The sequence below is a fragment of the Catellatospora sp. NPDC049133 genome (genome assembly GCF_040648455.1).
GTDB lineage: Bacteria > Actinomycetota > Actinomycetes > Mycobacteriales > Micromonosporaceae > Catellatospora > Catellatospora aurea.
Window position 1 is genome coordinate 225080 of sequence record NZ_JBEZDT010000004.1, and the last position, 42515, is coordinate 267594.

At 72.3% G+C, this 42515-nt stretch carries 41 protein-coding genes (1 of these 41 cut by a window edge); 18 read left to right on the forward strand and 23 right to left on the reverse strand.

The genetic code is table 11. The annotated features are described in order from the left end of the window. Positions 1 to 4, forward strand: partial view of a hypothetical protein gene (locus AB0B35_RS06210; protein WP_361041347.1) — the final stretch only. The gene continues 209 nt to the left of window position 1, outside the view; 4 of the gene's 213 nt are visible here — the last part of the coding sequence; its start codon lies beyond the left edge, outside the window; its stop codon occupies positions 2 to 4. A 69-nt stretch (positions 5 to 73) separates the two neighbouring features. Beyond that, positions 74 to 1048: a sigma-70 family RNA polymerase sigma factor gene (locus AB0B35_RS06215; protein ID WP_361041581.1), complete on the forward strand. Its 975-nt coding sequence runs from the start codon at positions 74 to 76 to the stop codon at positions 1046 to 1048. Here AB0B35_RS06215 and AB0B35_RS06220 read toward each other — a convergent pair. Beyond that, complete coding sequence (locus tag AB0B35_RS06220; RefSeq protein ID WP_361041349.1) at positions 935 to 1360, reverse strand: STAS domain-containing protein; 426 nt, start codon at positions 1358 to 1360, stop codon at positions 935 to 937. The two genes, AB0B35_RS06215 and AB0B35_RS06220, sit on opposite strands and share 114 nt — an antisense overlap. Positions 1361 to 1600: 240 nt before the next feature. Between AB0B35_RS06220 and AB0B35_RS06225 the strand changes: the two genes are divergently transcribed. The 3 genes from AB0B35_RS06225 to AB0B35_RS06235 all read left to right on the forward strand — a co-directional run bounded on the left by AB0B35_RS06225 (position 1601) and on the right by AB0B35_RS06235 (position 4125). Continuing rightward, positions 1601 to 2143 carry a dihydrofolate reductase family protein gene (locus AB0B35_RS06225; RefSeq protein ID WP_361041351.1) on the forward strand — a complete coding sequence of 181 codons (543 nt, stop codon included), beginning with the start codon at positions 1601 to 1603 and terminating at the stop codon, positions 2141 to 2143. A 126-nt stretch (positions 2144 to 2269) separates the two neighbouring features. After that, a complete protein-coding gene (locus tag AB0B35_RS06230; RefSeq protein ID WP_361041354.1) occupies positions 2270 to 3175 on the forward strand; it encodes an ATP-binding cassette domain-containing protein in 906 nt (301 codons plus the stop codon). Then, complete coding sequence (locus AB0B35_RS06235) at positions 3172 to 4125, forward strand: ABC transporter permease subunit (protein WP_361041357.1); 954 nt, start codon at positions 3172 to 3174, stop codon at positions 4123 to 4125. Before AB0B35_RS06230 ends, AB0B35_RS06235 begins: the two co-directional genes overlap by 4 nt. 44 nt (positions 4126 to 4169) lie before the next feature. Here the strand turns inward: AB0B35_RS06235 and AB0B35_RS06240 are convergent, their stop codons facing one another. Further along, positions 4170 to 6323 carry a SulP family inorganic anion transporter gene (locus tag AB0B35_RS06240; protein WP_361041359.1) on the reverse strand — a complete coding sequence of 718 codons (2154 nt, stop codon included), beginning with the start codon at positions 6321 to 6323 and terminating at the stop codon, positions 4170 to 4172. 80 nt (positions 6324 to 6403) lie between these two features. Continuing rightward, on the reverse strand, positions 6404 to 6898 hold the full coding sequence (locus AB0B35_RS06245) for a helix-turn-helix domain-containing protein (RefSeq protein ID WP_361041362.1): 495 nt from the start codon (positions 6896 to 6898) through the stop codon (positions 6404 to 6406). Between the two features lie 174 nt (positions 6899 to 7072). On the opposite strand from AB0B35_RS06245, the gene AB0B35_RS06250 reads away from it, so the two are divergent. Further along, positions 7073 to 8029, forward strand: a complete 957-nt coding sequence (locus AB0B35_RS06250; protein ID WP_361041364.1) for a S41 family peptidase — start codon at positions 7073 to 7075, stop codon at positions 8027 to 8029. A 48-nt stretch (positions 8030 to 8077) separates the two neighbouring features. On the opposite strand, the gene AB0B35_RS06255 is transcribed toward AB0B35_RS06250, so the two are convergent. Continuing rightward, complete coding sequence (locus AB0B35_RS06255; RefSeq protein ID WP_361041367.1) at positions 8078 to 8932, reverse strand: phosphotransferase; 855 nt, start codon at positions 8930 to 8932, stop codon at positions 8078 to 8080. A gap of 279 nt (positions 8933 to 9211) precedes the next feature. On the opposite strand from AB0B35_RS06255, the gene AB0B35_RS06260 reads away from it, so the two are divergent. Next, positions 9212 to 9799 (forward strand): hypothetical protein, encoded by a 588-nt coding sequence (locus tag AB0B35_RS06260; protein WP_361041371.1) that lies wholly within the window; start codon positions 9212 to 9214, stop codon positions 9797 to 9799. Between the two features lies 1 nt (position 9800). Here AB0B35_RS06260 and AB0B35_RS06265 read toward each other — a convergent pair whose 3' ends face one another. Beyond that, on the reverse strand, positions 9801 to 11333 hold the full coding sequence (locus AB0B35_RS06265; protein WP_361041373.1) for an aldehyde dehydrogenase family protein: 1533 nt from the start codon (positions 11331 to 11333) through the stop codon (positions 9801 to 9803). Positions 11334 to 11408: 75 nt separating this feature from the next. Between AB0B35_RS06265 and AB0B35_RS06270 the strand changes: the two genes are divergently transcribed. The 3 genes from AB0B35_RS06270 (at position 11409) to AB0B35_RS06280 (ending at position 12942) form a co-directional block, all read left to right on the forward strand. Further along, entirely contained in the window at positions 11409 to 11777 is a 369-nt protein-coding gene (locus tag AB0B35_RS06270; RefSeq protein ID WP_360538239.1) for a VOC family protein, read from the forward strand. After that, positions 11753 to 12406: a 2'-5' RNA ligase family protein gene (locus AB0B35_RS06275; protein WP_361041376.1), complete on the forward strand. Its 654-nt coding sequence runs from the start codon at positions 11753 to 11755 to the stop codon at positions 12404 to 12406. The genes AB0B35_RS06270 and AB0B35_RS06275 overlap by 25 nt, the downstream gene beginning before the upstream one ends. Positions 12407 to 12510: 104 nt before the next feature. Further along, entirely contained in the window at positions 12511 to 12942 is a 432-nt protein-coding gene (locus AB0B35_RS06280) for a hypothetical protein (protein WP_361041379.1), read from the forward strand. Positions 12943 to 13047: 105 nt separating this feature from the next. Here the strand turns inward: AB0B35_RS06280 and AB0B35_RS06285 are convergent, their stop codons facing one another. Continuing rightward, positions 13048 to 13509 carry an SRPBCC family protein gene (locus tag AB0B35_RS06285; RefSeq protein ID WP_361041380.1) on the reverse strand — a complete coding sequence of 154 codons (462 nt, stop codon included), beginning with the start codon at positions 13507 to 13509 and terminating at the stop codon, positions 13048 to 13050. Between the two features lie 99 nt (positions 13510 to 13608). On the opposite strand from AB0B35_RS06285, the gene AB0B35_RS06290 reads away from it, so the two are divergent. Beyond that, positions 13609 to 14178, forward strand: a complete 570-nt coding sequence (locus tag AB0B35_RS06290; RefSeq protein WP_361041383.1) for an LPXTG cell wall anchor domain-containing protein — start codon at positions 13609 to 13611, stop codon at positions 14176 to 14178. Positions 14179 to 14412: 234 nt separating this feature from the next. Here AB0B35_RS06290 and AB0B35_RS06295 read toward each other — a convergent pair whose 3' ends face one another. The 5 genes from AB0B35_RS06295 to AB0B35_RS06315 all read right to left on the reverse strand — a co-directional run bounded on the left by AB0B35_RS06295 (position 14413) and on the right by AB0B35_RS06315 (position 17795). Next, positions 14413 to 15336, reverse strand: coding sequence for a hexose kinase (locus tag AB0B35_RS06295; protein WP_361041386.1), 924 nt, complete (start codon positions 15334 to 15336; stop codon positions 14413 to 14415). Further along, on the reverse strand, positions 15333 to 15989 hold the full coding sequence (locus AB0B35_RS06300; protein ID WP_361041388.1) for an HAD family phosphatase: 657 nt from the start codon (positions 15987 to 15989) through the stop codon (positions 15333 to 15335). Before AB0B35_RS06300 ends, AB0B35_RS06295 begins: the two co-directional genes overlap by 4 nt. Before the next feature lie 2 nt (positions 15990 to 15991). Next, entirely contained in the window at positions 15992 to 16816 is an 825-nt protein-coding gene (locus AB0B35_RS06305) for an endonuclease/exonuclease/phosphatase family protein (protein ID WP_361041391.1), read from the reverse strand. A gap of 124 nt (positions 16817 to 16940) precedes the next feature. Beyond that, the gene (locus AB0B35_RS06310) at positions 16941 to 17480 is read right to left on the reverse strand and encodes an SRPBCC family protein (protein WP_361041394.1); all 540 of its coding nucleotides are present in this window, start codon (positions 17478 to 17480) and stop codon (positions 16941 to 16943) included. Between the two features lie 3 nt (positions 17481 to 17483). After that, on the reverse strand, positions 17484 to 17795 hold the full coding sequence (locus AB0B35_RS06315; protein ID WP_361041397.1) for a metalloregulator ArsR/SmtB family transcription factor: 312 nt from the start codon (positions 17793 to 17795) through the stop codon (positions 17484 to 17486). Between the two features lie 140 nt (positions 17796 to 17935). On the opposite strand from AB0B35_RS06315, the gene AB0B35_RS06320 reads away from it, so the two are divergent. Continuing rightward, positions 17936 to 19123 carry an MFS transporter gene (locus tag AB0B35_RS06320; protein WP_361041400.1) on the forward strand — a complete coding sequence of 396 codons (1188 nt, stop codon included), beginning with the start codon at positions 17936 to 17938 and terminating at the stop codon, positions 19121 to 19123. A gap of 55 nt (positions 19124 to 19178) precedes the next feature. Here the strand turns inward: AB0B35_RS06320 and AB0B35_RS06325 are convergent, their stop codons facing one another. Further along, positions 19179 to 20384 (reverse strand): hypothetical protein, encoded by a 1206-nt coding sequence (locus AB0B35_RS06325; RefSeq protein WP_361041402.1) that lies wholly within the window; start codon positions 20382 to 20384, stop codon positions 19179 to 19181. Between the two features lie 285 nt (positions 20385 to 20669). Here AB0B35_RS06325 and AB0B35_RS06330 point away from each other — a divergent pair, with 285 nt between their 5' ends. Next, on the forward strand, positions 20670 to 21362 hold the full coding sequence (locus tag AB0B35_RS06330) for a response regulator transcription factor (protein WP_361041405.1): 693 nt from the start codon (positions 20670 to 20672) through the stop codon (positions 21360 to 21362). After that, the gene (locus AB0B35_RS06335) at positions 21359 to 23071 is read left to right on the forward strand and encodes a HAMP domain-containing sensor histidine kinase (protein WP_361041408.1); all 1713 of its coding nucleotides are present in this window, start codon (positions 21359 to 21361) and stop codon (positions 23069 to 23071) included. The genes AB0B35_RS06330 and AB0B35_RS06335 overlap by 4 nt, the downstream gene beginning before the upstream one ends. Before the next feature lie 79 nt (positions 23072 to 23150). On the opposite strand, the gene AB0B35_RS06340 is transcribed toward AB0B35_RS06335, so the two are convergent. Then, positions 23151 to 24836 carry a sulfatase gene (locus tag AB0B35_RS06340; protein WP_361041411.1) on the reverse strand — a complete coding sequence of 562 codons (1686 nt, stop codon included), beginning with the start codon at positions 24834 to 24836 and terminating at the stop codon, positions 23151 to 23153. Between the two features lie 361 nt (positions 24837 to 25197). Between AB0B35_RS06340 and AB0B35_RS06345 the strand changes: the two genes are divergently transcribed. Then, complete coding sequence (locus AB0B35_RS06345) at positions 25198 to 26679, forward strand: hypothetical protein (protein WP_361041413.1); 1482 nt, start codon at positions 25198 to 25200, stop codon at positions 26677 to 26679. 93 nt (positions 26680 to 26772) lie between these two features. Here AB0B35_RS06345 and AB0B35_RS06350 read toward each other — a convergent pair whose 3' ends face one another. Both AB0B35_RS06350 and AB0B35_RS06355 read right to left on the reverse strand, forming a co-directional pair. Then, positions 26773 to 27750: a YihY/virulence factor BrkB family protein gene (locus AB0B35_RS06350; RefSeq protein ID WP_361041415.1), complete on the reverse strand. Its 978-nt coding sequence runs from the start codon at positions 27748 to 27750 to the stop codon at positions 26773 to 26775. Positions 27751 to 27809: 59 nt separating this feature from the next. Further along, positions 27810 to 28889: an AI-2E family transporter gene (locus AB0B35_RS06355; RefSeq protein ID WP_361041417.1), complete on the reverse strand. Its 1080-nt coding sequence runs from the start codon at positions 28887 to 28889 to the stop codon at positions 27810 to 27812. Between the two features lie 129 nt (positions 28890 to 29018). Between AB0B35_RS06355 and AB0B35_RS06360 the strand changes: the two genes are divergently transcribed. Beyond that, positions 29019 to 29816: a methyltransferase domain-containing protein gene (locus AB0B35_RS06360; protein WP_361041419.1), complete on the forward strand. Its 798-nt coding sequence runs from the start codon at positions 29019 to 29021 to the stop codon at positions 29814 to 29816. 57 nt (positions 29817 to 29873) lie between these two features. Here the strand turns inward: AB0B35_RS06360 and AB0B35_RS06365 are convergent, their stop codons facing one another. From AB0B35_RS06365 to AB0B35_RS06375, 3 genes are all read right to left on the reverse strand, one after another. Next, the gene (locus AB0B35_RS06365) at positions 29874 to 30485 is read right to left on the reverse strand and encodes a DUF305 domain-containing protein (protein ID WP_361041423.1); all 612 of its coding nucleotides are present in this window, start codon (positions 30483 to 30485) and stop codon (positions 29874 to 29876) included. A 76-nt stretch (positions 30486 to 30561) separates the two neighbouring features. Next, complete coding sequence (locus tag AB0B35_RS06370; protein WP_361041426.1) at positions 30562 to 31128, reverse strand: hypothetical protein; 567 nt, start codon at positions 31126 to 31128, stop codon at positions 30562 to 30564. 61 nt (positions 31129 to 31189) lie between these two features. Further along, the gene (locus AB0B35_RS06375) at positions 31190 to 31936 is read right to left on the reverse strand and encodes a class I SAM-dependent methyltransferase (RefSeq protein WP_361041429.1); all 747 of its coding nucleotides are present in this window, start codon (positions 31934 to 31936) and stop codon (positions 31190 to 31192) included. A 290-nt stretch (positions 31937 to 32226) separates the two neighbouring features. Between AB0B35_RS06375 and argS the strand changes: the two genes are divergently transcribed. After that, positions 32227 to 33948 (forward strand): arginine--tRNA ligase, encoded by a 1722-nt coding sequence (argS, locus tag AB0B35_RS06380; protein ID WP_361041431.1) that lies wholly within the window; start codon positions 32227 to 32229, stop codon positions 33946 to 33948. Positions 33949 to 34026: 78 nt separating this feature from the next. Here the strand turns inward: argS and AB0B35_RS06385 are convergent, their stop codons facing one another. The 3 genes from AB0B35_RS06385 to AB0B35_RS06395 form a co-directional block, all read right to left on the reverse strand. Then, complete coding sequence (locus AB0B35_RS06385) at positions 34027 to 34800, reverse strand: SigB/SigF/SigG family RNA polymerase sigma factor (protein WP_361041434.1); 774 nt, start codon at positions 34798 to 34800, stop codon at positions 34027 to 34029. Between the two features lie 204 nt (positions 34801 to 35004). Then, positions 35005 to 35724 (reverse strand): ATP-binding protein, encoded by a 720-nt coding sequence (locus AB0B35_RS06390; protein WP_361041437.1) that lies wholly within the window; start codon positions 35722 to 35724, stop codon positions 35005 to 35007. 98 nt (positions 35725 to 35822) lie between these two features. Beyond that, positions 35823 to 36137, reverse strand: coding sequence for an STAS domain-containing protein (locus tag AB0B35_RS06395; RefSeq protein ID WP_360541290.1), 315 nt, complete (start codon positions 36135 to 36137; stop codon positions 35823 to 35825). A gap of 194 nt (positions 36138 to 36331) precedes the next feature. Here AB0B35_RS06395 and AB0B35_RS06400 point away from each other — a divergent pair, with 194 nt between their 5' ends. After that, entirely contained in the window at positions 36332 to 38629 is a 2298-nt protein-coding gene (locus AB0B35_RS06400; protein WP_361041439.1) for a SpoIIE family protein phosphatase, read from the forward strand. Positions 38630 to 38735: 106 nt separating this feature from the next. Here the strand turns inward: AB0B35_RS06400 and AB0B35_RS06405 are convergent, their stop codons facing one another. Both AB0B35_RS06405 and AB0B35_RS06410 read right to left on the reverse strand, forming a co-directional pair. Beyond that, complete coding sequence (locus AB0B35_RS06405) at positions 38736 to 39284, reverse strand: response regulator (protein WP_361041584.1); 549 nt, start codon at positions 39282 to 39284, stop codon at positions 38736 to 38738. Positions 39285 to 39372: 88 nt separating this feature from the next. Further along, positions 39373 to 42515: HAMP domain-containing protein (locus AB0B35_RS06410; RefSeq protein WP_361041442.1), on the reverse strand; the 3143-nt coding region annotated here is incomplete at its 5' end.

The following is a 42515-nucleotide window of genomic DNA, read 5'->3' on the forward strand; positions in this document are numbered from 1 at the left end:
CTGAACAGGCGGTGGACCGTCGCGGTGAGGGCTGTTGTCGGGCGGCGGGTGTAGGTTCGCGGACGTGGAGGAGATGTTCGAGGCGCACCGGCGGGAGCTGACCGCCTACTGCTACCGGATGCTCGGCTCGGCGTTCGAGGCCGAGGACGCGGTGCAGGAGACCATGATCCGCGCCTGGAAGGGCTACGAGCAGTTCGAGAACCGCTCCTCCGTGCGCTCGTGGCTGTACCGCATCGCCACCAACGTGTGCCTGGACATGCTCGGCAGCGCGCAGCGCCGGGCCCGCCCGATGGACCTGGCCTCGGCCGGCGCGCCCGAGCGGGTCACCAGCGCGCCCGTGCCGCTGGCCGAGTCGGTGTGGGTCGGCCCCGCACCCGACGACCGGCTGCTGCCGGACACCGCCGACCCGGCCGACCTGACCGTGGCCCGCGAGTCGATCCGGCTCGCGTTCGTCGCCGCGCTGCAGCACCTGGCCCCCAAGCAGCGCGCGGTGCTGATCCTGCGCGAGGTGCTGGCGTGGAGCGCCGCGGAGACCGCCGAGCTGCTCGGCCTGACGGTCGCCTCGGTCAACAGCGCGCTGCAGCGGGCCCGCGCGAGCCTGAGCGCCGCCCACGCGAGCGACGCCGACGTGCTGGCCCCGACCGACGCCGAGCAGGCCGCCCTGCTCACCCGGTATGTGGAGGCGTTCGAGCGCTACGACCTCGACGCGCTCGCCACGCTGCTGCACGAGGACGCGACGCTGTCCATGCCGCCGCTGGACCTGTGGTTCCGCGGGGTCGACGACATCCGCACCTGGATGCTCGGCCTCGGCTGCGGCTGCCGGAGCTCCCGGCTGGTGCCCGTCGCCGCCAACGGCCTGCCCGCCTTCGGGCAGTACCGGCCGACCGAGGATCCGGACCGGCACGAGCCGTGGGCGCTCATCGTCCTGGAGATCTCAGCCGGACGGATCGCCGGGGTCAACAACTTCCTCGACACCGAGCGGCTGTTCCCGCTGTTCGGCCTGCCGCCCGTGCTCGTGCGCGGCAAGGAGGCCGAACTCGTCGGCTGAGCCGGGAAACGACGGCAGCACGCTGCGCAGGCCGGTCAGCTCCAGCAGCAGCCGCAGGTGCGGCCCGGCCCGCCACAGCCGCAGCGAGCCTCCGGCCCGCGCCGTGTGCAGGCGCAGCCGCGCGAGCACGTCCAGCCCGGCCAGGTCCGGCCGGGTCAGGGTGCCGACGTCGCAGAGCACCACGAGGTCGCTGCCCGGCGGCAGGTCGCGGCGGGCCTCGTCGACCCGGGCACAGAGCGCGGCCAGGTCCCCCGCGCCCAGCGAAGGGCCGATGACCAGCACCGTGTACGCCTGCCGCACGTGCTCGCGCACCGCTGCCTCCTCCGCGGCGCGCCCGCCCGCCGCCCGGTCGGATGTACGCCTCGTCAGATAGGACGGTCGAGGGCGGCCGAATTCATCGACGCCCCGAGGCGGATCGTGTTGTCGCAGCTCACGGTGCCGACAGAATTTTCTTCCCGGGGGCCGATGAGTTTCGCGGGGCTCGTTCGTCGGAGTGGGTGAGACGGCAGCCGAGCCAACGGGGCGCGGCGCCGGCACCGACCGGAGGTCATCATGAGGAAGATCGTCGCTGGGCTGTTCGTGTCGCTGGACGGCGTCGTCCAGGATCCCCACACCTGGCACTTCCCGTACTTCGACGACGCCATGGGCGCGGCCGTCGGCAAGTTGATGGAAGACTCGGACGTGATGCTGCTGGGCCGCACCACCTACGACGGCTTCGCCGAGTACTGGCCAAAGAGCGAGGACGAGTTCGCGGCCGTCATGAACGGCCGGCGCAAGGTCGTCGTGTCCAGCACCCTGCAGGACCCGACCTGGGAGAACACCTCCGTCGTCCGCGACCTGGACGAGCTGCGGGCGCTCAAGGCCGAGCCGGGCAAGGACCTCGGCATCACCGGCAGCGTGGTGCTGGTGCGCTCGCTGCTGCGGGCCGGCCTGCTCGACGAGCTGCACCTGCTGATCCACCCGATCGTGGTGGGCCACGGCCAGCGCCTGTTCGACGACGGCGAGACGATCCCGCTGACCCTGGTGTCGTCGGAGACGTTCAAGACCGGCGTGCTGAACCTGGTGTACGCCCCCGCCCCGGCCCCCGAGGCCTGATCCGGCTCCGCGCGGCCTGGGCGTGCTCGGTGCGCCCGGCCGCGCCGGCCCCCTTCTTGCGTGCCACGATACCTAGAACTACTATGCATCACGCTTCTAGGTGTCGGACGTGAGGGGAGCTGGCCGATGGCCGACGACGGTATCGCCGTCAGTGGGTTGACCAAGGTCTACAAGAACGTGCGCGCGGTCGACGACCTGTCGTTCACCGTCAGCCCGGGCCGGGTCACCGGGTTCCTGGGGCCGAACGGCGCGGGCAAGACGACCACGCTGCGCATGGTGCTGAACCTGGTTCGGCCCACGGCGGGCACCGCGACCATCGGGGGACGGCGCTACGCCGATCTCACCGACCCGATCCGCAAGGTCGGCGCGCTCCTGGAGGCCTCGGGTGCGCACCGCGGCCGCACCGGCCGCAACCACCTGCGCATGCTCTGCGACGCGGCCGGCATCCCGGTCGGCCGGGCCGACGACGTGCTGTCCACTGTCGGGCTGACACCGGCCGCCAACCGCAAGTTCAAGGGTTACTCGCTGGGCATGCGCCAGCGGCTGGGCATCGCCGCCGCGCTGCTGGGCGACCCGGACGTGCTCGTCCTGGACGAGCCCGCCAACGGCCTGGACCCCGAGGGCATCCGGTGGATGCGGGACCTGCTCAAGTCGCTCGCCGACGAGGGCCGCACCGTCCTGGTGTCCAGCCATCTGCTGTCGGAGATGGAGCTGCTCGCCGACGACGTCGTGATCATCGCAGCGGGCAGGCTGGTCCGGCAGGGCACGGTGGCCGAGATCCTCGCGTCGGCCGGGGCCGACCAGATGCTCGTCCGCACACCTCGCCCGGAGGCCCTGGTCGCCGAGCTGGGCGACGCGGTCACGGCCACGCCGGTCGAGGGCGGAGCGCTGCGCATCGTGGGCGCCGACGGGCCGACGATCGGTGCGGCGGCGCTGCGGGTCGGCGCGGAGATCCATGAGCTGACCGCCGAGCGGCGCGACCTGGAGAACGTGTTCCTGCAGCTGACGGCCGGAAAGGCGGATATCCGATGACCGCGACCCTCCAGACGCCCCCGGCCACGGCCCGCCCGGTGATCCCGCACGTCGGCATCCCGGGGCTCCGGCTCGTCCGCAGCGAGCTCCGCAAGATCACGACCACCAACGCGTGGTGGCTGTTCGGCCTCGCGTCGGTGTTCTTCACCGGGTTCGCGCTTTTCATCAACATGTCCGAGGCGGCCCAGCACCTCGAGCGGGCCCGGGACACCACCGCGGTGTTCAAGCCCGGCCGCGGCATGAGCGCGGCCGAGGCCGCCGCGGCCAGGGCGGAGTTCACGCAGCTGCACGACCTGCACCTGCAGGCGGTCAACGCGGCCGGCAACATCTTCACCAGCGGCCAGTTCTTCGGCCTGCTGCTGGTGATGCTGCTGGGCGCGCTCGTGATCACGAACGAGTTCCAGTACCAGACGGCGACGGCCACGTTCCTGACCACTCCGCGCCGCACGCAGGTGGTGTTCGGCAAACTGCTGGCGGCGCTCGGACTCGGGTTCGTCTTCTGGCTCGTGGCGCGGGTTCTGTCGCTCACCGCCGGGCTGATCTTCTTCGACGATCTCGGGCTGACCAACTCCCTGGGCGAGTGGCCCGTCCAGCGGGCGCTCCTCTTCAACCTGGTCGCCTACCTGCTGTGGGCGCTGCTCGGCTTCGGTCTCGGCACGCTCATCAACAGCCAGATCGGCGCGGTCGTCACCGCGATGATCATTTATCTCGGTGGATTCGTCGGCGGACTCGGCGTGTTCAATCTCATCCGGGCCTACCTCATCCAGAGCGACTGGGTGCTGACCTCGGCAGTCATGATGCCGTCGATCGCGTCACAGGTCATGGTCTCGCCGGAGAAGCTGTACCCGGAAGCCGCGTCGTGGTGGGTCGGCGTGCTGGTGCTGACCGGCTGGTCGCTGGTCGCCGGTGCGATCGGCATCATGATCAACCGCCGCCGCGACATCGCGTGACGCCGGGCGCGGCGGGCGCTGCCGCCCGCCGCGCCCGGCCCGCGTCAGTGCGCCGAGACGGGCGTGAACCTGGTGTGGCTCGGGTCCAGCAGGTGGATGCGGCTGGTGGCGATGTCGAAGTACATGCCGACCAGCTCCAGGCGGCCGTCGTGGACGCGCTCGGCGACCCCCGGGTAGGACATCAGGTTCTCCAGCTGCTGGACCACGTTCTGCTGGCAGAGCCGGGTCAGGTGGTCGCCGTCGCCGACCTGGCCCACCCGGTGCAGGCTGGGCTGGGCGTGCCGCAGCCAGCGCAGCAGGTGCGGCATCGGCGCGGGCAGGGTGCCCGGACGCAGCAGCGCGGCCAAGGCGCCGCAGCCCGAGTGCCCGCACACCGTGATGGTGCGCACCTGCAGCACGTTCAGCGCGAAATCCATCGCGGCCGGCACGCTGCCGTCGTGGTCGCCGTCGCCGTCCCGGGGCACCAGGTTGCCCACGTTGCGCACGGTGAACAGGTCTCCGGGACCGGTCGACGTGATCATGCTGGGCACGATGCGCGAGTCGGCGCAGGTGATGAACAGCTGGGTCGGCTGCTGGCCGGTGCGGGCCAGCTCGGCCAGCAGCGGGCCGACCTGGCGGGCCCCGTGCCGGTGGAACAGCCGCGCACCCCGGGTCAGGCGCTCCCGGGCGCCGTGCGGCACGGCGCGGTGCACGCGCGGCAGCAGCCAGGCGGTCGGGTGGATCTTCCGGGCCGGCGCGCGCTGGCCGGTGATCGCGTCGGCGTACCAGTTGTGGTGCAGTTCGTGCACCTCGACGGTGCCCCCGCCGCGCTCGTGGCCGGTGCGCCAGTCGTGCAGCGCGGTCACCGCGGCGTGGTCCATGAAGTCGGCGTTCAGCTCGACGCCGACGGCGACCCCCGCGGGCACCTGGGCCAGCGCCCGGCTCAGCCGCGGCACCGCCAGGAAGGTCAGCGAACCCTCGATCGCGACGTGCCAGCCGTGCTCGTCCCGATAGGCCCGCACGGTGGCGTGAGTGAGCCGCCAGACCGACAGCAGCAGCGCGCACGCCATGCCGACCAGCACCCCCTCGAACAGGCCCAGCACCACCACGGCCAGCAGGGTGAGCACGTACACCGGCATCTCCCGGTGCTGGTGCACCTGCTGGGCGTGGGTCAGGTTGACCATCTGCACACCCGTGTAGACCAGCAGCGCGGCCAGGGCGGGCAGCGGGATCAGCTCGATCACCGGCGCGGCCACCAGGACCAGCACCAGGATCCACACGCCGTGCAGCACCGTGGACAGCCGCGTGCGGCCGCCGGCCTTCACGTTCGTCGTCGAGCGCACGATCACCCCGGCCACCGGCAGGCCGCCGAGCGCCCCGGCCACGATGTTGGCCGCACCCTGCCCCGCCAGCTCGCGGTCCAGGTTGACCCGGGGTCCGTCGTGCATCCGGTCGACGGCGACCGCGCACAGCAAGGATTCGACGCTGGCCACCAGCGCCACCGCGCCGACCGCCGCGAGCAGCGTCGAGGGCGCGGCGTCGGGCCAGATCGGCCCGGCGTCGAAGGCGAGGATGTCGTCGGGGATGTCCACCCGCTGCAGGTCCCAGCCGGTCGCCGCCGCCACGGCGGTGCCGACGACCACCGCCGCCAGTGGCGCGGGCACGATCCCGGCCAGCGTCGGCACGGCCCGCCAGCCCCACAGCACGGCCAGGGTGAGCACGCCGACGAACACCGCCGGGGTGTGGTTGTGCAGCAGCTCCGAGGGCAGCGCGCGCAGGTTTGCCAGCGCCGAGGCCTGCGGGGCGTCGCCCAGCAGCACGTGCACCTGGGACAGGACGATCACGACGCCGACCCCGGCGAGCATGCCGTGCACGATGGCCGGCGAGACGGCCAGCGCAGCCCGCGCCACCCGGGACGCGCCGAGCAGCAGTTGCAGCACCCCCGCGGCAACCGTGATCGCGCACGCCCCGCGCCAGCCGAACGTGGCCACGGTCTGCGCCACGATCAGTGTCAGGCCGGCCGCCGGGCCGCTCACCTGCACCACGGAGCCGCCCAGGGCTCCCACCACGATCCCGCCGATCACGGCACTGATCAACCCGGCCAGTACGGGCGCCCCGGACGCCACCGCGATGCCCAGCGACAGGGGCAGTGCCACCAGCACCACCACCAGGGACGCCGGCACGTCCGTCCGCAACCGCTCACGCCATTGTGCGCTCATGTAGACGACCACCTCTCCTTACGCGTTATGCCCACCTCAACTGCGGCAAGCTGAGAAAACGCTGATGGAGAGATCGTCGATCAATCTGATGGAGCCTCCGGATCGTGCGGCCGGTAGAGACCGAGCAGCAGGCCGTGCCGTATGCCATCGTCTCCGGCGTCAGGAGTGTTCTCGGCGAGCGCTGTCAGGGTGGCGGTGAGGTCCCGCACCTGGTCGGCGGTGAGCCGCAGGTGGCGCAGCACGAGGAACGGGTCGGGGGCGGCCCCGGCGATCTCCGCGCCCAGCGCCTGGAACGCGACCTCCGTATTCTCGGCCGCCGCCGGGCCGGTGTAGTGCAGGGCGCGAGCCAGGCGGGCGTAGTACTGCTCGGTGCCGCCGCGCACGGTGCGGGTGCCGGCGGGCCGCACGAACCCGGCGTCCACCAGCACCTTCAGGTGGTGCGCCACGTTGCCCTTGTTGGTACGCAGCACCGCCGCGAGCCGGCTGACGGTGGCCGGACGCTCCAGGGCGAACAGCAGCCGGTGCCGCATCGGGTGGGCCAGTGCCTTGAAGTGCTCCGGCGAGGTCACCCGCATGACCGTCTCGCCCTCAGGCCCGGCCGGGCCGTCCTGGTCGGCGGACGCGGGTCCGCTCTGTCCGGTTCGGACCGGCGGCTTCCCAGAGCCCGCAGATCCGGTGTCGCGCGGTGTCATGAGGTAAGCGTCAAGAACTCTTGACGCTTTGTCAAGCGGCGTGTTTCCCTGGACGCCATGACGACCCCTCAGGTGACCGAACTCGTCGACCGGCTGCGGGCCCTGGTCGAGGAGCGCTACGTGTTCCCCGACGCCGCCGCCGAGATCTCCGCCCGGCTGGCCGCCCGGCGCGACGGCTACCCCACCGACCCGGCCGCGCTCGCCGAGGCGGTCACCGCCGACCTGCAGTCCGTCAACGGCGACAAGCACCTGCGGCTGCTGCACCACGCCGAGCCACTGCCGGAGCAGGTCCCGGGCGACGACGCGGCGGAGTACGCGGCGATGGCCCAGTGGGCCGAGCGCACCTGCGGCGGGATCGCGGGCGCGCGCCGCCTGCCGGGCGACGTCGGCCTGCTGGAGGTCACGCCCGTGCTGTTCCCGGCGGTGCTCGTCGGCGACGTGTACGCGGCGGCGTTCACGCTGCTCGCCCCGGTCCGGGCGCTGATCGTGGACCTGCGCGGCTGCCTGGGCGGCGAGCCGTCCGCGGTGAGCCTGTTCCTGAGCTACCTGTGGGACCACGAGCCGGTGCAGCTGACCGGCATGTACGAGCGAGCCACCGACCAGGTGCGGCAGTCGTGGACCCACGCGCACGTGCCCGGCCGCCGCTTCGGCCGCGACCGGCCCCTGTACGTGCTGACCTCGGGGTCCACCTTCTCCGGCGGGGAGGCGCTCGCCTACGACGTGCAGCAGACCGGCCGCGGCACCGTCGTCGGCGAGCGCACGCGCGGCGGCGCGCACCCGCGCGAGGCCTTCCGCCTGCACCCGCACCTGGAGGCGACGATCTCGGTGGCCCGCGCGGTCAACCCGGTCTCCGGGACCAACTGGGAGAGCGTCGGCGTGGCCCCGGACCTCGCGACAAGCGCCGAGCAGGCCCTGCCGACGGCATACCGGGCCGCCCTGGAGCAGGTCTGCGCCGGGAACGGCCCGTCCGCCGCCGAAGCCCGCACCGCACTCGACGCCGGCGCCCCGCTGTAAGGAAGGGCACCTTCACATCGCTATGTGTTGTGGAAGGTGCCCTTCCTTTCACAGCAGGCGTTCCAGGTAGGACTCCATCACCGGGAGCGGGGCGGCGTGCGGGCCCTCCCATTCCATGTCCAGGAAGGCCAGCAGGTCAGCGGCCGGGTCGTGCTCGTCGAGCAGCGGAAGCAGGGCGTCGGCGGTTTCCTGGCCGTACGTGATGAGCAGGTTGACGCGCAGGTAGCCGAAGTCGTAGCCGGGCGCGCCCCGGGACGCGTTCGTCCAGTCCACGATGCCGGTGAGCCGCCCGTCCTGCCACAGCGTGTTACCCGGGTGGTAGTCGCGGTGGATCAGGGTGGACCGCTCGGGAGGCGCGACGGCCGCCCCGGCGGCGATCGCCCGCTCCCACAGCTGCGGCCGGGCGCTGGACCGCGGCGGCCGGGCGTCGGCGAGCACGACGTACGGCTCGAACGGGGCGACGCCCGTGCCGTCGGCGGCATGCACGCTGTGTGCGGCAACGACGAGCTGGCGCAGCATGCCCGTCGTCGGTGGCGGTCCGGCGTCGGCGCGGTGGGTGGCGCTGGGCAGCATCGTGCCCGGCAGCCAGGTCATCAGCAGCGCCGGGAAGTCGGTGTGCGCACCCGTGTGGTCCACCGCGACGACCTCGGGCACGGGCAGGCCGGTGCCCGCGAGAGTGGCCAGCGCGGCGACCTCGTTCGCGGGCGTGAACCACGGGTCCTCGACCTGCCAGCCGGGCCGGCACCAGCGGCGTAACGCGTAGCGCCGCCCGTCGGCCGTGTCGACGGCACTGACGGCATGGGCGATGCCGCCTTGCAGCGGGGTCACTGCGGTGATCGGCGCGCCGAGAACCTGCCTGAGCCACTGCCGGGTTTCGGGCGTCGGCGTGGGATACGCGTTCACGCTCCTACGATCGCAGCACGGGCAAGCCGGGCCGCGATCGATACGGGCCGCGGTCGCTTTCGTCCTGTTCGTCATGCGTGGGGGCACGCCTCACCGCCGTACCCGATTCTCAAGATCTGTTTTTGTGGACGCCAGGTGCCCCTATAGGGGCCTCCAGCGTCCACAAAAACAGATCTTGGAAAGCCCCACCGGGCAGACTCCGCGGAATGATCATCCGCGGGCCTGTAGGTCGTGTGCAGATCGCCTACTGTGAGCCTCTATCGATCCCAGGGAGCGCCCGTGACCGACCTCCGCCCGGCCTCTGACACGCGCATGTCCGGGCCCGCCCGGTTCGTGCTGGCACTGTGCGTGCTCATGCTCGCCGGGGCGGTGTGGCTGATCACGATGCCCGGCGAGGACACCGACGAAAAGCCGGTCCCGCAGGACCAGGCCGCCGCCGAATGCCTGGCCATCGCGGAGGACTCCTATCCCCGCGGCGCGCTGATTCAGCGCCTCGCGGTCCAGGCCGGCGACGACTGGCTGCGGATGTACGTCGCCGAGGACCCACGCTCAGTCCGGATCTGCGAAGGCAACCGGTACGGCTACTACCAGGCCTTCGGCTCCGTCTTCGAGGAGCCGACCAAACAAGGGGTGGACTTCTTCGGCGGCTGGGACGCGGTGGCCAAGCCGAAGGTACTGATGGGGGCGCTGCCCGCCGGGGCGACCGCGATCGAGGCCCGGCTGGTCTCCGGTGAGGTGCTGCGCGGCACGCACGACGGTGTCTACTTCGCCATCTGGTCACCGAACGCCACCGTCGAAGGCGCGACGGTGATCGCGACCGGCGCGGACGGCAAGGTGATCGCCACCGCGCCCGCGCCGGTCGGCTGAGCTACAACCGGAACTCCAGGTCGGCGGGCACGACCGCGACCTCCAGCTGCGCCTTCTGCAGCCGTCCGGAGTAGTCCCAGTTCAGGGCCTGCCAGCGGGTGAACTGGTCGAGCACCCACATGCCGGACTGCCTGCTGCCGTTACCGGAGCGGCCGTTGCCGCCGAACGGCAGGTGCGCCTCCGCTCCCGAGGTCGAGTTGTTCACGCTGACCATGCCCGCCCCGATGCCGCGCCGGAACGCGAACGCCTTCTTCGGATCGGTGGTGTAGATCGCGCTGGACAGCCCGTACCCTGGGGCGTTGGCCAGCTCGATCGCCTCGTCGAGGGAGCCGTAGGCGGTGACGCCGACCAGCGGGCCGAACGTCTCGTTGTCGAAGATCGCGTCCCCGGGACGGACCCCGTCGACGATCACCGGGTGGTAGAACAGGCCGGTCGCGGGGTCGCCGACGAACCCCGCCCGGGGGTTGTCCGCCGTGATCCGGCCGGTCGCGCCGAGCACCCGCTGCCCGCCGGAGATCCAACCCAGATATTTCTCGTACGCCGTCGCGAAGCGCTCGTCCAGCATCGGCCCGTAGAGGACGTCCCCGGTCGGGTCGCCGATCGCGGCGGCCGCCGTCGCCGCGGCGAAGCGGCGCAGGAACTCCCCGTGCACCGACTCGTGCACGATCGCGGTGCCCAGCGACGTGCAGCGCTGCCCGGCGGTGCCGAACCCGGCGAACAGCGCTCCCTCCACCGCCAGGTCGAGGTCGGCGTCCTCGGTGACCACCATCGGGTTCTTGCCGCCCAGTTCCAGGCACGGGCTCTGCAGGTGGCGGCCGCACAGCTCGCCGATCGCGCGGCCGACCTCGGTGGAGCCGGTGAAGCCGACCTTCTGCACCAGGCCCTCGTCCAGGGCCTGGGACAGGCCGGTGTAGGTCTCCGGGCCGTCGGCGTGCACCAGGTTGAGCACCCCGGCCGGCAGCCCGGCCCGCACGAACAGCTGGTAGAGGGCGTCGGCGGCGGCCGCGGCGTACACGGCGGGCTTCCACACCACGGTGTTGCCGCACAGCAGCGCGGGCACGAGATACCAGGACGGCACGGCGACCGGGAAGTTGCCCGCCGTGATGATCATCGCGGTGCCCACCGGCTCGCGGAAGGTGAACAGCTGCTTGTCCGGCATCTCCGACGGCACCGTCTGGCCGTACAGGCGGCGGCCTTCGCCGAGGAAGAAGCGGCAGGTGTCGACGATCTCCTGCACCTCGCCGCGCGCCTCGGCCAGCGGCTTGCCGATCTCGCGGGTGACCAGCCGGGCCAGCGCCTCGGCGTTGGCCTCGACCAGCGCGCCGATGTTCGCGACGACCTGCCCGCGGACCGGCGCGGGCACGTCGGCCCAGGCCCGCTGCGCGGCGTGTGCCGACCGGGCCGCCGCGGTGACGGTAGCCGGGTCGGCGAGCACGACCTGGGCCACGACGTCGTCCAGGTCGGCGGGGTTGCGGCTGTCGAGCATCCGGGCGGCGGCGGTGACCGGCGCGCCGTCGATCGTCGAACGAAGCATGCCAGCATCATGCCCCCGCGTGCGGGCTCCGCCAAGGTCCGGCTCGGCGCGGTGGTTTCGTGTGAGAATGTGCCGATGCAGCGAGTAACAGGTATCGGCGGTGTCTTCCTCCGCGCCCGCGATGCCGAAGTGCTGCGTGCCTGGTACGCCACCCACCTCGGCATCGATGTGAGCGAATGGGGAGGGCACACCTTCCGCTGGCACGCGGGCGGCACGACGGCCTGGACGGTCCTGGAGAAGGACACCGACTACATGGGCGACCCCGACCAGCCGTACATGATGAACTTCCGGGTGGACGATCTGGACGCCATGCTCGCCCAACTGCGGGCCGCCGGCGCCCGGGTCGCCGAGGAGGTCGAGGACGGGGAGTTCGGGCGGTTCGGCTGGGCGTACGACGCCGAGGACAACCGCTTCGAGCTGTGGCAGCCGCCGCGCGGCCGGTGAAGGCGTTCCTCACCGGCGACCGGGTCTGGCCGACGGGCTGGACCCGGCTGCACGTGTACCTGCTCCCGGACCTGCGGCAGGATCAGGGCCTGGCCGGACTCGTCCGCGGTTGCCGGGCGGCCATGGCCCCGTTCGGCTTCCTCTCCCCCGTGCCCGACCCGTGGCTGCACGTCACCGTCCAGCCCGTGATGGGCATCCCCGCCGCCGAGATCGGACCCGGCGAGCGCGACAAGCTCACCGCCCGGCTCACCGAGGCGCTGTCCGACGTGCCCGCGTTCACCCTCACCGCCGGGTCCGCGCTGGCCAGCGTCACCGTCGTGCTCGCCGATCTGGACGGTGACCTGCCCGGCGAGCCGCTGCACACCGTTCACGCCCGCACCCGTACGGCGATCTCCGACGTGCTCGGCAGCGAAGCCGTCGCCTACCAGGCCATGCCGGGCCATCTCACGCTCGCCTACGCCACCGGGTCCGGCGACTCCGGCCGGGTGCAGGCCGCCCTGCGCCAGGTGCGGCCCGGCCACGCCGCGATGACCGTACGCGAGGTGCACCTGCTCGACGTCGCGCAGGACACCCGGGCGGCCGGATACCGGTGGACGCCGGTGGCCCGCATCCCGCTCGCCCGCCCCTGACCGGACGCGATACCGGACCCGGAACGCAGGTCACCTGTCGTGCGGCCGCCACTGAGGTGGGATCCGCCGCGACAGCATGCCCCGGCGCGTGCCATCATCGCGACATGCTCGAGCAGTGGCGCACCATCGCGGACCTGGACGCGGCACGGCAACGCTTCGAGGCGGCCATCCCCGGCTGGCGGCCTCCGGCCGCGTTCGGCGTGGCCCGGCTCGTGGCCGGACGGCCCGTGTTCGCCCGCGTCGCGGTCGGCGACGGCTTCCTGCCCGCGGCGGTGCTGGCGACGGTCTGCGGCCACACGGGCGGCTCGGCGTCGTACCCGCTCACCCCGGCCGACCTCGACCGCGTGATCGCCCTGCTGACACCGGCCGTCGCCTGCACCGACCTGCCGCACCCCAACCTGCACGCCTGGCGGGCCCTCCGCCAGCAGCTCACCCTCGGCGAGCACGCCCTCGCCGCGTTCGCCGGCGACCTGTCCACCCCGTCCCCCGACCCCCACGTCACCGCGCTGCTCGAACAGGCCGCCGTCCCCCGCTGACCGGCGCGACACAAGATCGCCCGACTTGCCTGGCACCGGGGCGTATCTTGAACTCGCTTTCGCACACGTGCCTGGCAAGTCCGACGATCAAGGACGCTGGCCGCGTCAGGCGGGGCCGGCCATGCGGCGGGTGAGTTCGGCGGCGCGGTGCAGCTGGACCTTGCGGGCCTGGCCGGTCACGAAACCGCGCATCGGCGCGGCCATGGAGATCTCCATGCGGTCGTCGACGATGGAGCCGTCCCCGTCCGGGGTGAGCCGGACCCTCCACAGCAGCGTCACTCCGCCTGGGCTGGCGACGATCTGACGCAGCACCCTGCCTGGTTCGAGCACTCGCATCCGTACCCGGATCAGGTTGTCCCAGTGCATCACCCGCAGAAAGCGGAAGCGTTCGACGGCGACGTAGTCGGTCACCGGCTCGCCTTCCTCGTCGGTGCCGTGGCGCACGTCGCGGACCTCGACGACCAGCGGCGACAGTCCGATGTAGTGCTGCGGCTCGGTCAGGTGGGCGAACACCGTCTCCGGCGGAGAGTCGACACGCCACGAGTGCTTGATGAGGGCGAGAGCCATCGCGACAGCGTAGTGGGCGGTCCCCTGGCCGTGTGGCACCGGCGTCAGCTCGCCGACGGCGGGCGGAACCCCCGGCGGGACGGCCCCGTCGGAGTCGCCATGAAGCTGCGTGCTCTCCTCTTCCTCGTCCTGGCCACGGCCGGCCTCGTCGTGGTGATCTCCCCGGCTCAGCCGGCCTGGGCCTGCTCCTGCGCCTACGCCCCCGGCCCCGAGCAGGACGCGCACGCCCAGCGCATCGTGCTCGGCACCGTCGCGCAGGTGACGAACGAGTCGATCCGGCTCGTGGTCGACTCCGTCGAGAAGGGCGATGTCGCGATCGGGGAGACGCTCGGGCTGCGGGTGAGCCGCAGCGAGGCCAGCTGCGGGTACCAGTTCGAGGCCGGCCTCCGGTACCGGGTGAACGTGTACAACGGAGCCACCGGGTTGTGCAACGGCGTCGTGCCCGCTCCGCCTGCGGTGTCCGCGCCCTCGGCGGCCGAGCCCGTCGCGGTCTCGTCGCCGGTGGTGGTGGCCGAGCCCGCTCCTGACCGGACATCGCGTTCGTGGTGGCCGGTCGCCGGGGCGCTGCTCGTCCTGGCGGCCGCCCTCGGGATCGTGCTGCGCCGGCGGCGTAGACACTCAGGGCCAGCATCATGGCGACCGGCACCAGGTACAGCACCTCGCCGGTGAACCGGGCCAGGCCGGGTCTGTCCTGGCCGAGGTAGGTCAGGCCGGCGTACAGGGCCAGCCGGCCGAGGCAGCCGAACGCGAAGGCGACCAGCACCCGATCGCCGCTCAGCGGCACCCGGTTTCGGTTCACCATCCCGCGCCCCCGTGATGACCCGTCGGCATGGGTGGCAGCCTTGCTCAACCATCTTGTCAAGAATGGTCAGTAGGCGTCCGGTTCAACCGGAATCCGGCGCGTCAGCAGGCGTCGACGATGACCTCGTCGCGCAGGCGCCGGTAGACGGCGGGATCGACGGTTCCGGCGACCGGGGAGAGCACCGCGGCGGCCGACAGGGCCACGGCGTCGCGCAGGCGCTCGGGCCAGGGCTGCCCGGCGAGCAGGCCGCGGGCGAGGGCGGCCACGCAGGCGTCGCCCGCGCCGGTCGGGTTGCCGGTGAGCGGCTCGGCCAGGCGGGCGCGCCATACGCCCGCGGCGCTGACCGCGACCAGGCCACCGCCGCCCAGCGACGCGACGACGTCTCCCGCACCCAGCTCACGCAGTGCGGCGACGGCCGCACGCGCCGCGTCCGGACCGTCGACGCGGATGCCGGTGAGCGCGTGCAGTTCGGACACGTTCGGTTTGACGAGGTCGGGCTGGACCCGCAGCCCTTGGCGCAGCGGGTCGCCGTCGGCGTCGAGGATCGTGGCGGCTCCGGCCGCGTGGGCCAGGGCCAGCAGTTCCGCGTACGCCGTCGCGGGCACGCCCGGTGGCAGCGAGCCGGACAGCACGACGACCTTGACCCCGCCGAGCAGCGAGGCGAAGTGCGCGGTGAACGCCGACCACTCGGCGGCGGACACGATCGGGCCGGGCTCCCAGAAGCCGGTGGCGTCGGCGCGGTCGGCGACGACGACGGTGCGCCGGGCGTCGCCGGTCACCGGCAGGAAGGCTTCGGCGACGTCGTCGGCGACGAGCAGCTCACGCAGCCGCTGCCCGGTGGGTCCCCCGGCCAGGCCGGTGGCCAGCACCGGCGTGCCGAGTCCGTGCAGCACCCGGGCCACGTTGACGCCCTTGCCGCCGGCGCGCTCGGCCACCGTCGCGACCCGGTGCGTCGCGTACGGGGTCAGCGCGTCGACCTGATAGGTCACGTCGAGCGCGGCGTTGGGCGTCACGGTCAGGATCACTGAGTCACCTTAACCGGCGTTACGGAGACCATTTCGAGGCTGGTCAATACGTTGCGGCCCGGAGCGTCCGGAATGTCCTGAAGGTGTGGCACGGCGACCGTGGTGCAACCGGCTCCTTCGGCGGCAGCCAGCCCTGCCAGGCTGTCCTCGATCGCGACACAGCGCGCCGGGTCCACCCCGAGCAGCGCCGCCGCGCTCGCGTACGGCAGCGGGTCCGGTTTGTGCCGCGGCACGTCGTCGGCGGTTACCGTGTGCGCGAACGCCGCCCGGCCCAGCACGTCGAGGATGATCTCGGTGTCCGCTCGGCCCGACGACGTGACCAGCGCACAGGGCATACCGGCCGCGATCAGGTCGTCGAGCAGGCGGCGCGCACCCGGGCGCAGCCGCACGCCGACCTCGGCGATCTTGCGCTTGACCGCCTGGTCGATCCGCCGGTCCAGGTCGGCGGCCGTGTACCGCCCGCCGGTGGCCGCGCCGACCACCGCCACGATGCCCGCCACCGTGCCGCCGATGACCTGCGCCTGGTCGAGCGGGTCCGCGCCCAGCTCGGCGGCGACGCCGAGCACCGCCTCGATCCACAGCGACTCGGTGTCGACCAGGGTGCCGTCCATGTCCAGCAGGACCGCGTCGAACCCGCCGAGGTCGAATCGCATCATCACTCCATCACGAAGGTGCTCAGCACCGCCCAGTGGTCCGAGGTCCATTCATTGTCGGCATGGTGCGGCATCGTGCGCGGTTCGCCCACGCCCACGGTGTCGGACGCCACGGGCCGCAGGGGTCCCGCGTAGTGCACGAAGTCGATGCGGTCCTGCGGTTCGAGCACTCCCTCCTGCTGCTCGTGCCAGTGGTTCAGCGGCGACCAGGTGTGGCCGGGCTTGGCCGCGGCGTCCGGGTGCACGACCCGGTAGGAGTCGCGCAGGCCGGCCCGCTCCACCGCCACGCTGACCTGCCACGGCAGGTTCGGCCAGTCCAGGTGCGACGGCACGTTGAAGTCGCCGGTGAGCAGCACCGGCAGGCCGCGCTCGGCCAGGGCGGGGCGCATCGCGTCGATGAGGTCGGCGATCTGGCGCGGGCGGCCCGCCTCCTCCTCCCGGGCCAGCACCTGCGGCACGGTCATGCCGGACAGGTGGAAGTCGTAGGGCCCGTACGGCTCGTAGTTCAGGTGCGCGCTCCAGACCACCAGTTCACGGCCGGTGGGCAACTGGATCCGCGCCCCGACGCCGCGCAGCGACTCGTCGCCGTAGCGCGTGGTGATCGGGTGCGGCGAGATGATGCCGCAACTGCCGCCCTGATGGTGGTGCCAGCCGAGCTCCTCGGCCAGCTCCTGGGCCGCGACGCCGAGCGTCTCCTGCAGGCCGACCACGTCGGGCGCCTGCTCGCGCAGGAAGGCGAGCTGCTTGGGCCGGGAGTCGTCGACGAAGCGGCCGGCCAGCCACAGGTTCCACGACATGACCTTCAGGTAACCGTTGCCTACGCTCATCACTGGTCGACACTCCTGCTCGCATACGGCTTTGCCCACGGGCCCGGGTCGGCCTCGCAGCGCAGCAGCGTATCCGTTTCCACTCCCGCAGGGAACACCGTGCCCGGCCCTCCCGGCCGGCGGGTCACACCGTTTCGTCGCCCGAGATGCCCAGTTCGCGGCCGTACGCCTCGTCGAGTTCAGCCCAGCCGTGGTTCTTGGCCTCGCCGCCGCGGATCGGCGGCACCGGGTCCCCGTCGAGCAGCCGCCCGGCGACCACCAGGCACAGGTGCCAGCCGGCCGCGACCTTGGGCAGCCAGGCGCGGTCGGCCATGGTGTGGCGCAGCACCAGCCGGGTGCCGCTGGCGGTCGGGGTCAGCTCCCAGCGCAGCAGATCCTCACCCCAGGTGTAGACGAGCAGGTGCGGCGGCTCGGCGCGCTGCACGGTGGCGGGCAGGTCCTCGGCGTGCTCGCCGTCGATCATCGTCAGCATGGCCGCGCCGGTGCTGCCGAGATCGCGGTCGGCCAGGTACGGCGCCCACTGGGCGAGCTGCCCGGGTTCGGTGAGCGCGGCCCACACCTTCGCGGGCGGGTGCGGCAAGTCGCGCTGCAGCACCAAGGTCCAGCGCCCGCCCGACGGGTGGGCCTCGACCGGCCAGATCGGGCCGGGATCGATGGCGTTCATGTGTCACTCCTGGTCGTCGAGGTGCCGTTCCAGCGCGTCGAGGTGGCGGTCCCACAGCCGGCGGTACTGCGCCAGCCAGTGCTCCAGCTGCGCGAACGGCTCCGGTTCGATGCGGTATATGCGCTGCTGGGCGGCGATGCGGCTGGACACGAAGCCCGCCTCGCGCAGCACCCGCAGGTGCTTGGAGACGGCGGGCTGGCTCAAACCGAGCCGGTCCACCAGTTCGCCGACGCTGTGTTCGGAGCCGCGCAGGTGCTCCAGGATGCGCAGCCGGTTCGCCTCACCCAGCACCGCGAACGCGCCCACCACCGTCACGCACTCAACATGCCCGTTGGGTTATATGCCTGTCAAGTCGTACACAAATTCGTCCCAGGTTTTTGGCGAAATCGGGAAGGAGTCTTAACAGTTCGGGGTTCTTGATCGACATGACAGTCGTGCCACCGGGTACGGGTCGCATGTGGACCCGTGAATTCAGCCTCTACTTCATCGCCCGCGCCGTCGCCCTGTTCGGCGACGGCATGCTGCCCGTCGCCGTCGCGCTGGCGGTGCGCTCGGCCGGGCACGGCGCCTCCGGCGTCGGGCTGGTGCTCGCCTCGTGGATGGTCCCGGCGATCGCCCTCATCCTGTTCGGTGGGGTGTTCGCCGACCGCTTCGGCGCCCGCCGCCTGATGATCGGCGCGGACGTGGTGCGCATGGTCACCCAGTCCGTCGTCGCCGTCGCCCTGATCGGCGGGGACGCCCCGCTCTGGCTGCTGATCACGATGTCGGCGCTGGCCGGTGCGGCCACCGCCATGTTCCAGCCCGGCGTCGCGGGCATGGTGCCGCGCGTGGCCGCCGACGTGCAACGGGCCAACGGAGCGCTGCGGGTGGCCGACGCCGGGGCGCAGCTGCTCGGCCCCGCGCTGTCGGCGACGCTCGTCGTGCTCACCGGGCCCGGCACCGTGTACGCCATCAACGCCGCCACCTTCGCCGTCAGCGCCCTGTGCCTGCTCGCGCTGCGGCTGCCCCCGGTCGTACGCACCCCGCGGGCCGACGTCACGATGCGCCGCGAGCTGCGCGAAGGCTGGCACGAGTTCCGCACCCGCAGCTGGATGTGGAGCGTGATCCTGATCTGGGTGGTGTTCGGCGTGACGCTGTTCGGGCCGAACATCCCGCTCAGCTCCGGAGTGATCACCGAGTACCTGGGCGAGAACGCGTACGGCTGGGCCATGTCGGCGATGGGCGGCGGCACCGTGCTCGGCGGCCTGCTCGCGATGCGGGTGCGCCCGGCCCGGCCGCTGGCCGCGGGCGGCCTGGCCATGTTCGGCTTCGCGCTGATACCGCTGTCGGTGTCCGTGCACGCGCCGCTCGGGCTGCTGCTCGCGGCGCACGCGGTGGGCGGCGCGGCCTGGGCGTTCTGGTCGGTCATGTGGGCCACCAGCGTGCAGACCCAGGTGCCCGGCAACGTGCTCAGCCGGGTGTCGGCCTACGAGATCGCCGGCTCGACCGCCGGCATCCCGATCGGCCAGGTGCTCGCCGCACCCGCGGCCGTGCTCATCGGCGCCGACCAGGTGCTCGGGGTGTCCGCCCTGGTCGGAGTACTGGGCTGCGTCGTGCTGCTGGCCGTGCGCCCGGTACGCGAGCTGCGCCGCGCCACCGCCTGACCCTCGCGCCCGTGGCCCCGGTCGGCGGGGCCACGGGCGCGAGGGTCAGGCGCCCTCACCCGTCCTGGTCGACCTTCGACTCGTCCTGCACCCACGTCACCAGGTCGCCGAAGTCCCGCTCGACGTCGGCGACGGTGTCGCCCTCGATCAGCACGGTGCCCAGTCCCGCGCCGGAAGAGGTGCGCGGATCGACCACCCGGTCGCCCGGATGGAGCCAGACGTGGGCCTCGCGCACCCCGGGCCGGGCGGCGATCTGCTCACGGTCAGGCGCCGACACCAGCCGACCGGCGGGCAGCGGCAGCCAGCCGTGGGCGTAGCTGCCCGCCCGGCCGGGCCGCCGCCGACCGGCGGGCCGGCGCAGCACGGCCCGTGCCCACTCGTCGTGCAGGTCGACGCCGAACTTCAGCTCCGCCATCACGTCGGCCTTGCCGCCGCAGATCCGGCCGCCGCACTCGCTGAAGATGAAGCCCTGCTCGTCGAGGAACGCCTCCAGGTGGAAGACACCGTCGGTGTGCCCGAGCGCGCGCATCGCCGCCTCGGCCAGCTCCCCGCCCTGCCGGTACAGCTCCGGGTGCTCGTCGCGGTCCTGCGCCACGTACAGCATGTACGCGCCGTCGGTCATCCGGATCAGGTTGCTCTGGTAGCGCGAGATGCCGAGGTGCCGCAGCCGCCCGTCGCGCACCACGCCGTCGATGGCGTGTTCGTGGCCGGGCATGAACCGTTCCAGCAGCCACGGTCCCCGCTTGCGGGCCTCCAGCAGCCGCTCGCGGGCGAGGTCGGCGGCCGCGGGGCCGCCCAGCACGACGGTGTCGCGGGCGCCCGCGCCCGCCAGCGGCTTGAGCACGCTGGGATATGCGGGCACCCGCAGGTCGCGGATGTCGTCGACCGGCCAGGTGTCGGCGACGCGCAAACCCGCCTGCCGGATGCGCAGCTTCTGCAGTTGTTTGTCCCGCAGGTTCATGGCCGTGGCCAGGGGCATCCAGGACCGGTCGCCGCCGATCGCGGCCGCGGTCACCATGGTGAACTCCTGCTGGCTGCACACCACGTCGAAGTCCCCGGGCCGCAGGCCCTGGCGGGCCAGGCCGGCCAGGACCGACTCGGCGCCGGCCGGGTCGGCGACCCGCACCGTCCGGTGCGGCCGCTGCCCGGGTGCCGCGCTGTCGTCGTCGCCGGGGCGCAGGGCACAGGTGACCTCGGCGCCGAGCCGGCGCAGTGCGGCGATGGCCTTCGGACGCCAGCCGACCAGCAGTACGGAGGTCACGCCGCCACCCCGCATTCACATCCACCGACTGCCAGGGCGTTCCCGACGATCACGGACCTGTCCATCGAAAGAGCCTCCTCCACTGCTGCCGACAATGCAGCGCAACGTATTCGGCCACTTATTAAGGCCTTATTAAGAGGCGATTAGTGAACGATTTTGCGCAGGTCAGCGGGCCGGCAATGACACAGGGGCGCATCCCGCATCGACTCCCGCCATGTGCTAACAGGTTGTTCACATGTGCTCAGGCAGAATCCGCGCAGCGATACGACGCGCAGGAGGTGCCACGTGGCAGCCCGGATCCTGGTCGCCGACGACGACCCGAAGCTCGTACAGGTGCTCCGCATGTACCTGGAGCACGAAGGACACAGCGTGCTGGCGGTCGCCGACGGCCGTGCCGCGCTCGACCAGTGCCGGGCCCGCAAGCCGGACCTGGTCGTGCTCGACGTGATGATGCCCGAGGTCGACGGGCTGGACGTGTGCCACATCCTGCGCCGCGAATCCGCCGTGCCGATCATCCTGCTCACCGCCCGCAGCACCGAGAACGACATCCTGCTCGGGCTCGACCTCGGCGCCGACGACTACATCACCAAGCCCTACAGCCCCCGCCAGCTGGTCGCCCGGGTACGCGCGCTGCTGCGCCGCTCCGCCGGGGCCCCGACCGGCGCCCGGGGGCCTGTCGTCGTCGGCGACCTCGTCGTGGACGCCGACAGCTTCGAGGTGCGCGTCGGCGGGCGCGCGGTGGCGCTGACCGCCAAGGAGTTCGGCATCCTGGAGGTGCTCGCGGCCGAGCCAGGGCGCGCCTTCACCCGGGCGCAGATCATCGACCGCGCCTTCGGCTTCGACCAGGACGTCCTGGAACGCACCGTCGACGTGCACGTCGTCAACCTGCGCCGCAAGATCGAACAGGATCCGGGCGAACCCCGCTACGTGCAGACCGTCTACGGGCGCGGCTACCGCATGCCGCAGCCGGGCGCATGACGTTCCGGATCAGGGTGTTCGCCCTGGTGGCCGTCGTCGTGCTGGTCGCCACCGGAGCCAGCACCTACCTCACGTTCACCCTCGCCGAGAACGCGGTGACCGCCTCGGCGCAGGCCCAGCAGCAGGTCATGCGGGAGATCGCCGAGGAGGTCACGCAGTACGGCCGCAACCACGGCACCTGGGAAGGCGTCGCCGAGGTGGCGGCCGGCATCGCCCGCAGGACCGGGCGGCGCATCCGGCTCGACACCCAGGACGGGGCCGTCGGCATCGTCGACACCGCCGTGCTCGAAGGCCGGCCGGTGACCCCGATGACGAAGCTGACCTTCCCGATCGACGCCCGTACCCAGCTAGACCTGCCTGCGGCCTCGGGCAAGGAGCGGGAGATCACGCTGTTGGCGATCGAGCAGTACCGGCAGGAGATCCGGTTCGCCGCCTGTCTGTCCCGCGCGGGCGTGCAGGCGCAGGCCGTCACGACCCAGTACGGGCTCCCGCTCATCACGCACAACACCGCCCCGCCCGACACGGTCGCCGAGTGCCGGATCGGAACCGCGAGCCAACCGCGCTCGATCACCCGAGACACCGAGGAGGTCGGCCGCTGCTTCGACGCGACCGGTGAGCCGGCCCCGCCCGGCAAACGCGCCGCCGCCACCCCGACCCGGGAACCCGATCCGGCCCAGCACCTGCGGACCTGCCTGCGCGAGGTCTTCCTGTCCCGCATCTCCATCGTCGGGCCGGAGCCGCTGCGGCTGGCCGTCAGTTCCGAGGACGGCATCGACACCACGCCGATCATCCTGGCCTTCAGCGTGGTCGCCGTACCCATCGTGCTCGGCTCCCTGCTGCTGAGCCGCCACGTGCTGCGCCCCATCCAGCGCCTGACGGTCGCCACCCGCCGCTTCGGCGAAGGCTCCCTGGACCAGCGCGTCAGCGTCGACGGCGGCGACGAGCTGGCGCAGCTCGCCGCCACGTTCAACGGGATGGCCGATTCGGTGCAGCGCGCCGAGGAGCAGCAGCGGCGGATGATCGCCGACATCGCCCACGAGCTGCGCACCCCGCTGGCCAACGTGCGCGCCTACCTGGAGGCGCTGGAGGACGGACTGGTCAGCGCCGACGCGACGCTGTTCGGCTCGCTGCACGAGGAGACGATGCTGCAGCAGCGGATCATCGACGACCTGCAGACCCTGGCCCTGGCCGAGGCAGGGGCGCTGGAGTACCACCGGTCCGCGGTCGACATCGGCGAACTGCTGGACAGCTGCCGGGCGGCCCACCAGGCGGCCGCCGCGGCCGTCGCCGTCGAGCTCGCGGTGATCGCGGAGCCCGCCCTGCTCGTGCACGCCGACGCGGGCCGGCTCCGGCAGGCGGTCGGCAACCTGGTCACCAACGCGGTCCGGCACTCCCCGGCGGGCACGACGGTCACCCTGAGCGCGCTGCGGCACGGGCACACCGTGCAGGTGCGGGTCACCGACCGCGGTTGCGGCATCCCGGCCGAGGACCAGCCGCGTGTCTTCCACCGTTTCTGGCGCGCCGACCGGGCACGGACGAGGGCGACCGGCGGCAGCGGCCTGGGGCTGACCATCGCCCGGCAGATCACCGTCGACCACGGCGGCTCGATCGGCCTGGTCAGCGAGCCCGGCCAGGGCACCACCTTCACCATCTCCCTGCCGGCCACCCCCTCCCCCGACCGCCCGAACGAAGGAAGGGCACCTTCATAACGGACGTCCGTGTAGAAGGTGCCCTTCCTTCGTTCGCAGGGAGGCGGCGCACCGGCGGGGGTGGTGCGAGGGCTGCTGGTCAGCGGTGTTCGGCGGGGCCGAAGGCGGACAGGAAGCGGTCGCGGAAGGTGTCCATCCGCCACACGGGCGCGGACGGGTCCGGCCTGAGCCCGTCCCGCCATCCCCAGGCCGAGGTCCGGTCCATGACGGCCCGGTCGCGGGCGAGGATGGTGATCGGCACGTCGCGGTTGGTGTCCTGCCCGATGACCTCGGGGCCGGGCTGGTGGTCGCCGAGGAAGACCAGCACGAGATCGTCACCGCCGTAGGTCTCGACGTAGGAGAACAGCGCGCGCAGCGAGTAGCCGATCGCGTCCCGGTAGGCCGTACGCGCTCCGGCGTCGGGGGCCTGGGCCGCGGCTGTGAAGGCGGTGCCGTCGCCGACGTCGTTCCAGCTCGTCAGCTCGGGGAGGGGTTTCCACGGTGAGTGGCTGGAGATGAGCGGGATGGCCGCCATGACCGGCGCGCCCGTGCGTTCGCGCTGCTGGAAGACGGACAGCGTGTACTGGTCCGGGACGACCGAGTAGCCGAAGGCCCGGCCCCGGTAGCCGAGGTCGGGGCGGGTGTACAGCCGGTCGTAGCCGTACAGCGCCGCGCCTTCGGGCCAGGGTTCGGTGGTGGCGGGCATGAGGGAGGTCGTACGCCAGCCGGCCCGCCCGAACGCGCCGGGCAGGGTGAACCGGTCGCTGTCCAGGAACGCCTGGTAACGCTGCTGATTGTTGATCCACAGCCCGGACAGCAGGGTCGACTGGGCCAGCCAGCTCCCGCCGCTGGTGGTGGGCGAGGTGAGCCAGGCGCTGCGCGTGGTGTACCCGGACGCGCGCAGCCTGCCCGCCGCGTCGTCGAGCAGCGCGGCCGTCGGCCCGGCCAGATCGGGCTGGTCCAGGGCGACCCGGCCGTAGCTCTCGACGAACGCGATCACGACGTCCTTGCCACGCAGCGCGGGCAGCAGGTCCTCACCGGGCAGGTAGCGGAACGCGTCCGTGGCGATCAGTCCGGCGAACGTCTGCGCGTCCTGCACCCCGGCCTGGGCCTGGCGCACGCGTTCGTAGAGTTCCCGGGAGGCGACCGGCACGCCGGGCACGATCTGCACTCCCGCGGCCCCGGCGACCAGCCCCGCGACGGCGAGCACGCTCACCGTGGCGGCCGCGGCGCGGCGCCGCCGGGCCGCGACCGCGGCCAGGCGCCCGAACGACACCGCCATGACGGCGAGCACGACGACGGCGATCAGCACGGCGGCCGCCACGGCCGCGTTCGCGGTGGCGTCGCCCGCCGACTGCCGCAGGTAGTCCGCCGCCGCGGCGAGGAACGGCCAGTCCGCCATCGGGTCGAAGGGGCGGTCGAGGAAGTACGAGAAACCGAGGCCGACCAGCTTCAGGATGCCCAGCAGGCCGAGCACCGCCCCGACGAGCAGCGCGACGGCGCGCCTGGCCCTGGCCGGCGTCACGATCACGAGGAGCACGCCGAGCAGGCCGTCCACCGGGATGCGCAGGAACGCCGCGGGGTCGGTGAGCCGGTCGGCCTCGCCCGGCGCGACGAGCAGGAGCAGCACGGCCACACCGGCGACGGCGGTCGTCACCCGGGCGACGGCACCGCGTGCTCGGCTTCGAACCGCGCTGCCTGCGGCGCGGTCGCCGTCGTCCGCCGTGCCGCCGCCGGGGGTGCCCGCGGACCGCGTGGTCTGCGGCCAGAGGTGTCTGATGCGCAACTCGAGTCCTCGGATCTCGGCGGGTTCCGGCATCGCGGCGACACGGCCGGGGTGCGCCGGCGTCGTGGCGTGTCGGAGTACCGATCACCGTAGTCACTGCGGGCCGGGTATGTCAGCGCCCGCTGCTGCCGCGCATCCCGGCCACGCCGATCACCGTGTCCACGGATCCACAACAGTCAATCAGGCGAGTTGACAGCAACCGGCCGGACTGGTTGCATCTGCTGATTGTTTGGTCAGCCGGGCGCGTTCACACGCGCCTGCCCGGTGGCCGGTCAATTCGGGGGAGGAATTCTTGACGGGGAGCGGCGCTCGCCTCGGTTCACCGCGCCTTTCTCGCCTCGACCGGTACACCGTCGCAGCCGTGCTCGCCGGCGCGCTCGGGGTCGGCTGGCGGATCTGGCTCACGGTCCACTCGACGCCGAACACCAACAGCGACGAGGCGACCATGGGACTCGCCGCGCTGCACATCGGTGAGGGCCGGGAGCTGCCGATCTACTTCTACGGCCAGCACTACATGGGCACCATCGAGGCTTACCTGGCGGCTCCTCTCGTCGCCCTGTCCGGCCCCTCGGTCACCGCGCTGCGGATACCGAACATCCTGCTTTTCGCGTCCTTCCTGGCGCTGATGTTCGTGCTGGTGCGCCGGTTGTTCTCGCCCGGCCTGGCCGCCGTCACCGTGGCACTGCTCGCCCTCGGATCCGACCGCGTGGTGAAGAACCAGTTGATCGCCGGCGGGGGCTATCCGGAATCCGCGCCGATGGTGGCCGGGCTGCTGCTGCTCACCCACGGGCTGATGACGCGCCGCCTGACCTCCCCGTACGCGTACGCCGGCTGGGGACTGACGTTCGGGCTGATCGTCTGGAACCACTGGCTGCCGGCCCCTTATCTGCTCGGAGCGCTCGCGGCGCTGCTGGCCGCCCGCGTGCTCACCCGGCGGCTGAGCGCGATCGTGCTCGCCGGTGCCCTGGTGGGGGCGCTGCCGCTGGTGATCGACAATCTCACCGCGGGCTTCGAGAACAACTCCGTCGCCGTGTTCCTCGGGCTGAACAACGCGGGCAGCGGGGCGTCGCTGTTCGACCGCGTCGTCGGCGGAGCCTGGTTCGGCCTGCCGATGGGCATGGGCCTGTGCGCGCCGAGCCGCTGCGAGGGCTGGTCCTTGTGGTGGGGGCCGGTCGTGGTGACGCTGCTGGTGGCGGCGATCGTCCTGGCCGTACGCGGGCTGCGGCGGCTGCGCCGCACCGGGGACGACGGCGCCGAGCGGGCCCGGGAGCTGCTGCGGCTGGTGCTCGCCGCGGGCGGCCTGCTCAGCCTCCTGAGCTACGTGCGCAGCCCGGCGGCGGCCGACACCCCGATCGAAAGCGCCCGCTACCTGGCGCTGCTGGGGATCGCGCTGCCCGCGGCGCTGTGGCCGCTGTGGCGCGTCGTCCGTGCCCGTACGGCGTGGGCCGTCCCCGCGGCGCTGCCCGTCTGCGCGCTCGCGCTCACCATGCTCGCCGCGTCGGTCGGCCTGGCCCGGCAGGCGCCCGGTTACGAGTCGGCGGGCCGGGGACAGCAGCAGGTCGTGGCGGCCCTGGCGGCGTCGGGCTACACGTATGTGCACGGCGAGTACTGGACGTGCAACTGGATCAGCTATCTCAGCGCGCAGAAGACCGTCTGCGGAGTGGTCGACGAACGGCTCGAACGGGGCTTCAACCGGTACGCGTCCTACTGGCAGGCCCAGGCGCAGGCGGTGGTGGCGCCCGCCGGTTCCGCACTGGACGCGGAACTGGCCCGGCGTATGCCCACGGCCACGCCCGCGCTGGTGGGGGGCTACCGCATCTACCCCACGCCCACCGCGCCGTAGCCCTCGCACCGCCCGTGGAACGCGATCCCACGATCGGTCCGCGGATGGGAAGGCGCCCTTCCTCCACGGAATCCGTCAAGAAGGTGCCCTTCCTTATTTCAGGTCGGGGTCGGGGCGGTCGGGGTCCTTGGGTTGGTCGCGGAGTTCGACGTAGGGCTCCTGGTCGGGGGGATGACCTTCGGCCAGGGCGCGGGCGCGGTGCAGTTCGGCGTCGAATTCGGCGCCGAGCAGCAGGGCGGCGTTGCTGATCCAGAGCCAGATGAGGAAGACGATGATGCCGGCCAGGCTGCCGTAGATCTTGTTGTAGGAGCCGAAGTTCGCCGCGTACAGCGCGAAGCCGGCGGAGGCGGCCAGCCAGATGAGCACGGCGAGCACGCTGCCGGGTGAGATCCAGCGCCAGCCGCCCTGCCGGGCGTTGGGCGACGCCCAGTAGAGCAGCGCGAAGATCAGCGCGATCACCGCGATGACCAGGGGCCATTTCGCGATCTCCCAGATGCGCACGACGCCGGAGCCCAGGTGCAGGAACTCGCCGGTACGGGCGGCGACGGGGCCGGTGAAGACCAGCGCGAGGGCGACGACGGAGATGGCGAGGGCGCATACGACGGTGACGCCGAGCCGGATCGGCAGCGTCTTCCACATGGGTCTGCCCTCGGGCACGTCGTAGATGGCGTTGCTGGCGCGCATGAACCCCGACACATAGCCGGAGGCCGCCCACAGCGCCAGCAGGACACCGATGACCGCGACCAGGCCCGCCGTGGCGCCCTGGCCGCGCTGCAGTTCGGTCAGGGCGTTGTCGAGCACGTCCCGTACGGCGCCGGGGGCGTACGCCCCGACCTCGGCCGAGGCGCGCCGGGCGGTGTCCGCGCCGGTCAGGCCGAGCAGCGCGACGAGCACGAGGATGCCCGGGAACAGCGACATCACCGCGCGGTAGGTCAGCGCGGCCGCCCAGTCGCTCAGGTTGTCCTCCTGGTACTCCTTGACGGTGCGCCTGAGCACGCCCCACCAGTCCCGGCGGGTGAACTCCGTCGGGCCCTGCGGGGCCTGCCGGGCGGTGGACGGCCGTGCGGGCATGTCGTTCTCCTGCGGTGTCGGTGCCGACCGCCGTGGCCGGACCCGCCACGTCGATCGCATCACGGGTGCGTACCCCGATGGCCGGTCTCCGAATCGTCGGCGGCCTCGGGCGGATGCTCGGGCGGCAGGGGTCTGCGCAGCTCGACCAGCACCGTCTTGACGGTGGCGGCGATCGGGATGGCCATGAGCGCGCCGACCAGGCCGAGCAGGCCGGCGCCGAGCAGGCTGGCCAGCAGGACCGCGAGCGCGGGCATGTCCAGGCTCTGCTTCATCACCTTCGGGACGATCACGTAGTTCTCGATCTGCTGGTAGATCAGCAGCCAGATCACGATGCCGATCGCGGCGGGCCACAGCCCGGAGGTGATGGCCGCGACCAGCCCGCAGACCGCGGTGCCCAGGGTGGCGCCGACCAGCGGGATCAGGTCGGTCACCGCGACGATCAAGGCGAGCGGCAGCGCGAACGGGATGCCCAGCACCAGCAGGCCGACGTACGCGACGACGCCGGCGATCAGCGAGATCAGCAGGTTTCCGATCATGTAGGAGCCGACCTTGTCGACCACCACGTCGACGATGCGGCGGGTGCGCTCGCGCTGCCGGTCGGGTGCCATCAGCTGGACGCGGCGGCGCAGGCGCGGCATGTCGGCGAGGAAGTACAGCGACAGCACGAGCACGGTCAGCGCGGCGGCGAGCACGCCGAGGAAGGTGCGGAACAGGCTGAGCAGGCTCGCGCCGACGCGTTCGGGGATGGTGGCGGCCAGCTCGTTGAGCCGGTCGCCGAGCCCGTAGCGGGCGCTGAGTTCGCGGAAGGCCCGCGAGCGGTCGTCGAGTTCCTGGATCTGGCCGGGCAGGTCGGCGGTGAGCTGCCCGGCCTGGCGTGCCAGTGGCGGCCCGATCCCGAGCAGCAGCAGGGCGAGCAGGAGCAGCAGTGCGAGCAGGATGACGGTGACCGCGTACGGGCGGTGGACGTGGTGGCGTACCAGCCAGCGGACGGCCGGGTCGAGGCTGACGGCGACGAACAGCGACACGAGGACCAGCACGAGGATGCCGCGCACGGACCAGACGGCGGCCAGGGCCGCGCCCACCAGCGCGACACCGCACGAGGCGGCGACCGCCCAGCGGAAGACATCGGCGGCGCTCATTCGACGCCCGTTCATCACCGAACATACGTTCCCTGAGCTGCCACTCTCTCAAACATGTTCATCATATGGGATAGGTCTCCCATATAACAGGACGCGATCTCTAGACTCTCCTGGCAGGAGGGGTCAACCATGACGACGTACACGCACGGGCACCACGAGACGGTGCTGGTGTCGCACCGCTGGCGCACCGCGGCCAACTCCGCCGCGTACCTGCTCCCCCACCTGCGGCCGGGCCGCACGGTCCTGGACGTGGGCTGCGGGCCGGGCACCATCACCGCCGACCTGGCCGACGCGGTCGCCCCGGGACGGCTCACCGCGCTGGAACTGACCGAGGAGGCCCTCGGGCTGGCCCGCGCCGAGATCGCCGCCCGCGGCACCGCCAACGTCGACTTCCTCGTCGCCGACGTGCAGGCCCTCGACCTGCCCGACGGCTCGTACGACGTGGTCCACGCCCACCAGGTGCTGCAGCACCTGGCCGACCCGGTCGGCGCGCTGCGGGAGATGGGCCGGGTGTGCCGGCCCGGCGGGGTGGTGGCCGCGCGCGACGGCGACTATGCCGCGTTCACCTGGTATCCGCTGATCCCCGCCCTCGACGAGTGGCTGGCGCTGTACCGCCGGATCGCCCGGGGCAACGGCGGCGAGCCCGACGCCGGGCGGCGGCTGCACTCGTGGGCGCGGGCGGCGGGGTTCACCGACGTCACCGCGACCGCGAGCGTCTGGTGCTACGCCTCCCCGGAGGAGCGCACCTGGTGGGGCGGCATGTGGGCCGAGCGGGTCGTGCACTCGGCGCTGGCCGGCCAGGCCGTCGCGCAGGGCCTGGCGACCGAGGCCGACCTGCGGCGGATCGCCGACGGCTGGCGGGAGTGGGTGGCGGCCGAGGACGGCTGGTTCCTGGTCCCGCACGGTGAGATCATCTGCCACGTATGACGGCTGCGGACCGGGCGCACGGGTGGCGCGGATCGCGCCGCGCCACCCGTGCCCGGTTCACAGCCGCGCCAGCAGCGCCTTCATCGTGGCGATCTCGGCCTGCTGGGCCGTGATGATCTGCTGTGCCAGCTCCTTGGCCGCAGCATTCGCGCCGTTGGCGATCTCCTGCTGCGCCATCATGATCGCGCCCTCGTGGTGGGCGATCATCAGCTCGCTGAACATCCGGTCGAACTCCCGCCCCGACGCGGCCTGCAGCGCCGCGAGCTGGGCGTCGCTCATCATGCCCGGCATGCCCTGGTGCCCGCTCTCGTGGCCGGGCATCGTCGTCGGCCGCTGCCAGGTCTGCAACCAGCCGGTCATCGTGGCGATCTCCGGGTCCTGGGCCGCCCTGATCTGCTCGGCCAGCGCCTTGACCTCGGCATCGGCCGCGCGGGTGGGCGCGAGCTGCGCCATGCGCACCGCCTGCTGGTGGTGCGGGATCATCGCCTGGGCGAAGGCCACGTCGGCGTCGTTGTACGCGCCGATGGACGAACTCGCGGTCGCGCCGGGCGTCGCGCCGGAGCCGTGGTCCATGCCGGAGTGGCCGGAACCGCAGCCGGCCAGGACGAGCGCGGTGACGGCCGCGGCGGCCCCCATCAGGGCAGCGCGCAGGGTGGTGTTCCTGTACATGATCGAATCGACCTCTCGGTGTCGGAAGAAGGGTGTACGGCAGGACCTGCCGCGCCGTGACGCGGCACCGCGGGTCCTAGTGCCGCATCACCGACACCGTGGCCAGGGTGAGACCGAGTCCGGACACGGGCGGGCCGCGCGAGGCGACGGCCGCGCGCAGCCGCGACAGGCCCGCGGGAACGCGCCGGCGCACGACGCCCACCAGCCAGAACAACAGCAGCAGCACGCCGAGGGCGGTCAGCACCGCCACGCACACGTCCCACCAGTCCAGGCCGGTGGTGTGGCGGGCGGGCGGCGCCAGCAGCCGGGCGCAGTGACCGTCGGGGCAGCCGCCGCGGACCGCCTCCGCCGTCGCCGCCATGGCGACAGGTCCGGCCTGTGCCATGGCCGCGGCCTGCGCCGCTGTGGCAGCGGCCGCCCCGGCCTGCGCCTCGACGGCGGCAAGCCCGGTCCGTGCCGACGTGGCGACGGGCTCGGTCCGTGCCGCCATTGCGGCGGTGCTGTGTGCGGGCATCGGCGTCATCGCGGCGTGGGCCGCCGTGCCGTGCCCGAGGGTGTGCATGGCGGCGAGGCCGACCAGGGTGGCGAGCAGCAACAGCACCCGGGCCGCCCGGCCCGGTCGGGCCGTGCACAGCCGCCGCATGCCGTCACCGTATCCGATCGCCCGCGGCCGCGCGCACACTCCGCCGGACTGTCCGGCGCGCTCAGGCGGGGCGGTGGGCGACGAAGCAGTCGCGGGGAGTGCGGTCCTCGGTGGTCTGCTCGACGACGAGTTCGGCGCTGAACCCGGCCTCGGCGAGCAGTTTCAGCCACACCTCGCGGGCGAACAGCCCGGTCCGGTGCGTCTCGTGCACGGTGCGCACGCTGCCGTCGGCCTCGCGCAGCAGGAACGCGTACTCGGTGACGGTCCAGGTGTCGGCGGGGTCGGGGTCCCAGGACCATGCCAGGAAACGCACGCCGCGCCCGTCCGGGCCGTCGACGCCGCCGTGGTCGGCGCCGGGCGCCCAGGTCTGCGTCGTCTCGTCGGGCAGCAGCACGGCGACGCCGCCGGGGCGGCAGTGGGCGTACGCGGTCGCGATCGCCTGCCGCAGATCGTCCTCGCCGGTCATGTAGGACACCGCGTCGTGCACGAACACCGCGTCGAAGGTGCGCCCCAGCCGCAGCGTGCGCATGTCGCCGACGTGGTGCTCGCTGCCCGGGTTCAGCCGCCGCGACACGTCGAGCATCTCGGAAGACAGGTCCGACAGCGTCATGGTGAACCGCTCGCCCAGGTGTGCGGCGTTGTGGCCGCCGCCGCTGCCCAGCTCCAGCACCTCGCGCACCGGAATCGACGCCGAGGCCAGCAGCGGCGCGACGAACGCGATCTCCTCGGCGTACTCCTCGACCGGTGAGATCAGCGGCCACCACCGCGCCAACTCCCCGTAGAACCGGTAATGCGTGTCGTCGGTCATGCGGCCATGTTAGGAAGGCGCCCTTGCGCTACGCATACCATTAACAAGGTGCCCTTCCTTCTTGCGGTAGGGTGGGTGGCGTGTTCCCTGCTGAGATGCGCGCCGGCCGGTGTGGCCGTGTTGTCGTGCGCCGGCCGGGCCGCGTCGTCGTGATCGAGCGACGACGAATCGTGGCAGCTCGCTGACGCGTCTCCGCGTACGGCACTGCCCTTCTCCGCAATCCTGGTCTGCCCGGCGCGACGCTGCCCCGGCACGCCCCTGCCCGTTTCCCGCGAGAGAGCTGAGTTCACGTGACTGATCTGGAGAGTCTGCTCAACGACCGGTTGGCGGCCGCGTTCGCGGCGGTCGCGGGCGAGCCGGTGGACCCGGTGGTACGCCGCTCGCAGCACGCCGACTTCCAGGCCGACGGCGCGCTGCCGCTGGCCCGGCGGCTCGGCCGGGCCCCGCGCGACATCGCCGCCGACGCCCTCGGCCGCGCCGACCTGGCCGACCTGGTCGCCACGGCGGAGATCTCCGGACCGGGGTTCATCAACCTGAAGCTGCGCGACGACGCGCTGGCGGGGCTGGTCGGCGCGATGAGCGGCGACGAGCGGCTCGGCGTGCCGCCCGCCGCCGCGCCGGAGACCGTGATCATCGACTACTCCGCGCCGAACGTGGCCAAGGAGATGCACGTCGGCCACCTGCGCTCCACCGTGATCGGCGACGCCGCCGCCCGCACCCTGGACTGGCTGGGCCACGACATCCGGCGCGCCAACCACGTCGGCGACTGGGGCACCCCGTTCGGCATGCTCATCGAGCACCTGCTCGACCTGGGCGAGACCGAGGCCGCGCACGAGCTGTCGGTCGGCGACCTCAACGGCTTCTACCGGGCGGCACGGGTCAAGTTCGACGCCGACCCGGCGTTCGCCGAGCGGTCCCGGCTGCGGGTGGTGGCGCTGCAGTCCGGCGACCCGACGACGCTGCGGCTGTGGCGGCTGCTGGTCGACGAGAGCGAGAAGTACTTCCTCGCCGTGTACGACAAGCTCGGCGTCACCCTGACCGCCGAGCACTTCTTCGGCGAGTCGTACTACAACGACCTGCTCGCCCCCGTCGTCGACGCCCTCGACGGCCTGGGCCTGCTGCGCGAGAGCGACGGGGCGCTGTGCGTGTTCCCGCGCGGCTTCACCGGCCGCGACGGCGAACCCATGCCGATCATCGTGCGCAAACGCGACGGCGGCTACGGCTACGGCGCGACCGACCTGGCCGCGATCCGGCACCGCACCCAGGACCTCAAGGCCACCCGGCTGCTGTACGTCGTCGGCTCGCCGCAGCATCAGCACCTGGAGATGGTGTACCAGTCCGCGCGCGAAGCCGGCTGGCTGGCCGCACCCGCCCGCGCCGAGCACATCGGCTTCGGCCAGGTGCTGGGCGCCGACGGCAAGAAGCTCGCCTCCCGGGCCGGCGACACCGTCAAGCTCGTGGACCTGCTCGACGAGGCGGTGGCCCGGGCCGCGGCCATCGTGGCGGAGAAGAACCCGGAGCTGGACGCCGACACCCGCGCCGAGGTCGCGCGCATGGTCGGCATCGGCGCGATCAAGTACGTCGACCTGTCCAGCGACCGGATCAAGGACTACAGCTTCCACTGGGACCGGATGCTGTCGTTCTCCGGCGACACCGGCGCGTACCTGCAGTACACCCACGCCCGGATCAACTCGATCTTCCGCCGGGGCGCGGTGAGCCCCGACCGCGCCGCCGCGGTGCTGCTGGGCTCCCCCGCCGAGCGCGCGCTGGCGATGGAACTGCTGGGCTTCGCCGCGGTCGTCGCCGACGCGGCCGAGACGCTGCAGTTCCACCGGCTGACCGGCTACCTGCAGAACCTGGCCGGGGCGTACACCGCGTTCTACGACAATTGCCCGGTCCTCAAGGCAGAGGGCGCGGTGCGGGAGAGCCGGCTGCTGCTGTGCGACCTCACCGCCCGGGTCATCGCACAGGGCCTGGCCCTGCTCGGCATCGAGGCCCCCGAGCGCATGTGACCTGGTGTGAGCCGAGACGGTGCGGCGGGCGGGGTGAACCCAGGTTCACCCCGCCCGCCGCATCTTGCAGGGCCGCCGTCATACGGCGTCGGCGGTGGTCAGTTCCTCCCGCAGGGCCTGGAAGGCACGGGACAGCAGGCGGGACACGTGCATCTGGGAGACACCGACCTGATCGGCGATCTCCGACTGGGTGAGGTTGTCCACGAACCGCATCCGCAGGATGCGCTGGTCGCGCTCGGGCAGAGTGTCGATCGCCTGGCGCAGCGCCTCCCGTTCGGGCAGCGCCTCCAGGGTGTCGTCGTTCTCGCCCAGCAAATCCTGCAGTTCGCCGTCGCCGTCGTCACCGGTGGCGGGCGCGTTGAGGGAGCTGGCGGTGTACGCCGCGGCGCACTGCATGCCGCGCAGCACCTCCTGCTCGCTGACGCCCAGGTGCGCGGCGATGTCCTCGGCGCTCGGCGTGCGCTGCAGGGACTGGCTGAGTTCCGGGATCGCCCGGCACACCGCCAGGTGCAGTTCCTGCAGGGACCGCTGCACGTGCAGGGTCCAGGTCCGGTCGCGGAAGTAGCGCTTGATCTCGCCCAGCATCGTCGGCATGACGTAGTTGGCGAACGGCACGCCGCGGTCCGGTTCGAACCGGTCCACGGCCTTGATCAGGCCGATCGTGGCCACCTGGACGAGGTCCTCGACGTCCTCGCCCCGGTTGCGGAAACGCATCGCCAGGCGGCGCGCCACCGGCGCGCACCCGCAGATGATCTCGTCACGCAGCCTGCCCCGGCCGGTGTCGCCGTCGGGCAGCCGGTGCAGCAGCAGCAAAGCGTCCTCGAACTTCGCCAGCACGTCGACGGCGCTCACGGCGGACTTCGGGGACGAAACGGTAGCGGTTCGCATCGTTTGTTACCTGCCATCGCCTGCACGCGTCACCCGTGCACCGCACGGGCCGGCAGGCCTTTCCTGGCGGGTTCCGGCGCCCTGCTGCTAGAGCGCCGTACGCGGCCCGGTCGCCCCGGCCACGCTGCCGTTGCCACGGCAGGTTTCCCACTATACGCCGGAAGGCCCTCAGGAAACCGTGGCGCGCCGCGGTTCGGCCACTGACGCCAGGGCCCACACGACCTTTCCGCCGCTGGTCAGCAGGCTTCCCCAATCGGTGGCCATCGCTGACACCAGCTCCAGTCCGGCCCCGCGGTCCTCAGGGCCGGGCTCGTGCGGCAGCCGCGGATCGCCGTCGCGGACCGCCACGATCACCCCGTCGCCCGCCCGGCGCAGCGTCAGCTCCATGTCGGTGCGCGCATGCGTGACCACGTTCGCGGCCAGCTCCGAGGCGAGCAGCTGGGCGAGCTGCCCCAGCCGCGGCAGACCGAACGCCGCGCAGGCACGCTGCGCGAGGTCGCGGGCGCGGGCGCAGCTGGCGGGGGTGGGCGGCAGCGTCACCGAGCGGCGCGGGCTGACCGGCAGCGCCTCGGCGGCCTTCTCGGCCAGGCCGGCGTCGTCGTAGACGGCCAGGCCCGGATGCGCCACCGGCACCGGGCACGGCGGCGCGGCGACCATGATCGGGATACCGGGCCAGCGGGTGGCGCTGACCGCGGCACGGTGCAGCCAGGGCACGAGCCGCTCGTCGGCACACCGCGTGTCGGCGAGGTCGAGCACGACGGCCTCCGGCTGCGCGGCCAGGCAGTCGGCCAGCGTGACCCCGGCCTGGATGAGCGTGTCCTGGTCGAGAGTGCCGGCCATCGCGACGACGGCGAACGGCTGTTGCCGCCGCACGTGGCACACCAGCATGGGCATACTCCTCACGTGCCCCTCCGGCACGGCGGCCAAGCCTGCCCGGGCGAGAAAAGTCGAAAACGTCCGCATGGGTCCCGCGGCGCGGGCGCGGCTCAGGCGGGCGGGGCCAGCAGTTTGCCGACACCGGTCACGTCGAGCACCTTGGCGACCCACTGCCGGGCACCGGTCACATAGAACCGGTGGCCGAGTTCGTTGGCCGAACGGTAGGCGTCGAACAGCGCCCGCACCCCGGTCGAGTCGAGGAAGCCCACACCCTGCAGGTCCACCACCACCTCAGGGGACTGCTTGACCGCGTCGCACAGCTCGTCGCGCAGGCTGCCCGCGGTCATCAGGTCGATCTCGCCGCGGACCTTGACCACGATGCGGTCCGCGTCCACGACCCTTTCGACCCCGAAACCCCGGTCCATCCCGCTCCCTCCGCCACCTGAAACAGTTCCATTAACGCACGCCCGGCCCGGTTCGCACACCCGCCGTCCCCGCGGCCCCGCTCCTGCCGGACAATGCTGGGATCACCGTTTCGGCGCGAATCGCGATGGGCAGAGTACGAATCATGGCACGGCAAGGCGAACCTCGGCCCGCAGAGGCAGACTGGGTCTCCCGCGTGCAGCGTCTGGAGGCCGAACTCGCCGGCCTGCGCCGGGCCATGCGCACCCGCGGCCTCATCGAGCAGGCGAAAGGCCTGCTCGCGGAGCGCTTCGGCTGCGACCCGGAGACCGCGTTCGGCCGCCTGTCGGCGATGTCGCAGCAGCGCAACATCAGCGTCGTCGACCTGGCCGCCGACCTCGTCGGCGCGACCGTGCCCGACACCGCCGAGGCCCAGGACCCGCGCCCGCCCGCCGCTGCGGCGCTGGACCTGCCCGGCGACGGCCCCGCCGACCTGCGCACCGTCGTCGGCCTGGACGACGCCCCGGACCGGCCGCTGCCCCAGGCCCAGGGGCGGGTGCTGCGCAAATGCCTGGCCGCGCTCGACGCCGCCCACGACTTCGCGGCCCTGGCCGACGCGCTGGTCACCATCGGGCTCGGCGACCAGCCCGGCGCGGCGGCCGCGCTGTTCTCCGCCGAGACCGACGGCTCGGTGCGCCTGGTCGCCAGCCACGGCTGGCCCGCGCAGGTCGCCAGCGAATGGCGGCGCTCCCCCAGCTCCCTGAACACCACCGTCGGCGCCGCGGTGCGCACCGGGCGGCCCCTGCTGCTCGACGGCCTGCAGCCGCACGACTTCGTGCTCATCGGCCCCGGCCCGGCCCGTGCCGTCTACCCGCTGGCCGTCGGCGACCACGTCGTCGGCGTGCTGTCGCTGGTCTGGGGCGAGCCCCGCGAGTTCACCGCCACCGACCTGGCCTTCCTGGACCGGCTCGCCGCCGGGACCGGCCGGGCGGTACGCCGGCTGTGGCCCACCGCCGGCACCAGGGCCGCTTCCCTGCCGGTATGGCTCACCGGCGCCCTCGACGTCATGGGCGGCCTCGGCCACCTGCTCACCCCGGTACGCGACGAGCACGGCACGGTCACCGACTTCGTCATCGCCGCCGCCGGTCCCGCGGTGCGCTCCTCCGACGGCGACACCGTCGGCCGCCTGCTGCTCGACGTCTACCCGCGGTTGCGCGTCAACGGCGTCTTCGACGCCTACGTAGAACTGCTCACCGACGACGTGCCCTTCGCCCGCCAGGCCGTCGTCGAGGACGCCCTCGTCAACGGCAGGCCCCGCCGCGTCATCCTCAACCGCCGCGCCGCCCGCGTCGGCGACGCGCTGCTGGCCTCCTGGGAACGCATCGACGCGACCGTCAGCAACGACGCCCGGATGGCGCGGCTGGAGACGCTCAGCCGCTCCGGCTGGGCCGAATGGGATCTGCAGGCCGGCGACGCGGTCTGGTCCCCCGGCCTGTACCCGCTGGTCGGCCGCGACCCGGCACACGGCCCGACGACCCTGGACAAGTTCGGGTCGTTCTTCGCCGCCGCCGACCGCGGCCTGCTGCGTGAGCTGCTCGCCGGGCTCGCCCAGGGCCGGCCCGACCTGGCCCTGCTGCGGCTGAACTCCGCCCACGGCGTGGTGCCGGTGCGGGTGTTCGCCGAAGCCGACCTCGCCGGCGACGACATCCGGCTGATCCGCCTGGTGCTGCACGACGTCAGCGAGCAGCACGCCGCCGAGGACCGCTGGACGCGCAGCGAGACCGTGTCGGCGGCCCGGCAGATCCAGCTCGCCGCCGAGCAGTCGCTGACCGCCAACCTCACCCGGCTGCTCTACCCCGGCCGCGACCTGGTACTGCAGACGACCGACGCCGAGGTCACCGGCCGCCACTACGCCGCCACCGCGCCGCGTACGCAGCTGCGCGGCGACTTCTGCGACGCCGAACGGCTCGACGACGGCTCGCTGCTGTTCGTCATCGGCGACGCGTTCGGCACCGGCCTGGTCGCCGCGGCCGCGGTGGTGCGGCTGCGGTTCCCGGTGGTGACCCTCGGCGCGGCCGGCACCGCGCCCGCGGAGATCCTGCGCATCGTCAACGGCATGCTGATGGGCGCGCCCGACGGGCCGCTGGCCAGCCTGCTCATCGGGCACTACCAGCCCGCGGACCGGACGCTGCACTGGGCGTCGGCGGGCCACCTGCAGCCGCTGCTGGTCCGCGACGGCACGGCGACCGTCGTCGACGATCCCGCCGGGCCGCTGCTGGGCCTGCTCGACGGGCAGCGTTTCGACACCCACACGCTGCGCCTGGAGCCCGGTGACAGCTTCGTCTCGTTCACCGACGGGGTGCTGCACAAACGCAAACGCGACCCGCTGGCCGAGTTCGCGGCCCGGGTCGCGGGGGCGTACCGCAAGGACGGCACCGCGGGCCTGTGGCAGCTCACCCCGCCCGAACGCGACGACGAGGCGTGCCTGATCGCCCTGGAGATCTCCGCCGCCTGACCCGCCCCGCCTGATGCCGCAACAATAAAGGAGTCGCGGCATCAGGCCTGCAGACGACCACGACTCTTCAAGAGTTGCGGCAGGTGGGGGCCCGGGGCGCCGCCGGTCAGCGGGCGCGGCGGGTCAGCGGCTCGGGGTCGTGCGGCAGGGCGGCGCGCAGCGCCTCGCGGGCCCGTTCGACGTTGTCGAGGCCGGGCTCCTCCAGCAGCCGCACCGCATCCTGCGCCGCGCCCGACAGCCGGGCCCACTGCTGCGCCTGCTGACGCAGTTGCTGCGTCTTGACCCACAGGTCGACGAAGATCGCCACCTTCGCCCGCAGCACCCACGGGTCGAACGGCTTGGTGAGGTAGTCGACCGCGCCCGCGGCGTACCCCCGCAGCGCCAGCCGGGCGTCCCGGTCCGCCGCGGTCAGGAAGATGATCGGGATGTGCCGGGTGCGCTCCCGGCGCTTGATGTGCCCCGCGGTCTCGAACCCGTCCAGGCCCGGCATCTGCGCGTCCATCAGGATCACCGCGAAGTCGTCGACCAGCAGCCGCTTGAGCGCCGCCTCGCCGCTGGCGACCGCGACCGGCTCCACCGGCAGCCCCTGCAGCATCGCCTCCAGCGCGATCAGGTTGTCCTGCCGGTCGTCGACCAGCAGCACCTTCGCCGTCAGAAGACCCGCCTCCAATTCGGTCACGCTGTCTCCTCGCCGCGCTCGTCGACAGCGTCACCGAGCCTGCCGATGCGCTCGCACAGCTCGCTCATGCTTTGTCCCCCTGCTGCCCGATCCAGCGCGCCATCAAACGCAGCAGCTCGTCCAGGTCGACCGGCTTGGTGATGTAGTCGCTGGCGCCCGCGCCCAGGGCCGCCTCCCGGTCGCCCGGCATCGCCTTGGCAGTCAGGAACACCACCGGCAGCGCCGTCAGGTGCGGGTTGCGGCGGATGATCCGGGTCGTCTCGTAGCCGTCCTGCTCGGGCATCATGGCATCCATCAGCACGATGTCGATGTCCGGGTGCTCGGCCAGCAGCTGGATGCCGTCGTTGCCGTTGTCGGCGTACAGGACCTGCATGCCGTGGTGCTCCAGGGCGCTGGCCAAGGCGAAGACGTTACGCACGTCGTCGTCGACGATGAGCACGCGGGATCCGTCCAGGGTGGACGAGACCTCGTCGCCGAGCGTGTCGGTGGCGGGCCGGCTGATGATGGGCCGTGACACCGGCGTCGCGTAGTGCGCCTGCGCCGTCGGGCTCACCGGCACCGCCCCGACCGGCGCGCCGACTCCGGCGTGCACCGGCACCAGCGGCATCGTCGGCGCGGTCGTCGGCCCGGTCAGCATGCCGGGCAGGTACAGCGTGAACGTCGAACCCTGCCCCGGCGCCGAGGTCACCGTGATGGTGCCGCCGAGCAGCCGCGCCAGTTCCCGGCTGATCGACAGGCCGAGGCCGGTGCCGCCGTACTTGCGGCTGGTCGTCCCGTCGGCCTGCTGGAACTCGTCGAAGATGAGCGCCAGCTTGCTGGCCGAGATGCCGATCCCGGTGTCGTGCACCGCGAACATCACCACCTCCCCGGACTGGCTCAGCGACGGCTCCTCGAACACCAGGTCGGCCGGCGCGGGCCCGATCTCCAGGTGGACGGTGCCCGAGTCGGTGAACTTGACCGCGTTCGACAGCAGGTTGCGCAGGATCTGCTGCAGGCGCTGCGCGTCGGTGATCATCCCGGCGGGCAGCTGCCCGGACAGGGTCAGCTCCAGCTCCAGGCGCTTCTCCTCGGTCTGCGGCCGGAACGCCTGCTCCACGTAGTCGCAGATGTCCTGGAAGCGCACCTCGCCCGGCTCGACGTCCATGCGCCCGGCCTCGATCTTCGACAGGTCCAGGATGTCGTCGATCAGCGCCAGCAGGTCCGACCCGGCACTGTGGATGGTCCGCGCGAAGTCGATCTGCTTCGGGGTGAGGTTGGCCTCCGGGTTGTCGGCCAGCAGCCGCGACAGCAGCAGCAGCGAGTTCAGCGGCGTACGCAGCTCGTGGCTCATGTTCGCCAGGAACTCCGACTTGTACTGCGAAGCCGCCGACAGCTGGCGCGCCTTGTCCTCCAGACCCAGCCGCGCCAGCTCGATCTCCCGGTTCTTGATCTCGATGTTGCGGTTCTGCTCCGACAGCTGGGCCGCCTTCTCCTCCAGCTCGTTGTTGGTGCGCTGCAGCTCCACCGAGCGGTCGCGCAGCTCCTGCGCCAGCCGCTGCGACTGGGCCAGCAGCTCCTCGGTGCGCCGGTTGGCCAGGATCGTGTTCAGCGCGATGCCCAGCGTGCCCGCGAGCCGGTCCAGGAAGTCCAGGTGCAGCTCGGAGAACGGGGTGACGCTGCCGAACTCGATGACACCCAGCGCCTCGCCCTCGAACACGATCGGCACCAGGATCAGATCGGAGACCTTGGTGTCGGCGATGCCCGACCGCACCGTCATCTTGGTGCGCCCGGCCCCGACCCGGATGGTGCGGCGGTCCACGGCCGCCTGGCCGACCAGGCCCTCACCGGCGGCGTAGTGCGCCGAGCTGCCGCCGCCGGCGTAACCGTAGGCCGCCGTCAGTTGCAGGCGGATGTCGTCGCCCTCGGGCTCGGACAGGAAGAACGCGCCGATCTGCGCCTCGATCAGCGGCGTCACATCCGACATGATCATTCGGGAGACCTGCTCCAGGTCCCGCTGGCCCTGCAGCAGCTCACCGGCGCGGGCCAGGTTCGAGTCCAGCCAGCCCTGCTCGGCGTTCTTCTTGGTCGTGTCGCGCAGCGTCACGATCATCTGGTTGATGTTGTCCTTCAGCTCCGCCACCTCGCCCTGCGCCTCGACCGAGATGCGCTGGGTCATGTCGCCGCGAGTCACCGCCGTCGACACCTGGGCGATGGCCCGCAGCTGCGTGGTCAGCGTCGAGGCGAGCTGGTTGACGTTCTCGGTCAGGTGCCGCCAGGTGCCCGACACACCGCGCACCTGCGCCTGGCCGCCTAGCTTGCCCTCCGAACCGACCTCACGGGCAACACGCGTCACCTCGTCGGCGAACGACGACAACTGGTCCACCATCGTGTTGACGGTGTTCTTCAGCTCCAGGATCTCGCCGTGCGCGTCGACGGTGATCTTCTGCGACAGGTCGCCCTTGGCCACCGCCGTGGTGACCTGCGCGATGTTGCGGACCTGGCCGGTCAGGTTCGACGCCATGAAGTTCACGTTGTCGGTCAGGTCGCGCCAGGTGCCGGCGACCGCGGGCACCTGCGCCTGGCCGCCGAGCTTGCCCTCCGAACCCACCTCACGCGCGACACGCGTCACCTCGTCGGCGAACGCGGACAGCTGGTCGACCATCGTGTTGACGACGTCCTTGAGCTCCAGGATCTCGCCCTGCGCCGCCACGGCGATCTTCTGCGACAGGTCGCCCCGGGCCACCGCGGTGGCGACCTGCGCGATGTTGCGGACCTGCGCGGTCAGGTTCGACGCCATGACGTTGACGTTGTCGGTCAGGTCGCGCCAGGTGCCCGACACGCCCCGCACCTGCGCCTGGCCGCCGAGCTTGCCCTCCGAACCCACCTCACGGGCAACACGGGTCACCTCGTCGGCGAACGAACTGAGCTGGTCCACCATCGTGTTGACCGTGCTCTTCAGCTCCAGGATCTCGCCCCGCGCGTCGACCGTGATCTTCTGCGACAGGTCACCCTGCGCCACCGCCGTGGTCACCTGCGCGATGTTGCGGACCTGCGCGGTCAGGTTGCCCGCGAGCTGGTTCACGTTCTCGGTCAGGTCCCGCCACGTGCCCGACACACCGGCCACCTGCGCCTGACCGCCGAGCTTGCCCTCCGAACCCACCTCACGGGCAACACGGGTCACCTCGTCGGCGAACGAACTGAGCTGGTCCACCATCGTGTTGACCGTGC

Coding starts and splice junctions, on each gene's coding strand:
- AB0B35_RS06270 (WP_360538239.1), top strand. CDS start 11,409: ATGCAGCGAGTAACAGGTATCGGCGGTGTCTTCCTCCGCGCCCGCGAT.
- AB0B35_RS06320 (WP_361041400.1), top strand. CDS start 17,936: ATGTGGACCCGTGAATTCAGCCTCTACTTCATCGCCCGCGCCGTCGCC.
- AB0B35_RS06355 (WP_361041417.1), bottom strand. CDS start 28,889: ATGAGCGCCGCCGATGTCTTCCGCTGGGCGGTCGCCGCCTCGTGCGGT.
- AB0B35_RS06225 (WP_361041351.1), top strand. CDS start 1,601: ATGAGGAAGATCGTCGCTGGGCTGTTCGTGTCGCTGGACGGCGTCGTC.
- AB0B35_RS06395 (WP_360541290.1), bottom strand. CDS start 36,137: ATGGACCGGGGTTTCGGGGTCGAAAGGGTCGTGGACGCGGACCGCATC.
- AB0B35_RS06375 (WP_361041429.1), bottom strand. CDS start 31,936: ATGACCGACGACACGCATTACCGGTTCTACGGGGAGTTGGCGCGGTGG.
- AB0B35_RS06240 (WP_361041359.1), bottom strand. CDS start 6,323: ATGAGCGCACAATGGCGTGAGCGGTTGCGGACGGACGTGCCGGCGTCC.
- AB0B35_RS06350 (WP_361041415.1), bottom strand. CDS start 27,750: ATGCCCGCACGGCCGTCCACCGCCCGGCAGGCCCCGCAGGGCCCGACG.
- AB0B35_RS06360 (WP_361041419.1), top strand. CDS start 29,019: ATGACGACGTACACGCACGGGCACCACGAGACGGTGCTGGTGTCGCAC.
- AB0B35_RS06335 (WP_361041408.1), top strand. CDS start 21,359: ATGACGTTCCGGATCAGGGTGTTCGCCCTGGTGGCCGTCGTCGTGCTG.
- AB0B35_RS06300 (WP_361041388.1), bottom strand. CDS start 15,989: ATGCGATTCGACCTCGGCGGGTTCGACGCGGTCCTGCTGGACATGGAC.
- AB0B35_RS06215 (WP_361041581.1), top strand. CDS start 74: ATGTTCGAGGCGCACCGGCGGGAGCTGACCGCCTACTGCTACCGGATG.
- AB0B35_RS06250 (WP_361041364.1), top strand. CDS start 7,073: ATGACGACCCCTCAGGTGACCGAACTCGTCGACCGGCTGCGGGCCCTG.
- AB0B35_RS06370 (WP_361041426.1), bottom strand. CDS start 31,128: ATGCGGCGGCTGTGCACGGCCCGACCGGGCCGGGCGGCCCGGGTGCTG.
- AB0B35_RS06245 (WP_361041362.1), bottom strand. CDS start 6,898: ATGCGGGTGACCTCGCCGGAGCACTTCAAGGCACTGGCCCACCCGATG.
- AB0B35_RS06365 (WP_361041423.1), bottom strand. CDS start 30,485: ATGTACAGGAACACCACCCTGCGCGCTGCCCTGATGGGGGCCGCCGCG.
- AB0B35_RS06390 (WP_361041437.1), bottom strand. CDS start 35,724: ATGCTGGTGTGCCACGTGCGGCGGCAACAGCCGTTCGCCGTCGTCGCG.
- AB0B35_RS06305 (WP_361041391.1), bottom strand. CDS start 16,816: ATGAGCGTAGGCAACGGTTACCTGAAGGTCATGTCGTGGAACCTGTGG.
- AB0B35_RS06235 (WP_361041357.1), top strand. CDS start 3,172: ATGACCGCGACCCTCCAGACGCCCCCGGCCACGGCCCGCCCGGTGATC.
- AB0B35_RS06280 (WP_361041379.1), top strand. CDS start 12,511: ATGCTCGAGCAGTGGCGCACCATCGCGGACCTGGACGCGGCACGGCAA.
- AB0B35_RS06230 (WP_361041354.1), top strand. CDS start 2,270: ATGGCCGACGACGGTATCGCCGTCAGTGGGTTGACCAAGGTCTACAAG.
- AB0B35_RS06310 (WP_361041394.1), bottom strand. CDS start 17,480: ATGAACGCCATCGATCCCGGCCCGATCTGGCCGGTCGAGGCCCACCCG.
- AB0B35_RS06265 (WP_361041373.1), bottom strand. CDS start 11,333: ATGCTTCGTTCGACGATCGACGGCGCGCCGGTCACCGCCGCCGCCCGG.
- AB0B35_RS06285 (WP_361041380.1), bottom strand. CDS start 13,509: ATGGCTCTCGCCCTCATCAAGCACTCGTGGCGTGTCGACTCTCCGCCG.
- AB0B35_RS06290 (WP_361041383.1), top strand. CDS start 13,609: ATGAAGCTGCGTGCTCTCCTCTTCCTCGTCCTGGCCACGGCCGGCCTC.